Below are 57,671 nucleotides of genomic sequence, written 5' to 3'. Positions count from 1 at the left end.
TCCTTTTTGGAAATTAAGCTATATGGATATGAATAAAAATTATAAATAACTGCATCCAGGGCATCCGTCTTTTTTAGTTCCAGCACAGTACCTGGTGTCTTATTAAAACAGAAATGGGGAATATACCCATCTTCATTAATACTTTGGGCTGCTAAACAGTGCTTAATGCCATTTGCATCCTTTATCCATATATGTCGATGATTTGCTTTGCAGGTACTGAATCTATATTGTTTAATCGCATTCTCCGTAGTTACGCTTACTGGATCTGCATATCTAACAATACCACATGTCTCATCCGGCTGCACTACAATATCATTTTGACAAGGAGGCGTAAAACTATTTTGTACCTTTACCATCGGAATGGTCTGAATTGAGTTTGTCCCAACTAAGCCATAATCAAAAAATTCTTCCTTTATTATGCTATAGCCATTAACCTCTCTTTGATAATAAGCAGTATAATCTTCAAGGCCATTGGGATAGAAGTAATTGCTATAGGTATTCGGTTTATAGCTCCCGTCTCCATATATTAACTGCCCTATCGGGTTTCTTTCATACCTAAAATGATGGAGAATAACACCGTTATCCATACTGTCATTAACTTGATTCTCAATAACGGTTGCATATGCGACCTGGTTTCCGGCAATGTCAAAAATTGGATTTAAGCTGCTCGATGCTATCTTCGTTTCATTATAGGAGTAAACAATTGCATCCACCAAAACTCCCTGAGAATTGTATACCTTAGAATAAAAGGCTTTATCCCTAATACTTGAATAATCAGCCTGGGCATCAAAAGGAACGATCCCCGATGACTTTACAGAATCTATTTTTTCAGTATATTTATAGGTGCTTGATGTCACTGCCCCGAATTGTGAAACCGTTTTGGTTTCTTTAAGTCTAACTCCTCCGGTTATTTCATTATATGGAACAGGTTCCGATTGCGAAACAAATGCAGAAGTGACATTGAGCCTGGAACAAGAAAATGTTGTTAAAATTATCTTGTATTGATGTCCACCAAATAAATATGCTGTATAACTTCTATCTCCTAATCCATTCGTAATAACCTCGACTGAATCGTTGGAAGGCCCAATAGGAATACTCTTTCCTGTCGTTAAATCATAGATTTTCAGTTTGCCGCCCTTTCTCCTCAGAACATCAGGATCTTGGCTGGCAGGGCACTCTGACAGAGATGCATTTGATAAGGTAGCAAATACGTTGATAAGTTGGTCTATTCCTGCATTCATCGTCACGGAAGAAACTTCAACTCCATTGTCAATTGATCCAGTTTCACTTCTAACGCTTACAGAAGAAGAATTTTGCAGAAATTTGGTAGAAGCAAATGTATTAGGCTCATATACAAAGGAAGTTCTACCTCCAGTAGGGAATACAACCTCCTTAAGCAGGCCGGTTTGGGTATATTGGGAATCTGGATCGCGATCCGCGGAAGTATAGGCACCGGGCAAACCAGCAAAAGGAGGGAGCAACGTACTATTGTTCTTTCCATTGTAATATCCCCAGTGATCCTGGCTCTTTGAAGTCCTAGTAGGAAAACCCTCCGGAGAATTATAATTAAGGATATACCTATTATTAGGGGCAGCAAATCTTACTGTATCAAGAAAAACTCGTGAGTTTCCTGATATAAAATAGCTTAATTTGATATCGTCTAAAATCTTACCAGACGATCCTTTGACAACGATATTTGTTAACAGGCTGTCCCCTCCCTGTCCAGGATTATCTATTCTATTATAAAAATCAATTCTGTGTCCATAATTACTTTCTATGCTTGACAATCGTTTTCCATCAATCGCATTAAGAGACACAAGATGCTCCTTATATCCTGAATTAGCTGTGATGAATTGATTGAATTCTAAATTGGGCTGGGTAGTAGAATTAACTGTTATCCTTGTATAAGATTCTCCGCCACTAAATGAAAATGATGTGATAACCCTAGTGTATTTAAAGTAAACGGTATCTCCCTTTGGGTGAATAACAGATGAAAGATACCACCCTGTGGGCAGAATCGGAGATCTATTATCGGGTCCTGAAGAGCTTTGCGTTGTCTCCTTTTCAGAAAATATATACTTAATCCCCAAGTCATCAGTAATCATAAATCCATTGTCTATATTGCCTCCAATATTCTCAATCCGCAATGAGGATTGCTTCTCCTGGATATACTCTCCTTTTTCTGTAATAATGAACTTACCACTAAAATTCAAAAAATTGAATGAGAATACATCATATTCGGTATCAAAATGTTCCTTCGCACCATTTAACAAATAGGCCCTGAAGGTGGGATCCATCTTATCGCCGCTAATTTCTTTCATTACTTCTTCTGGCATGACGCGAGAAGAATAGTAACCATCTGGCTCATCTTTAATCATCCTTATAATAGCCCCGCCGGCGTTGAGATTCCATACCAGGCCCGTTCTCGATGATAGCTCTTCTACCTTTATTCCACTAGAATTATACCTTAGACTGACTGGAACTTCTATATTTGGAGTTTTATAAACAGTAATAGGAATTTCTAAACTCACAGCTCCAGTAAAGAATCCGGGCTTTATAAAGCCATATTTACCTAAATTAAAAGCTGTTGGAGACGGCGGGATAACAGGTAAATTAGGATTACTTGTTTGGGAAAACACATTCGGATGCAGTAATAAAACCGATAATGAGATAAATATAAAAATCTTATCGAACACAGGTAATTTGGGTTGCTTATATTTCACAGTACTAGAATTGGATTACAAAAAACAGATTATGAATTATTCTTTTCTAAAAAACTAAAATTAGGTTGTTATACCGTTTACAAATAATTTAGCTTATAAGGATAACAATAACTTAACTTATATTATCGGATCACGGAAAAATTGTTGTTTTATTTTTGAGAGATCTTTGCGTACTCTCCCTTATACTCTTCAAATTCAAATCTCCATACAAACCCTCCAGCCCTATAAAAAACTTTCCTTGCACTCGCTCCAATATTAGTTCGACCGACGCCAGTTGCTTTAGCAGCTGCAGTGCAGCTGGGATAAATGGCTATAAAATTACCTGCAAGATCATATTGTTTAACGGGTTCCGCACGGTTACCAAGGCTACTTCGATAGTTTTGCCAATGGGCTTCTCTTCTAACAAGGTCGTTTATAGGTAATCGTCTTCCGTCCTTTATCTCTCTCAGTTTTGCTTCGCTAGAGGAAATTAGCTCTAGGTTATCAGCACTACAATTAAACCCATTGCCGTCTTTCACATATACAAACCATATCTTGCTGTTCATATGGTCTATATCACTGTCAACAAATGCCTGATACACCATTCTTCGAACACTTAAATTCATCTGACGTTTCCCACGTTTGATTATACACGACAAATGAATAGTAGTATCTCCAGTATAATTATTCTTTCTTTTGGTTACCGACTGCACTTTAATCTTTTCTTTTGTCCAAAACCCATTGGGCGCATTTTTATGCACAATAAATCTGGAAAGGACCTTTACTCTACCGAAATTTGAAACAACTAATTCACCATCAAAACCTGGCACTTCTTGCCAAATTTCGCCCTTCATATCCTTTAAGGATTTGTTTTGGTAGGGCCACTGATATTCTAGCCTTGCCATTTTAAGACGGTTTAAGCATTCTTTAGAAAATAAGATATTAGCTTCTAAAAAGTCTCCACCAGGATTTTTTATGATCTATTCCTTTCGAAAAAAACGCTTCTGGTATTTCCCCATCAAAGCGCATGTCGCCCACGGTCGCAGCGATATAAACAAATAGCTCATCTTCTCTACCATTCTGCATTCGGCTAATAACTCTTTGGACTGGCCATATAATTATGTTATTAGCAGATAAAACAGAAATATTTATTTCTCCATCTTTATCCGTATCATCAACCAGCAATTTTGCTGCCTTGGAATTTCTAATTACAACTTCTCCTATATAAGATCGGATTGCAAAACACTTATATCCGAATTGAGTAGTAAAAAGACCTCCTGGAATAGGTTGTCCCTTCTTTATTTCCTGATCGAGCAAATCATCTATTAGCTTGACACTCTCTATCGAATAATTAAGTTCTTTATGCAGCTCTTTGAATGCCTTGACCAACCAATCTGAACTTTACCAACATCATTAATTAATGTACCTATAGTTAAAATTTTCCCTTCTTTCAATAAGAAGTTGGTAATACTTTAAACAGAACAACATAACTTCTCTGACATTTTCAATAAATTCCATTGAGGAATCAGCTTACACTTTTAGTTCCAATTTCCGGCCATATGAGTTTGAGTTGATTCATTTCCTCTCTGCAATCATCCGGGTCTCAAAAACACTACGAAGAACACTTTTCTTTGTCATATAATAATTCATTATACAGCCATCTGAATCTTGATAGATTAACTACTGGAAGCAGGTGTAATCTGTTTATACTGTCTATCTATATTAGCCGTCTATATGAATCATCGGTAAGATTGCCTTTAACCGTTCCATTTCTTCTTTGCAATCATCCGTCATATCCCTTTCTATAATTAAATTACTATAAGTACTTACAATATCATCCAATGCTGGATTCTTTGCCAACTTTGCTGCGATAGTGCCCTTAATAAATCGGTATGGATCAAAAAACATATGTACAGAATATTCTTTGGGATGCGTATTTAATAACTCATCTATCTTCTTTACATTATTATTGGTGAGAAAATAGGGAAGAGCCACTTCCTTGAAGTACTTTAAAAGTTCCCAGGAAACATATGGAATATTCTTCTCCTCGAAAACAAATAAGTCCAAGCTCTGATTTCGCTTCCTATTAATGCCATCAGGATTAGCCATTATATTTGCTACGGTATTGCCAATTGTAATGAATTGCCAGTCGGTTTTCAAATAAGAGTTTATGGTAATTTCCTTATAGTATTTTTCAATCTCTGGAATATGAATATTGATTTGAGGCTCAATTTGAAAACCCTTTTCTCCCGTCTTTATGTTTGTTCTGTCGTAAATAAGGAAAAAATAGAAGAAAATGGCACCTTTATCCTTACGTATAAATCCCTGTTCTTTGAAGTTGGGCTTAAAATTATATAACCCCATTTCCTTCTCCATAAATTCTAAGATACTCTTAATAACCTCTTTTTTTATCATATTTCTTGTTTAAAATGCAACGAAAGTACCGTTCCTCGTATCCCATCGATAAACTGCCTTTTGAACTTTATTGGGATCAACACTCTGCCCTTCAAGAGCCCCAGCATTCTTCCCCGTAAAAACACCTTTTTCTCCATCATTGAAGAACAATTTTTGTCCATTGGATAAGGTACCGCCATCTACCTTTGATTCAAATACACCTAATATTTTACCATCCTTAACTACAACGAAATCCGCTCTCATCGTAGCTCCATCCATTTTGATGGTTACTTGCTCTAATATGTCGGCCCCTTTAAATTGGGTGGCTAAGACATCCTTTGTTAAAGCTTCTCCAATAGCCCCCTTCATAACTGGAGTTAATCCTTCCACAAAGGGGTTTACTCTAGCAGCCCCAAAGGACATTTTCCCTAACGCCGAACCCAAAGCACCTAGTCCTTCAGCTACTTTTGCCCCTGCATATTCCCAGGCAGCTGCGTCTACTGCTGACTTAATTATATTAAAGGCATACCCATCTCGACTCTCCCAAAGCCTGCGATTGTATTCCTTTTCATTGGCTATTTCTTTTGCAATCACCTTACATTGCGGGCAGTCCATTGTTTCGCGGATCGTTGGTTGCCGAGGATCGGGTGGTGGAGCATTCCTGGCCTGTTCTGTTTGTGCTGCTGTATATAATCCACGCTTATTCATTGCAGCAGGATCATAAGGCCCCGATATCCCCTTAGCTAAACTGCCATCTCTGGTGTACCATGGTTCCAAGCCATCAATATCTGTTGCATTCGGAAATTCATTACCTGCGAACTGATAGGTAGAATAATATGGAAACTTGTCCGCAAGCGGATCTGCTGCAAAAAAACGCCCAAGCTGTTGATCATAGAAACGGTTTTTGTAATCGTACCACTCAAGTCCTGATCCATCTGAAAATTCCTTATTCTGCAACTCTTTACCATGAAACTTCATTCTGTTTTCAGGATAATTCTTCCCTTTAAGTACGTTGGAAGAGATTCCAGCCATCGCTAGGCCGGCCGGATAATAGTGTGTTTCCTCCAAAACTTTGCCCGTTGCCTGAGTTACAACAATATTATCAAAGAACACATCCTGCGGGCTTTCGTTACTGGTATAGACATATAAGAAGCCGCTCTTTTCAATGGGCATCTTATCCTGGCCAAGTGTTTGCAACTGATCTGGCTCTCCCTGCACTTGCTTTACTCCACTGTTTGCGTCCACTAAGTTAAATTGATCATCGAAAAGAACAAAATTAAGATAGGCTTTAGGTTTGTCTTGTCTATTCTGATCGGGATCTTTTTCTTTTAATTTTCTATAATCATTATTATAGAAATTAGTATTGAATGGCGTTGAATTATTAGATGAGCTTATACTGTGATTTGATGAATTATTAACATTACCGCCAAAAGCTTGCACCAAATCGGCCAGCATGTTTTCGGTTAATGATTCAGTAGGTTGCTTATCAACAGGACCTGTGGATTTATAAAAAGCGTTTGTCCCGATCTGAATGGTGTCGCCTCTCATAACCCTCAGCACAATAGAAGGACCAATTTTTCGACCTTCTTCTTTAACATTAAGCCTTGCCACAGATTTGTTGTCTTCCGTGGTGCCACCAGAAGGATAACCTACGGGTTTAGGAGTTCGAGTTGTTTCTATATTGCTGAATAGGGCATTCTCTTCGGCTGCCAACGGTGCTTCCATCGTTGCTGTATATACAGAAAGATCGGATTGCTCGGTAAGTACTAAACGAACGTTCCCAAGGCGATCTTTTAAGAAATAGTCATATATATATTGCGGCGCCTGCCCTGTTTTTAGAAATAGTCTTACGCGACCTTCGTCATGCGCCAAATACTGCAAAGTATCATTCTGATATACAAAGCCACTGATATAATTGATAGTAGTGATCTTAGTGGGTGATTTGGTATAATCTGTAATTTCCTTTTTCAGTTTATTACCTACGGCATCATATTGATAACGAACAACACCCTTACTACCAAAATCTATCTGTGTAGGGAGATTTAAATGATTATAACTAATAGTCGATATTGATTTATTGAGGTCCTTCGACAGGTTACCATTCGGATCGTAGCTGTAGTCGTTACCCGTCTTATTACCGTCTTTAAAATCGCCAAGGGGGCTAGATATTGCGCTAGTATCAAATACCGCAGATAACTTATTGCTATTGGAAGTGTAACTGTATAGCAATTGGTCCATTGGCACAATATTGATCCCATCCATACCTTTCTGCGACATTTTTGTTATGTTGCCATTGGCGTCGTAATTTATCCAGCGCACGGTAAAGTCCATTTTGTCCTGTGTCCACTGGCTACCACTTGTGTTTTGTTGTGTGAAATATGCCTGAGTCAGACGATTAACCCTATCATAACTGTATCCATAAGCCCTTGGCAACGGGTCATTCCATCCCTTCCAGCGACTACCTGATAGATTACCGTTGTAATTCCTGCCAGTAAAGCCATAGTCATAGTTAAGCTCTTCCCCAAAATGTGACAGGATACTTCCGCTATTGAGATAATCTTTATTTAAACTTTTAAGCCAACCCCGAATATTGTATTCGTAAGATAGTTGTTCGATAGCCTGACCGCTAGCTTGCAACCCAAGAGCTTTAGTCTTCAACTGCCCTAATTCATCATATTCATTTGTTGCTATGGTCCGTTCAAGGCTAGCATTATCGTTAAGCCTCTTCTTTACGCTAATTAATCTCCCGGCCTGGTCGTACTCTTTCATTGTGAGTACGGTCGTTTGAGGGCTTACACCACTACGGGGATTAGTATGTCGTTGATAAGTACTTAGCACTTTTCCACTGAAATCATACAATGTTGTGGTTATATCTTTCCCGCCAGCAATATTATCGCTAACCACATGTATTATTCTACCTTTATCATTATACCAGGTAGTAGTAGTTAACCATTGGTCAGTATCCACAATACGCACCTTAGTGCCAGTAACTAGCGGTTTCGTCATAGCGCTGGTACCTGTCACTGGCTCAGGATAGGGGTTATTACCTGCCAGTGGTTTCGGGAAATCCCCCGAAGTAGGAGTTTGTACACCAGGATAGGTGTAATTGTCGTAAAAAGTATAAGTTAGAGGGGTGAGAGCTGTTGAAGGAATATTAGGTAGTGGATTGGATACCGTTAAATTAATGAGATCTCCTTTTAAATTAGAATCTATATAAAAATCCCTGGTATTTCCATTACCACTATCAAAACCGGATTCAATCGTTACCGAATTAGTTGCTACATAACTATTCCTGTCATCGGTAGCTACAACCAAATCTTTTATACCAGGAGCCTGATAGGAAGTACTGCCTGTTCCAGTGGAAGTATTTAAACTTGTTTGCAGGGCATCTCTGGTAGCAGATGAATTATATAAAGCCGTTTCAATTGGTCTATTAAGTCCATCGTAAAATGTAACCTGCCACTGATTCCGAGCTTTCAAGTTACCATCCCGTGAAAAAACCAACCTGTCGCGTAGGTCATACACCATCTCAGCAAGGCCTGCGCCAGGAACTTTTTTTTCGATCATGCGATTACGCCCATCAAAACGATATTGAAAACACAATTCATCTGCTACAGCGGATAAGCTCCAATTACTGGAAATCTTTTCCACTGCTAATGGGGGAATAACAAAGCGTAAATTGCCTAAGCCATCATATACATAATAAGTAGATAACCATCCGGTATGTGCCGTTCCTGGCGAATCAGATAGTTGCATTTTTTTCAATATCAGGCGATTCTCCTTGTCTTTATATTCTATAGTTTGGTTACCACTTTCATCAATCATTACACTTTTGTGTAGTTGCCCTGCGTCGTAAAAGCGTGTGCTTGTGGGTACTGGATCAACTATATCCCATATCCTTACTGAATCGCTTATATTATTTACCAAATATTGGTGTTTCACGGGGTGATTGCCTCCTGTCTTGGACCAACTATTGCCAGCAGCGTAAGTATTAAGAACACGGTTTAATGGCGATGGCTCAAAATCAACCTGGCTATAAAAGATACTTTCATCTTTAACCCCAGGATTCAGGTTATTATCTTGATAAAATGCTTTTTGAACATTAAATGGGTCGGTTTTAAATTTGCCATCGCTCGTATTACCAGTCTGCGGTACATAGGGCAAATATTTGTAAGTTTCTCTGCCAAAATTGTCATAGATGCTTGTTGTTACCAAATCCTTACCGGAGCTGCTTAATCCTTTACTGACAACCTGAATAGGTCTACCCAATCCGTCGAAGTACTGTGTTGATTGCTTCACTTCTTTTGTGGTACGGGCAGGATTACTTACAGCGGCAGTATCATTACTGGGCATGGACGGTTCCCAAGTCCGTACGTAGTTGATAGTGGTGGCAGAATATGACGAGGGAATCGTCGCTGGGCTGGCAGTTGGCCTAGAGTTGTTTGTAGGAGTATTTTGTGCGTTGGTACGGGTTACACCAAACAGTATCAGTATTATACTAACCAACTTAAGGCAGGTATGGGGGGAAAAAGGATACATATGGATTATTTTTAGTACAGGTTAAAAACTTTCTGATAAAATAAATTGTATGAAATATTTCAGTTAACAAATCTACAGGTAATAGGTAGTTTACTCGATCATCTACACCACAGGGATGCTACAGGGGTTACTAGTACCTAAAGACAATCGTCAACAAACCAAACGTCAAATGCACAAAATCTGGTTGAAAGATAGTTATTTTTCATAGAAAAACTGTCAAATATGAATGAAGAAATAGAAAATTTTTATGCATTGGTGTGGTATCATAGCTTTTTATTCTATTTTCCATAAAGAAGGAATCCAAATAAAAAAGAAAGGTGGCTTATGTCGCCCTCTTTAACTCATTCTGTTCAAAAATATCCATCTCCGCACCCTGGCTGAAGCGACCATATTGCCGTGCCTACCCCATACCGGGTACAAATTTCACATCGCCGTCCCAGTTTTTGCTATATTATCGTCCTTTATCCGGAAATTAAATTTTCACGTTTAAGAAATTTTGAGCATATTTAATTTGCCCATCGAACCCTGAACCTATTCCGATTGGAAGTGAGATGGCAGAGCTTAAGGATTAAACATATTTCCCATGCAGATTTGCGCAAGTAATGATAAAAAGTATAAACCTATAACTAATTGATAACCGCAGCTACTAATACCGTACCTTTTGGTTCTCTCGGGCTTCAAAATCCGCGGATATTAAAGTGATGCATGCCATCCAACGTTCAAATAAGATTAACGCTATTCACAACTAAAAAATGAGAGATAATTTTCCCAAACTGATTAGAGAAATACTTGCAAAACGAGTTAGTTTTAGATGCTCTAATCCGAATTGTAAAAAAATCACAACAGGACCTCATTCAACAGATGAAAAAGCAATTAATTTAGGAGTAGCAGCTCATATTACTGCTGCCGCAAAAGGTGGACCTAGATTTTGCGAAACGATGGAGCCAAATGAAAGAAAGAGTATAAAGAACGGGATTTGGTTATGTCAAAGTTGTGCGAAGCTAATTGACACAGATACCCAAAAGTATTCTACGAACGAACTGATAAAATGGAAATCACTTGCAGAAAAATACTCTTTGGCGGTAATTTCAAATGAGCACATCAATGATAACCAGAATAATAACCTTTTTGATAATCGAATCAAAGTTTACCAAAGCCTCTTTTATGAAATAAGAAAGGTTGATTTACTAATTGGCAAACTGATTACTGCAAAGGAAATATCTGCAGAAGAGAAGAAGGATATTGTTATATACTTATGTTTGCAAATAGCACAATTTACTGACGACAATTGCTTTTATCTTCAAAACGAAATCATAGTCCAATGTATTGGAACCTTTATTGGAGCGGAAGATATTTTTAGTTCTAATGAGAATACAAGTAAAGAAAGCTTAGAAACTTATCGTAGAAATCTTAGAGCGTCACAATCTCTTTTAAAATCTGTAGATTCTAAAGGGCTAATTGACACTTCAAAGAAAACCAACCTGATGGCCTACTATAATGAACTAGAATTAAAGCATCAAAAAAACGATTTTTTACAGAAAGACAAATAACGACACACATGAATGCTAAAACTTACAATGTCGGCGACAATAAGTGGGCACCAAGTTTGATTAAACCTGGAGATTCCTAACAATAGGTTTATCTGCTTTAGTAATGAATGAATCATAATAACGCTACCTTTTGCTACAGTCACCTTTGGCAATAATCTCTACAAAAGTCAATATTTTTATGTAGCTACAAGCTATTATTATCTACCTTATCCTCTACAATCCTATTGTAGATCTTTAAAATATCTGATGGGAGTTGTTGTCTGTTATAAAAATCTTCTCCCATCGGATTTAAATCATTCTCTATCATTAAACGTAAGCACGCTTCAATAATATACCAAGCCATATCTTGATTTTTAAAGTCCATTACAGGTTTGGCTGTATAAGGTAGCGCGGTGAAATCTCCTAGATTATTATTTGTGGTTGTCCAACGACAAAAGTTTAGGATTATCGGAACTATTTTGAAGCTTGGTTCTGCGTTTCTTCGTTCAAAAGCCTTTTTAATCTCATGCTCATGAATGTAGTCAGTTTTCATAAAGTTTGGACTTATCATAAAACAAACAATGTCTGAATCATCGAGGTGTTTTTGAATTTCATCGTTCCAATTTGAACCGGCTTCTAATTCACTACAATACCAATGGGAAACTTTCCCGTCTCTTTGTAATGCAGAAAGGTGTTCGATAAACTTATTAACCAATCTTAAGTCTTGTTTGGAATACGATATGAATAGTTTTTTCATTTTCAATGGGGTTTTTAGATACTTTTTGAAAGATGTTAACCTATAATATTTTTCATTGTAAAAGAAAATTGGATTTTCCTGTGCCTCGTTTTGGTGAATAATATTCAATGGAATAAAATCTTTACTAGTCTCATCTGGAACAAGCTTTGTAACCTTAATACCTTGATTTATAGAATCAATATGTTCAACGATCGTTTCAATGAATTTACCATTGGTACTGCTCAAAGAGTAAATATTAAGTGACGCACATTTATTATCACTATTCCAAGATGAGAATTTAACCATAACAATATCATTAGTACCTTCATCTTTAATGATAATTCCATTTTTCCAAAAGTAGAATGAAGAATCGTCGCTGGTTTCACTTAAAGCCTTAGAGCCATACTTGTGAAAAAGATCTAAGATTATACTCTTGTGGATAAACGTCTCATATTGGAAGCGATAAACAGGATTGTTAAAAAGTGATTGGAATAATTTAATACTTTTAGGTGGATTTTGAGGCAAATATAGAGGTGCTATGTAAGATTTTTTCTCAGCAATGGGATGTCTAAAAAGAATTTTAAAATGAAGCATTAAGTTGACTATATCTTTCACCTCTTCACTTTCTGTTTGTCTTTTCAAGGTATTTGCAATATCTAATTCACTGATTTCACCTTTGATTTTGTTTATGGAAAGAAGAATTTTATTTAAATCTCCTAATATTTGATCCTGATTTAAAAATACTTTTCCATCTAATTCACTGTTTTCGGGATAGTAGAGACATAAGCCTATGTCTGCTAGGAAAGATGCAAAGACTTTAGCATCTTGTATAGTAAAAAGAACTTTTTTTCGCTGTTCTGTTGATTTACCTTTTAATTCCGCCAACTTTTTTATCGTTTTATTACAATAATTTAGAAAATCATTGATAGAAAAACTTTCATTGAAGGTTCTTTTTTCGATATCTTGCTTTATATGATTCCACGTACCAAGAAATTGTCTATTTAAAATTTCTAAGCTGTCAAAAATGTCAAAAAGTATATTTTTAGCTAATTCGATTCTGTCATTTTTATACAATGAAATTTGTTCAAAATCATATATTTTAGGATAGCTCGTATTTAATTCTTCTTCATTTAGGAATAATTTTGACTCTTTTGAATCCACCTTATTTTGTAAAACTAATATATTTTCTTCCTCTCTTTGGTGTAACACTTCTTGGACTTTTTCTATTGAATTGGTTATTGTTTTTATCCAATTAGTTTTAGCTCTTATCGATTCTTCTATTTGTTCATCTCGTTCGTCAAGAATTTTCGATATGGATTTTTCAACCTGAGTTAATCGTCTCTTTTGGGTATGATATCTGATGGAGTCTAACCAATACTCAAGGGGAAATGTCTCAATCTTAACTATTTTCTTTTGACCGCCGATTTGTGTTTGTTCTACTTCTAATTGATCGAAGTGATTGGATGGTTTATCCCATAATAATGCGTAAGCAGTTCTGTTTGTAAAAAAAAGATGGTGCGTGTCATGGTAGTACTCCTGTCCACCAAAATCAAAAATTCTTACAGTGTAATTCTTGTTTCCTTTTTTAACTTTCCAAATTCCCAAATTTAACCAGTGAGTTGTTTCTATTGTCTTATCTACTAATCCCGTTTTTAACCAATGAACAAACGTTGATTTTCCTACATTACTATTGCCTACCATGATGAGTTTGATATCATCATTTTTAAAAGGCTTAATCTGGATTTCTTTCTCTGCTTCAAGTTGGGAAAAATATGCTTCCACACTTTGTTTTCCCTTTGCAACAACTTCTGCCGGGGGGACAGATAATGGGTTGCGTGAGATGCTAATGCTTTTGTTTTCCCATTTAGAATCTTTAATATCAATTTTCGAGATTAAAGATCTTATTGGGGTTAAATCTGTTATTTGATTAGAATGTAAATCAACAGTTTCAATTAATGTGTTCTCTGATGATAAAAAATTGATGTTTCTTATTTGATTGTTGCTGAGATATAACTCTCTCAACTCAGGAAACCTGTTAATACTAGGAAAATCGCTGATTGAATTGTTGTTTAGATATAATTTAGTCAAATGTGATAGACGATGAAGTGATGCAGTTGTCTCTATTTCATTGTTACTCAAATTTAAAATTGATAGCTTTTTTAGTTTTGATAACGGTTTGAGATCAGTTATATACCAATTTGAAGAAAAATATCTTGACCGTCTTTTTGAATTTCTCCAATTCCCTCCAGCGATAAGGATTTCAATATTTTTTAAATTTCCGATTTCTTGAGGAAAGTTAAATAGTACATTGGGTTCAAGTTTGTTATTGCTTATTTTTCTTTGCCAACTGCCATTCTGAAATTCACCCCATTCATTGCTAAGAATTAATTTTTTCAGATGCGTATTTTGAAATAATTCCCTTACCTCATTTAAACTAGTCAATCCACAATTGCCTAAATCCAGTGTTGGATCCTCTTTTTCTAAATTGAGCCTAATAAGTTCTTTTGCATGTTTAAGCGCATGAGGATAGGAGTTTATTATTATTTGCCTCAAGATAATTCCTGTCTGGAAAAAATTATCGTACTCACGATAATGAAAATCATAAATGGGTATAAAATACTCTGCAAATGGAAAAATCTTTTTTAAGGAACTAAAATTAAATTTTCTATTCAACTCATAAGGTCTTAGTAAAGGCGTTGCAATAATAGTTAATACCTTATTGGATAAAGATTTCAATTGTTCAACATCTTTTTGTGGAATAGAAAGATCTAGTTTGTGTTCGTATTCATTTGTGATATAAAAAATAATATTTTTTGCTTCTGTCGATTCAAAAGGAATAAATTTAAATTCAGAATTTCTATATTCCTTTATCTCAACTTCTATTTGAAGATTTTCTGTTCGGATGATCCAGTCATACCCAATGAATTTGTCCATGTAAGACCTTTTCTCTAAATGGACAAATTCTTCCAAGGTTCTTCTAAAAAATAATTTTCCTACTCCAGGATTTCCTAGTATATATAAATTACATTTCAAAGCATCCATAGATTATTATAATTGTTTTCCTGATCGTTTCCGTTTTTACGGACTAACCTAAAAATTCCCTCAAACGCATTTGCAGCACTATATTTTATAAAAATACAAATTAAATGCATCGCTATTTTGAAAGTTTGACATGATTTTTCAGGTTGTATGCAATAAGTATAATTCACCATAACAGATCAAATCCGCCTATAGAGTCATCTACATCTGCTGCGCTTACACTAATTGCTATCGGGAGCCCTAAACTATCAACTTCAATTAGCGAATTTACAGCTTCTAACAGACAAAAAAATTATAGAGAAAAAAGCATCCGAATTTGACAAGTGGCTTGCCAATCGGGACGAGAACTGTATGATTCGTCACACGATTCCAGACTTAAACTCTTATGATTTTAATAATTTTTTGGAATTTGTAAATCATCGAAGCGGCATTATAAAAGACATGCTGAAACAAATCGTTTGGAAATTGATACGATGAAGGAAATAGCATGATGCCCCCGCTAAAAGTAAATGATTTTGATAAGAATAACGCCCGGTAACAACCGGACGCCTTTTTATTTAATTAAATATTTAAAAAATATGGTAACAACTCCGGCGTAGGTAACTGCGCAATTGTGCCATGCTGATCTTTAGGCCGGTGCCGTTTATAGGTTTTCTGTACCTGCACAGTAGTCGCATGCCCTAACAGGTAAGCAATGGTTACATCATCTACCAATTTATCCTGCAAGAGTATTGAAAAACTTAATCTTGCACATGACCAGGTGATATGCTTCTTTATGGTGGTGGCACTTACCCACTGAATCAGTAATTTATTAGCGCCGTCAGCACTTGATAATTTAAAGACCAGCTGTGAACTGAAATCTGTATTCTCCGGCAGACTAGTTTCCAGGACCTGTTTGCGTTTTTCCAAAATCATCCGCGCAATAGGATGAAGAGTAAGGGTAACCGGTAGTCCGGTTTTTGCTTGTATGATCCGAGTAGTAAGAATAGATCCTTTAATTTGGTGCCAGCCTAACTGACTTACGTCAACCCAGCGCAAACCCGTATAACAACAGAAAATAAAGGCTTCCTGTACCTCCCTATTCAGGCAGGGTGTATTAAGCAGTTCCAGGTATTCTTCCACTTCCAGGAAATCTTTTAACTTGCTACTGGGATTAGATTTTGCACTTACTTTTTCAGTAGGATTTTGCCGGTAATAACCATCAGCAGTAGCCGCTGCCACCACCCACTTAAACCGCGTATAATAATCGGATGGCGTTTCACCGGTATATTTATCGAGCAGGTAACGGCGAAATGATTTGCAAAGGTTTTCGTTTATTTCTATCGGCGCCACATAATCTTTGCCCATGAATTGTTTGAACTGTATCAGGCTACACTGCAAATGCCGGTTGCCTTTGCGCTTATGCGTCTTTACATATTCCCCATAGTAATCCAGGAAATTCGCTTTGAACTTATGCGGGGGAATAAAGCCGGTACCTACTGCCTGGCTCTCAATAATCAACTGGCTTTTCTTTAGTTCAATGAGCGAAAGGGACTGTTTGTTATGATTTTTTTCGGTCTGATCTTTTGGTTTCGTATAAACGAAAATGCCTGTAGAAGGTCGCTGCCCTTTGCCTCTGCCAAAATCATAATAGAATACGATCTTATCGCCTTTTTTTGTTTTCCTCTCTAAGAAATTCATACTGCACACATTTTAAAGGTTATGCAATCCCGGCACAAGGATAGTGCCGTGCCGGCTTTCAAAGTAGCGCTGGTAGCGTGATCGGAAGTGTTCGGGAGAAAGACTACGTAAGATTTTTTTTCGTACACAACTGCCGGTGTGTCAGAAAATTTTGGTGTGTCACAAACACGGAAAAAGTGTCTGATTTGGGTGTCATAAAAAGCACAAACGTGCTGGTCTTGTTCTCCCACCCGCACACGAATTTGGTGTGTCATTTGGTGTGTCAATTTTGTGTCAACGATAGTGGGAGAAAGCGGAGGAAATGCGAGGAAAACGGAATTGACTAAAAACAAAAAAGGTTGTAAATCAATGACTTACAACCTTTTGACGTGCCCAGAACTGGATTCGAACCAGCACACCCTTGCGAGCGCTGCGACCTGAACACAGTGCGTCTACCAATTTCGCCATCTGGGCATCGCAGTGTCCCCGTTAAGGGATTGCAAAAGTACACGTTTTTTTAAATCTGCCAAATTTTTTTCCAAACCGGCAAAAAAGAAATCGCGCAGCAGGTCATCCCCACCGCGCGATCCCCTATAATAATAAAATGATTTATACCGCCACGTTGAATTCACGTAAAGTGTCATTCAGACTGGTTTTCAGATCAGTGGAAGCTTTACGCTGGCCAATAATCAATGCGCACGATACCTGGTATTCGCCTGCTGGGAACTTCTTGGTATAGGTACCCGGAATCACTACGCTGCGTGCTGGTACCCGGCCTTTGTACTCAATTGGCTCGCTGCCGCTGACATCAATGATCTTGGTAGACTGTGTCAGCACTACGTTGGCGCCCAATACCGCTTCTTTTTCTACCACTACGCCTTCTACTACGATGCAACGGGAGCCTACGAAACAGCCATCTTCAATGATTACCGGGCTGGCTTGCAGGGGTTCCAGTACACCGCCAATGCCTACGCCACCGCTGAGGTGCACGTGTTTGCCAATCTGTGCGCAGGAGCCCACTGTTGCCCAGGTATCCACCATGGTACCTTCGTCTACAAAGGCGCCGATGTTTACATAAGAAGGCATCAGGATACAACCTTTAGCGATGTAAGCGCCATAGCGTGCAATCGCATGAGGCACTACTCTTACGCCCAGGTCTTTATAATTAGATTTTAATCTCATTTTATCATAGAACTCAAATGGAGGTAGTTCCATTGTTTCCATGGGTTGTATAGAAAAATACAGTAAAATGGCTTGTTTCACCCATTCGTTTACCTGCCAGCCATTAGCTGTAGGCTCAGCTACTCTCAGATGTCCCTTATCTACTGCTTCTATCACTGCTTTCACCGCATCTGTATAGGAGGTTTCCTGTAAGAGGCTGCGATCAGCCCAGGCAGCCAGTATTTGTTGTTGTAATTCCATCTTTTTTTATTTTCCGCAAACATAATACGTAAAAAATAAAATTACGAATCAGGAAGGGGGAATTCGGGAAATCTTATCAGATATACGTAAATCGCCATCTGTAATTCGTAATTTCGCGTTTTCGTCTGATAGCACTATATGAAAATAGGATTCGACGCCAAACGGGCATTCCAGAACAATACAGGTCTCGGCAACTACAGCCGCACGTTAATATCTTCACTGGTAAAGGATTTCCCGGGGGAGGACTGGTTCCTGTTTGCACCTAAGCAAACAACGATGTACGACCTGCGTAATATGCCGGCCCTGAAAGTGGTGACACCGGCACACGCCCTGCACCGCTGGCTTAAATCCGCCTGGCGCAGCCGCTTCATTGTGAAAGACCTGTTGCGCTATCATATCAATATCTTTCATGGACTCAGCCATGAGCTGCCCTTTGGGATTCATAAAAGCGGTATCCGCGCGGTAGTGACTATGCACGACCTGATTTTCGAAAGATACCCGGAACAATATAACCCGATCGACGTACTCACTTACCGTCGCAAGGCAAAGTATGCTTGCCGCTATGCCGATAGGGTGGTGGCTATCAGCGAACAAACCAAACAAGACCTGATCACTTATTATCATACTCCCGCGGAAAAAATTGATGTGGTGTACCAAAGCTGTGATCCGGCCTTTGCGGAAACGCATAGCGCTGCTGATATAGCCGCCATGGTGGCTAAATACCAGCTACCGTCCCAATATTTTCTTTATGTAGGCTCGTTAATCGAACGGAAAAACCTGCTCGGCATTGTAACGGCCATGAATACACTAAAAGGAACGCTCGATATTCCGCTGGTGGTATTGGGTAGTGGCAGCGGCTATAAGAAGAAGGTGAAAAGTTTCCTGGAAGCCCACGGACTTACCAGCCAGGTGGTTTTTCTCAATGAAAAGGCAAGGCTCCGGAATGAAGAGCTGCCGCTGCTCTACCAGGGCGCGGTGGCGCTGATTTATCCTTCCATATTCGAAGGATTCGGTATTCCCATCCTGGAGGCGTTGTGGAGTCGTACTCCCGTTATTACGTCCCATGGCTCCTGTTTTGCGGAAACTGCCGGCGATGCCGCCCTGTACGTAAATCCACTCGACCCTGCAACGATTGCAGAAGCCATGAAGGAGGTGGCTGGCAGTCCACAGCTGGTAGCGGAAATGCGGGAAAAAGGCTGGCAGCATGCGCAACAGTTTACACCGGAAAAATGTGCAGCCGCCATGATGGAAGTCTATAAAAAAATAAATAACTAATAAATAACTAATAAATAACAACGGATAAAATGTTTGAAGACGATATCAACGCGGCCATGCCGGTGCTGCGCAGCGGCGGACTAATCCTTTATCCCACCGACACCATCTGGGGGATTGGCTGCGATGCGACGGATGAAGCGGCGGTGAAAAAAGTATTTACCCTGAAGAAACGCCGTGAAAGTAAAAGCCTGGTAATCCTCCTGGCCGATGTGCGCGATCTGCTGCATTACAGCGCCAACCCCCTGCCAGATATCGCCGACATCATCGGAAGCTTTACACGCCCTACCACGGTGATCTATGAAGGCGCCCTGGGCTTGGCGCCCAACGTTATCAGCGAAGACGGCAGCGTAGCTATCCGCATCGTGAAAGATCCTTTCTGCCGCCACCTGATTAAAAGACTGCGTAAACCATTGGTATCCACCTCTGCCAATATCAGCGGAGCCCCTTCCCCCGCTTCTTTTAAGGAAGTGTCGGAAGAAATCCGGAATGGAGTAGATTACGTCGTAAAATACCGCCAGGAAGATACGGAACCCGCTACGCCGTCCAGGATTATCCGGATAAACAAAGACGGTTCTATCGCCATAATCCGGGATTAAATTGTTTATTTATTACATTTGCGCCCTGGTTTCAGCGAAAGGAACAAACTTAACAGGAATATATTTATATGATCAGCAGCAAACCGTTAGATATACCCTGCTCCCTGCAGGAAAGAAAAGTGCTGGAAAAGATAGCCTTGGCCGCCCACGAACTGGGCGTACCCGCCTATCTGATCGGGGGCTTTGTGCGGGACAAACTGTTGGGAAGGAAAACTAAAGATATGGACATCGTGTGCGTAGGTGATGGGATCACCCTCGCACATAAAGTCGGACAAAGCCTCGGCGATAATATCCCCGTTAGCTTCTTCAAAACCTATGGCACCGCCCAGGTAAAGTGGAACGACTTCGAAATTGAATTTGTAGGCGCCCGTAAAGAAAGCTACCGCCAGGAATCACGTAACCCGGAAGTGAGTGCAGGCACCCTGCAGGACGACCAGAACCGACGCGATTTTACGATCAACGCAATGGCCATCAGCCTTAGAGATATAGATTATGGCACCCTGCTCGATCCGTTTGAAGGATTAGCCGACCTCGAAAGAAAACTGATCCGCACACCCCTGCCGCCTGAACAAACTTTCAGCGATGACCCCCTGCGCATGATGAGAGCCATCCGCTTCGCATCCCAGCTGCAGTTTACCATCGATGAAAACGCCTTCACCGCTATCCGTAGCAATGCAGAACGTATCCGCATCATCTCCCAGGAAAGAATTACCGATGAGTTTAATAAGATCATGCTCTCCCCAAAACCATCTGTGGGCCTTGACTTATTATATAAATCCGGCCTGCTCAAAATTATTTTCCCGCAAATGATCGATATGGTGGGAGTAGAGATGTACGAAGGAAAAGGGCATAAAGATAATTTTTATCATACCTTGCAGGTCGTAGATAATATCTCGGAAAATACCCGCGACCTCTGGCTGAGATGGGCCGCACTGCTACACGATATCGGTAAGCCTGCTACCAAGAAATTTGAACCAGGCCACGGCTGGACATTTCACGGCCACGATGCGGTGGGAGGGAAGATGGTCACCCGTATCTTTACCCGGCTTAAGCTACCGCTGGGCGATAAAATGAAACTGGTGAAAAAACTGGTAGAACTCCATCTCAGGCCTATCAGCCTCACCAAAGAGAATATAACAGACTCGGCTATCCGCAGATTGCTGTTCGATGCCGGCGATGATATCGAAAGTCTCATGATGCTCTGCGAAGCAGATATCACCTCAAAAAACAGGGCCAAGGTAAAACGTTACCTGGAAAATTTTGAACTGGTGCGCAAACGCCTCAAAGAAGTGGAAGAAAGCGACAAAATCCGCAACTGGCAGCCTCCTGTAACCGGTGAAATGATCATGGAAACTTTCGGCCTGAAACCCGGAAGAATAGTAGGTGATCTCAAAAATGCCATCAGAGAAGCTATCCTGGATGGCCATATCCCCAATACGTACGAAGCAGCATACGCTTTTTTATTGGAGAAAGCCGGTGAATTGAATCTCACCCCTGTTAAATAAAATTGGTAATTTTACGTAACCATAATAACAACTAATCATCAGCATAGGGGCTACCGCTCACTGCGGCCTGTTTAAACATTATCTAACATATAACCTTTTTGTCATGCCGGTTTTGAAATTCAGAGTTTACTGGGAAGAAGATGAAAGTGTCTACAGAGACATTGCCATTAAGCCGAATCAGACGTTTTTAGTATTTCACCAAGCTATTTTGCAGGCATTCGAATTTGACTCAAAACATAAAGCTACTTTTTTCCGTAGCAATGATAACTGGCAACGCGGCCGTGAAATTATCCTCGAACTGGATAACCAGCCCCGCAAAGCGGAACCCTTGCTCATGGCCGATACCATGATCGCCGCCGCCGTAAAAGATCCAAACCAGAAATTTATTTACCTCTACGATTTCGCTAAAAACTGGTCTTTCCTCGTAGAACTGATCGGCGTTTCCAAAGACGAAAACAGCAAAATTACCTACCCCGCCTGCGTACGTAAAGAAGGCCTCGCGCCCAGCCAATATGGTACCAAAGGTCTCGTAGGTGACAAACTCGTGGAAATGGAGGAAAAATATGACCTCAACAAAGAAGGTATGGACGCCGATGGCTTCGGAGAAGAAGGAGAAGAAAGCGATGCCATGGGCGGCGATAGCGAAGAATTCGGCGCAGAAGAAGAAAGTAATTTCTAGTTAATTTATCCAATACGATACAACGGAGTTTTGGGAAGATGCCAACAGCCATTGTGCTACCTGCCATCTGCTCAAAACTCCGTCCACTTTTCAGCTCATCAGATATGCAAAAAACGGTTATCGTCATCGCAGGACCCACTGCCTCCGGTAAAACAGCCTTGTCCATACAGCTGGCACAACTGTTCAATACCGCCGTGATCTCTGCCGACTCCCGGCAGTGCTACCGCGAAATTACCGTCGGCACTGCAAAGCCCTCTCCTGAAGAACTGGAGGCCGCTCCACACTATTTCATCAATTCCCACAGCATAAAAGAAGATATCAACGCCGGCATCTACGAAAAACTCTCCCTCGGGTACACCCGGGAAATATTCCAACAGAACGACGTGGCTATTATGTGCGGCGGCACCGGCCTCTATATCAGGGCCTTCGCCGAAGGAATAGACGATATGCCCGCTATTCCCCCGGGCATACGCACCCATCTCAACGACCAATTTGTGCAACACGGCATTGCCTGGCTCCAGCAACAACTCCAGGAAAGAGATCCGGACTTCTATGCCATTGCGGAAACCCAGAACCCACAGCGCCTCATCCGCGCCCTGGAAGTGCTCAACGCTACCGGAAAATCTATTACCACCTTCCGCACCGCCAACCGTACACCCCGCGATTTCCGTATTATCAAAATAGGAATCACCCTCCCTAAAGAACAACTACACCACAACATCCATTACCGCGTAGACCAAATGATCCACGCCGGCCTCGTGGAAGAAGTACGGTCGGTAACCCCCTACCGCGAACACAACGCACTCCGCACGGTTGGATACCAGGAAGTATTCCAGTTCCTCGATGGACACATTTCCCTCGATCAGGCCATCAACGATATCAAAACACATACCCGTCAATACGCCAAAAGGCAACTCACCTGGTTCAGGAAAGATGCCGCCTTCCAATGGTTCGATCCCCGCCAGGTGAAAGATATTGTTACCTGGATACAACAACAGCTATAACCTTACATTTGTGAACAATTACTGTATCAAAAGTGGACACTGTTTATTTATTTTGTATGTATAAATAATTTACTTTTATAGAGATGTAATCATGGCACTCCGTTCGCTGCTCCGCTTTCCAACCCACTCCCTCACAGGGGATAAATGAGCCGCTTATGATTAAAAACTACCTGAAAATTGCCTGGCGCCAGCTCACCAAGAACAAGCGCTTTACTACGCTCAACCTGGCAGGCCTCTCTACCGGTCTCGCCTGTACGTTTTTGATATATTTGTGGATACACGATGAGCTGACATTCGATCGCTTTCACCAGCACGACCAGCACCTGTTCCAGGTAATGGAAAATAAACCACATGAAAAAGGCATCGTTACCTCCGGGGAAACACCGGCCATGTTAGCGGAAACGCTTGTTGCCACCATGCCGGAAGTTGCATATGCAGCGGTAAGTACGCCCCCGTCCTGGTTCCCTAAAGCAATAATGGCTGCCGGTAAACAAAACAGCAAAGCCGGTGGCATTTTCGCAGGGAAAGATTATCTCCGCGTTTTCTCCTATCCACTGTTACAGGGAAATGCACAACAGGTATTGCAGGATAAAAACGGCATCGTTATTTCTGAAAAACTCGCCCAGACACTCTTTCACAATGCAGCAAATGCAGTGGGGAAAACTATCAACTGGCAGTTCGATGTCATTAAAAAAAACAGCATTGTTACCGGTGTCCTGAAAAACATGCCTGCTAATTCCTCGGCGCAATTCGATTTTATACTACCCTTCGATGCGTTCAAAGATATCATGAATATTACGCAAATGGACCCGCAAGGTCCTTTTCTCACATACCTGGTCACTAAAGAAGGTATCAATGTACCTGCGTTCAATGCAAAGCTGAGCCAATATATGACCAGCATTACCCGTGGTGCCGGCACGCCGCGACAGCTGTTTCTCCAACGTTACAGCAACAACTACCTCTACGGCGATTTCGAAAATGGCGTATCGGTAGGAGGGAGGATCAGCTACGTAAGATTATTTTCGCTCATCGCACTTTTTATCCTGCTGATTGCAGGCATCAACTTCGTTAATCTCTCTACTGCCCGGGCTTCCGACAGAATGAAAGAAATGGGTATCCGTAAAACTATTGGCGCCAACCGCGCTACCCTGATCTTCCAGTACCTGGGTGAGTCTATGATGATGACTTTCATCGCGCTTCTTATTGCCCTCTTGCTGGTAGCCCTGCTGTTGCCACAATTCAACCTTGTTACCGGCAAAACATTATCACTGACTCCTACACCAGGCATGGTGCTGTCTATACTGGGTATCACCTTCTTTACCGGTTTATTGGCGGGAAGTTACCCCGCTTTATATCTCTCAGGATTCAATCCACTCACGGTATTGAAAGGAAAGCTCCCCGGCGCAACAGGACAGCTGCTCGCCCGGAAAGGCCTCGTGGTATTTCAGTTTACGCTCTCCGTACTTTTCATGGTGGCAGTGATTACCATCTGTCGGCAAATCGCTTATATACAGTCCAAAAAGCCGGGCTACGATAAAGACAATGTGGTATATTTCGATGCGGAAGGCAAAGTTGCCAAAGAAGGCATGCCTGCCTTTTTAGCAGCTGTAAAGAAAATCCCCGGCGTGGTAAATGCATCCGGCATGGTAGGCAACCTGCTGGGAGCGCCTTCTATGGGTTATAACTGGAAGGGAAGAGGTATAGATAAAACGATTCTCTATCGTCCAGTCCAGGTTAATTACGATATGATTGAAACGCTGGGCCTGGAAATGGCGGCTGGCCGGCCGTTTTCCCGCAACTTCGGCACGGATAGCTTTAATATCATCTTTAATGAAGCGGCTATCAAAGCCATGGGTATCACTGATCCGGTAGGAAAAGTTATCTCGTTCAATGGTATTACCACCACGATTATAGGAGTAGTGAAAGATTTCCACTTCCAGTCGCTGCACGAAACAATCAAGCCCCAGTTTTTCACGCTCGACTTTCACAACAGTACGGTAATGGTAAAAATAAAAGGAGGGCAAACAAAAGCGGTGCTCGATAAACTGGCTGCTTTCTACCAGTCATACAATCCAGGATTTATCTTCGATTACAAATTCCTGAATGAGGATTACCAGGCGCAATATGTCGCGGAAAATAGAGTGGCGGCGCTTTCCCGGTACTTCACCGGGCTGGCGGTATTGATTTCCTGCCTGGGATTGTTTGGCCTGGCCATGTTCACAGCAGAAAGTAAACGCAAGGAGGTCAGCATCCGCAAGGTGTTAGGCGCTACGGTGGCCAATATCGTGATGATGCTATCCAAAGAGCTGCTGCGTGCCGTACTCCTGGCGGTGTTGATTGGATTACCACTCGCCTGGTATTGCATGGACCGCTGGCTGAACAGCTTTGCCTGGCATATTCAACTGGGACCAGGCGTGTTCCTGTTGGCAGGCGGTGCCATTTTGGGTATTACCATATTGACGGTAAGTTATCAAACCATCCGTGCAGCTACCGAAAACCCCGTAAAGAGCTTAAAAATGGAATAACGTCAAACTTCAGATAAATTAAAAGGTCCGGATATACTACCCCGACCTTTTAATTTATCAGGAAATAACTTGCTTAGAATTTAAACCCGATGGTCAGCATAATATTGCTCCGTGTATAATCCAGGCTGGCTGCCTTTGGACTGAGTGACGCTTCATACACTGTATAAGGCTGGTACCTGTCGTTGCCCTGTGTATAGCTATAAGTAGCATCGGCATAAAAACCCTTGTTGCGGAAACCGATACCACCGCTATATACTTTGCGGGAAGCATCTATGCCGGCATTGTAAGCATCATTGCTGTATGGGTTGGCATACCAGGCAAAGCCGGCTCTTACCGCGTACATCGACATGAATTTCAGTTCTGCACCTGCACGTAAATTGGAAGTAGAGCGGTAAATAGCGTTGATATTATTGTTTAACAGGTTCTGGGTGCCTTTATCATCACTCATCCGGAATTTACCACTGGCCTGGTTTACAAACTCATAATCAGCCGTGATAAAACCTTGTGTGCTGCGTGCATCCTGCAGGTTACCGAAGAAGTAAGATGCCCCGGCAGCTGCACGCAGTGGAGCAGTAAAGTTGTAATCACTTTCTACGGCATAACCATTAGTTTGATCAACAGAGAATGCGCTCACTTCTTTTTTTCCATCTTCTACATCAGAATAAAGTTCAGAAGTGATGGCGTCATGAAGCGAGTAGAAGGTTGGTGTCACAAAAGTACCGCCTACTCTGAAACGGTCGGTTACTTTATAGAGAATACCCACCTTACCGCCAATACCCAAACCGGTACGTTTCAGGTTCTTGTAATAATCAAAATAAGAAAAGTTGTTGTTGGGATTTTTGCTCACATCATCTTCTGACCAGGTGAGGGATTCCTTGTAGTTGATGCTGGGCAGGTTCAGGCTGGCGCCAATGTACAGGCGATCGCCATAGTTCCCGCCAATAGCAAAAACATATTCGTTCAAACCACCTTCTGTTTTCAGCATACCGCGCTGGTCAACGGATGGCAGGTTCCCAATTTGTCTTTTTGGAGAAGCTAAGCTCATCGGTTCTTTATTACCCCCGCCCGTTGGCTGGAAGTCGGCAATCAGGCCGGTGCTGAAGCCCAGATCAGTACCCAGGGCCTGGGTAGCTTTGTTGCCGCTGAAAATATCATCTACCCAGGAATCGGAATAAGAGGAATTGGTATTCCTTCCTGCAATAGCAATTTGGTTATTATAGTTGGCCAGGCGGTCCATACCCAGTGAAAAAGTGATGTTGTTCCAGGTACTGCGGCCGCTGTTTTTGTTAGTGGCAAAGATTACCCCGATATTGGGCACCTGGAAATTGCTCCGGTTGCCGGTTGTCTTATCTCCATTCGGATTAGGTAACCAGGTAGATGTATTGTTATTGATATTAACGGCTCCGGAAATCAAGAATTCTCCTGTTTTAAATACGGCAATACCTGCCGGGTTAATGTGGGCGGATGAATAATCTCCTCCCAGGCCAACGCCTGCTCCGCCTAACGCCTGGGTTCTGGCGGTACCATGAGGTTGTAAGGGCGAATAAAGCAATGCATCGTTGGAACTCTGTGCCAGGGCTGTTGCAGAAATAAACAAGCCGCCTAAAAGAGGATAAAGTCTTTTAATCATGATCTGTGGTCTTAAAAAATGAGATTTGCTTGCAGGTAAACGCTGTAGTTGCTAGCACGTACTGCAGTCTGTATAACGGTTATATAGGCAAAACCTTGTATGGAGATAAAAAATAAGCGTAGGTTTTTAGGCTACGCTTATCTTGTCAATGTTTTTAATTAACGGCCCCCTCTGGAAGGACGGCTGTAACCACCGCCTCCGCCACCGCCGGAGTTGCCACCACCTCCGCCGCCGCCAACACGACCACTACCACCGGAAGGAGGAGAGTAGCTCGGCTGACTCGGTGCAGGTCTGCTGTATTCTACGCGCTGCGGACGGGAATAATTACCACCACCGTTATTATTGCTAGGATAATTGTTATAGCTGCCGGAAGGGCGGGAAATAACAGGTCTTTCAGAGCTGCTCTGTTGGAAAACTCTGCGCGGTCTGTCACCTGATGGGTTTACATAACCACCGTTACCATTGCCATTCACCGGTTGCAAAGTACCGCTGCGGGAAGGACGGGAATAACCACCGTTACCGCTGCCGCCTACCACACCGCCACCGCTGGTATAGCTGGCCCTTGGAATTCTTTCGCCGCTGGATCTTACCGGGCCGTAGGAATTAGAAGGACGGCTGGTGTAATAACCACCACCATGTCCCCAGTATCCACCGCCATGACCCCAATAGCCACCACCATAATAAGGGTAGCCACCATAGTAGTAAGAAGGCCAGTAACTACCAATGTAAGGATAACCCCAACCACCATAGAAACTGCTGCCCCATGGGCTATAGTAACCGCCGCCCCAGCCCCAGCCTAAGCCCAGGCTCAGAGAAGGACCATAGAAGCTGCTATATGGACTGTAACCCCAGCCAAATCCGCTGCCCCAGCCCATACCATAACTGCCGAAATACAGGTTGGAAGCTGCATTGTACCCATCCCAGTAACCCCCGGAATAGCTGCTGCCACTGCTGCCAAATCTGTTTAAACGACGCTGGTAATCGCCCTGGTCATCGTCATAGGTCACATAGGTACCTTCATCCTGTACACCTTCTACATAAGTACCATCATTCTCATCCTGGCGGCTGTTGCCGCTGGATCCATTGTTGGAGGCATAGGAGCCCTGCTGCTGCTGACGCGGAGAATAATAAACATCATCCGGTGTCTGAGCCGTTTTATATGTGCTGGAACACGCCCCCAATGTGAGCGATGCTGCCAGTCCCATGTATAATATAGGCTTCATTTGAAATATATTTTAAGCGTGATTCGTGTAGTAAATTTACTTCTTTTAAACGGATTTAATAGTCAGAAAGTTACAATAACACAGACGACTATATAATATTTTCTGATAACTGTTTGCACAGTTATGTTTTTCATCTATGTTTGTGGCATTTTCTTCTTACGTAAAATTCGACAAAAACTAAGCCAATTCAGCCTTTATTGCCCGGCTGGAGAACTTATTTTTGACAGGATAAATTGATGCGTAATTGGTTTAAAATAAACGATATATAAATAAGGTATAATTTTTATGAGTAAAGAGATTACAGCCCGCTCGGAAGACTATTCAAAATGGTACAACGACCTGGTATTGAAAGGCGGACTGGCAGACTACTCTGCCGTGCGGGGATGTATGGTGATTAAACCATACGGCTTTGCATTATGGGAAGCAATGCGCGACGTACTGGATCGCAAATTCAAGGAAACCGGCCACCAGAACGCATATTTTCCGCTGTTCATCCCCAAAAGCTTTTTAAGTAAAGAAGCCGCCCACGTAGAAGGCTTCGCAAAGGAATGCGCAGTAGTAACACACTATCGCCTCAAAAATGATCCAAACGGCGGCGGCGTCATCGTTGACCCCGAAGCTAAGCTGGAAGAAGAACTCATCGTTCGACCCACGTCCGAAACTATTATCTGGAATACTTATAAAGACTGGATTCAATCTTACCGTGATCTGCCATTACTCATTAACCAATGGGCCAACGTAGTTCGCTGGGAGATGCGCACCCGCCTGTTTCTCCGCACCGCAGAATTCCTCTGGCAGGAAGGCCACACCGCCCACGCTACCGCGGAAGAAGCTATCGCGGAAACAGAACAGATGCTCGACGTATACGCCGACTTTGCAGAAAACTTTATGGCTGTACCCGTCATCCGTGGCGTGAAGTCACCCAGCGAGAGATTTGCCGGCGCAGTAGAAACCTATTGCGTGGAAGCCCTCATGCAGGATGGTAAAGCCCTACAGGCCGGTACCTCCCACTTCCTGGGGCAAAACTTCGCCAAAGCCTTCGATGTACAGTTTTCCAATAAAGAAAATAAACTGGAACACGTATGGGCTACCTCCTGGGGCGTATCCACCCGCCTCATCGGCGCACTCATTATGGTACACAGCGATGATGAAGGACTAGTGCTGCCACCTAAAATAGCACCTATACAGGTAGTGATTGTGCCTATCTATAAAGGAGCAGATCAGAAAGCAGGGCTCGATGAAAAGGTAAACGTCATCGTGAAAGAACTGAGAAACGCCGGTATCATCGTGAAATACGACGACTCCGACAATTCCCGCCCAGGATGGAAATTCGCAGAATATGAAATGAAGGGCGTTCCCGTTCGTATCGCCATCGGTGCAAGGGATCTTGAAAATAATAGCGTGGAAGTTGCCCGCAGGGATACAAAAGAAAAAATGAGCATGTCGCTCGACGGACTACCAGCCCGCATCAAAGACCTGCTCGACGAAATACAACTCAATCTCTTTGATAAGGCTAAAGCCTACCGCGACAGCCACATTACCCGGGTAGATACCTTCGATGAACTGGTGAAAGTGCTGGATGAAAAAGGTGGCTTTGTATCTGCTCACTGGGACGGTACCGCCGAAACAGAAGAACAGATCAAAGACCGTACGAAAGCGACCATTCGCTGCATCCCGCTGAATAACCCGCAAGAAGCAGGTACCTGTATCCTGACCGGTAAACCTTCTAAAGAAAGGGTGTTGTTCGCAAGAGCATATTAAGATCGTTTATTCCCTTATGGGCGTATTTTACTATATTGGCCATATTCCATATAATAAAATGCGCCAGTAAGGGAATAAACAACTTTTCGTATATCCCTATTGGACAATAAATCAATAAAATGATCCAATGCCCTTGAACCGTTTTATAATGTTATGGGCGCTGGTCTTCTTCTGTAAGGTTACTATATGCATGGGGCAGGGGCTCATGATCCGTAACTATAATGTGAAGGATGGACTGGCCAACGCTACTGTTTATGCTGCCGTGCAGGATAAAGACGGTTTCATATGGTTTGCTACACCCACCGGCGTCAGTAAGTTTGACGGGAAAAGATTCCGTAACTACACCAAAAAAGATGGACTCACCGACAACGATGTTACCAAACTGGCCGCCGATTCTAAAGGACGGGTATGGTTTTTTACACTCAATGGTAAACCCTCTTTTTACGACAAGCCGCTCATCCACAGCGATGAAAATGATTCCTCACTGATCTTCAACAGTCGTAGCCATTACATGCAGTATGCCTTCGACGGAAAAGGCGGCTACGTTTGGTTTCTCAATACCAACAACCGTATCATTATGTATACGGGTAAAGAAACCTCCTATATACAGGGTACATTCGACCTCTTTCACATGATGCGCAACGACAGCATCTATCACCCCTTACAGCCGTCTTTTCATCTTGATGGACTGGCAGATCTGAATAACTCAACCCAGAAAGTATTTCCCGTATGCCCATTGCCGTTAGATGATTCCTCCCTCCATACCCGTATCATTAATAAGGCCCTGGTAATTATCCGCAATACGCTGTATTCCTACACGGCAAAGGATGCCATCTGCTTTTTCAATGGCAGCGAATGGGGCATCCACGATGATATCAGCCACGTTTGCCTCGATAACGATAACCTCTGGGTAGGTACCCAGCGCGCCCTTTACTTTCTCAAAGATTTCTTTAAAGGAGAAAGAAAAGTGACCAGGCTGCTCGACAACCACTACATCACTTCCCTCCTGAAAGACCGCGATGGCAACATCTGGATCACCACTTTCGGTGATGGGGTTTACAATATTCCCTATAAGAATTTTTATTTCAGCTACCTCGATAATACAAACGGCCTTTATTCGCATTCTATCTTCAGCATCTCAAAAGACAAAAAAAATGACCTGCTGCTGATAGGACAAAACGCCGGTATCCTCAATACCATGGACGCGGAAAACCGTATCCGCCAATACACACTGGATACCACTTCCGGGCGAAATAGCCTGCTCACGATCCAGCCCCGCGGCGATAATAATATGCTGATTGGTACGGATAACGGGCTGTATAATTTTAATACAGCCACCCAAAAAGCATCGCTGCTGAAAGCAGTCAGAATGCTGAAAGACGTGGATATTTCCCCTACCGGCAAAATCAGGATAGCCGCTAAAAACCAGGTAATAGCCCTCGATGATTATTTCATCGGCGACCTGGATATGCTGGTCAATTCTGTAGCCTGTATCAACGACTCTGCCTATTATGTGGGTACCAATACGGGGCTCTATTATTGTACTGACGGTAAACGCCAGCTCATACCCACGGGAACGGATACCCTGCGCAAAGTCAATATCAAAGACCTGAAGTGGATAGACGGCTCATTGTGGATTGGCACCAGCGATCAGGGCATTTACGTGATGCGCCATGACGCTATTGTAAAACATTTTTCTTCTGCTGATAACCTGGCCAGCGATATCTGCCAACAGCTTTATTATGATGGCATAGGTCGCCTCTATGTGGCCACCAACCGCGGACTGTCGGTCATCGATGTGAAAAAAGAATCCATTACCCGTAACATCACCTCCAACGATGGACTGAGCTCAGATGATATTCGCGGGGTATATTCGGATAACGATCTGTTATATATAGCGACTTCTAATGGTCTATGCTATTTCAATGCAGATCATATTCCCGTAGATACCATCCCGCCGGTCATCTACCTGAATAATATCCGCTATGGCGACAGTACCTACAAGGCCATAAATAATTTTGTACACCTGTACCAGCGGAAAGCTTCCTTTGAGGCCGAGTTTGGCACCATTGTCTTCGATTTGCCGGAGCTGGTGGAGTACCAGTATAACTTTTCAGGAGATACTACTAACGGATGGGTATCTACCCGGTCAAACATCATCCCGTTCCCTGACTTGCAGCCGGGAACCTATAAATTGATGGTGAGAGCCCGAAAATATAAGAGCGATTGGTCCAATACCCTGAGTATGGACGTGAGCATCCTGCCCAGGTGGTACCAGCAATGGTGGTCCAGGGGCATCTTATTGCTGGCCGGCCTGTTACTGGTATTGGTGGGCCTGCGCTATATTATCCGGCGTATAAAACAGGCAGAAAAACGGAAAACAGAATACAACCGGCGTATCGCAGAGCTGGAGGCCAAGGCGCTGACCAACCAGATGAACCCGCATTTTATATTCAATTCCCTCAATTCAGTACAGCATCTCATCCTGGAAAAAGAAGAGAAGCAAGCCCTGAATTTCCTGGCAGATTTTGCCACTTTAATGCGGCAAATGCTCAATAATTCCCGGAAATCCTATATTTCCCTGGAAGAGGAAATTGCCTTCCTGACCCGGTACCTGGAGCTGGAAAAGATCCGGTTTGCCCATTCCTTCACGTACCACTTTATTATGGAGGATGCGCTAAAAGAATATACCATTTACATTCCACCCATGATTATCCAGCCCATAGTGGAAAATGCCATTAAACATGGCCTCGCTCCAAAAAATATCAGCGGTTACCTGGAAATCCGGCTGGAAATGGTGGATGATCTCTTATATTGTTCTGTAGATGACGACGGAATAGGCTGGGATAAGTCAAATAGCATTAAAAGCTCGAGGCTCATTAAACACGAGTCAACTGCATTAAGCGTGATTAAAGAGCGCTTGCAGATTATAAAATCTTTTAATGGAAGTGTTGGAAAGTTAGAAATTATTGATAAATTTAAATCTGGTTTCGGCAATAAGGAAGGTACCTTAGTTGAAATTCTGATTCCCATTGTTAAGATGTTATGAGTAATATAAAAGCTGCCATTGTAGACGATGAAGTCCGCAACATTCATATTTTGCGCAATATACTGGAGAACTACTGCAAAGATGTGACAGTTGTCGGTGAAGCGCAAAATATCAATGAGGCGGCAGAAATGATCAAAAACAATCCCATTGATGTTCTGTTTCTTGACATTGAGATGCCGCCACACAATGGGTTTCAGCTCCTGGAAATGTTCCCGGTCCTGAATTTTGAGGTCATTTTTATCACCGCATTCCAGGAATATGCGCTGCAAGCCATCAAATTTGCTGCGCTAGACTACCTATTGAAACCCATCAAGGTCAGCGAGGTGGAAGATGCCCTGGAAAAGGTAAAGAAAAGCAAGAAAGGCCGGCTCAATGAACTGGCATCTATCCTGAAGGATTATGTTAAAAACAACGATAACGCCTTCTCCAAGATCGTAATACCGGTCAATGACGGCTATAATGTTATCGACCTGAAAGATATTATCTACTGTGAAGCATTCGATAGCTACACCAAAATCCAGCTGATCAACAACGTTTCCCACCTGATTTCCAAATCCTTAAAGGAATATGAGGAAATGCTCTCCGATAAAGGATTTTACCGGGTGCATAAGTCCTTCCTGATCAATATCCACCATATCGTTAAGATCATTAAAGGTCTTGGTACAGCGGTAGTGATGAGCGATCAGAAAAATATCCCGATCTCTTCCCGTAAAAAAGACGAGTTCTTTACCCAACTGAAAGGGGTGATCAATTTATAATATTATTAATATTTTTTAATTATTAAAGCCGGTTGCACAACGCTTAACCGGCTTTTTGCTGCGTTCCTATCTTTCTTTACAGTGTTTACGGATCAGGGAATCTCCGTTTCATATACTTATGTTATTTTCATAATGGGTTTTCATAGATATGGCTGATTGCATGATTTGCCTTTCCAGGTAATCCATGTATGACTTAATGGAAAAGCCCCCCGCGAATCGTGGGGGGCTTTTGAATGCTTTATACTGGCTAAGGCTTACAGGTTCTGTGAAGCGCTGCCGGTGGTTGAAATATTATAATAGTAGATGCTGTTGCCTCTTTCGGGGTAAAAACCGACGAGTTTCAGGTTTTTGCTCTTGTCTAACGCACTGCTAAGTGCATCTACAGAGGTTACCGGGGTATCACCGGCTTTGAGGATCACGAAACCAGGCGCCATGGAAGTTTGTTTTTTCAGGATACCGTTGCCAATATCATTTACAATCACACCGCCATTTACGCCCAATCGGGCTGCCTGGTCCTGGCTAAGTTCACCCAGATCAGCGCCTAAGCGGTCCAGGGCGGTTACCTTCACCAGGTCGGTATTTCCCTTCAGGTTTTTCATGACTACGTTGTCAACAGTGGTTTCTTTATTGCCACGCAGGTAAGTAATGCTGATTTTATCGCCTGGTTTGTAACGGGCTACCTGTTCGCCAAGTTGGGAAGTAGCCGGAATCTTTACGCCGTTAATAGCAGTGATCACATCGCCGGCACGCAGTCCCGCAGCGGCTGCAGAGCTGTTGGGCAGTACTTCTGTTACCTGTACCCCGTTTACGTTCCTTTTAATACCGGCATCTTTCAGCTCTTCATCGCTCATATTATTGATGAGGGATGATTGGGCATATCTTACGCCAAGGTAAGCTCGTTGTACGTTGCCATATTTCAGGATATCGTTAACTACTTTTTTTACCAGGTTAACCGGGATAGCATAGGAATAACCAGCATAAGAACCGGTGGGCGAAGCGATTGCAGAGTTAATGCCTACCAGCTCACCGGCGGTATTTACCAGTGCACCACCGCTATTACCCTGGTTTACAGCGGCATCGGTTTGTATAAAGGATTCGATAGCGCTGTTCATTTTACCACCGCTGCGGTTAATACCAATGGAGCGGGATTTGGCGCTCACGATACCGGCAGTAACGGTAGCATCCAGGTTTAATGGATAGCCTACGGCCAGTACCCATTGCCCTATATCCACGTTGTCGGAGTTACCATACATCAGGTATGGAAGGTCTTTAGCGTCAATTTTAATGACAGCCAGGTCGGTACTGGGATCGGCGCCTACCAGTTTAGCCTTGAAATTCTGGTTGCTGTTGAGCGTTACATTGATTTCGTCGGCATCAGCAATCACGTGGTTGTTGGTAACGATATATCCATCGCCGGAAATCAGCACACCGGAACCGGAAGCCATTTGACCGGGAATGTAATATTTACGTCCGCCACCACCGCCGTTGAATTCATCTCCGAAAAAGTCATCACCAAAAAGATCCTGCAGGATGCTGCGTTGACGCTGGAGGTTATTGCCATTGGTAACCTGGCGGGGATTGATTTTTGTTTTAATGTGCACTACGCCGGGAACCGCCGCCTTGGCGGCTGTGGTAAAGTCGGAGGGGGGAGTAGCGTTGGAATTGCCTTCGGAACCAGGCATATACCGTGCATAATTAACAGGGACTTCTGTGCCATTCTGATAAACTATCGGCTGCCTCGGTTGGAAATATTTGCCATACACAAATATGGAGGCAGTTGCCGTTACTGCACTGATAAGGACAGTTGTAACAATTTGCTTGAATTTCATATTATAGTGTGTTTGCGTGATAATTAATGAGATAACAACGGCATAAGATCAATTTGCATGCCCTTGCTACAAATTTAACAGGTACAACGAATGAAACGCAAGTACCCATATTTACTTTAACACATTTTTATCGTAATCGTTAAACACGGCTTAAAACCCCACTGACAGAGCTGTCAGGTTGCATGTCAATATAACAAGTAAATGCGACAAATTGTTAGAAGCGGAAAGCAAAAAGCTATTGTAGCAGGTGATTAATGCGGATAGTTATCCGCTACAATAGCTTTTTACTTTCGGCTTTTTATAATTCCAGGAGAAACTTCAGGGTATCTACGCCATCGGCGTAGTCAATCAGGCTGGGTTGCTGGGCATAACCGAAAGGTGTAAACGAATGCCCTATCAGGCACTGGATGGCTTCTTCGCCCGAAAGCTCCTGTTGCAGCTGGGCCATATCTATATAATAGCTATAGTGCAATACGCTGAGGGGGGAAAACAGGGCGGTATTTTCCTGCAGGAGTATCGTACCGTTGGTAATATAAGGGCTGCTATTGAGCAGCAGTAAGGCCAGGTTATAGTCGTAGTTGTTTTTGTATTTATGGTGGTCGGCCAGGTGGCTGTACTTATCCAGTGCTTTCAGCAGCGGTTCAAAATCGTAGTTAGTCGGTACGTATATTTTGGTCACATTCCTGCAGCCGAGTCCGAAATATAGCATAATATCATCTGCCAGGGCTTCCAGCTCAGCAGCAGACTCGTTGCCGGTAAGAATGGCGGCAGAGGTGCGGTTATGCCGGATAATATGCGGGTATTTGGCAAAATAATAGTGGAAATACCGGGCAGAGTTGTTGCTGCCGGTGGCAATATAGGCATCGCAGCCTTTCAGCATCTCCTGGATTTCAGTTTGGTGTGCCAGGGCAGGATACCATTCGCCTATCTTTTCCAGGATATGTTTCAGGAGAATTTCGTCTTTGCCTGATAGCTTCATTTTAACCTGGTGCCCGCTCACGAAACCGCAAAGCCAGTCATGGAAGCCTACGAGCGGAATATTTCCCGCCGTTACAATGCCAACCGTTTTAGCCTCGCGGGCTTCCGTTACTTTTGGGTAGCCCTCCAGCCAGTCTCTTAATTTTTCCGGGGAGAGGAAATACTGGGAGATATTATCCAGGGCGTTATCTATAAAGGCAGGTGTAAACCACCCATTGGCGATAAAAGCGCGCTCTTTCACTGCTTCCAACTCGGGGCTTTTAGCGGCCAGATACTGCCCCAGACGTACCAATGCGGCTTCTTTTTCTATAATGTTCATGAAACTATATAAATAATGACTTAATTAAACCGGGAAAATTTTATTTTTGTCACACAAAATTAATGGCTTACTACTTAATCAAAAAGTTTACACTATGGCAATTAAGATAACAGACGAATGTATAAATTGCGGTGCCTGCGAACCAGAATGCCCTAACAATGCGATCTATGAAGGCGGAGTAGAATGGGCCATTGCTGATGGCACCACCGTAAAAGGCTCCTATACCCTCATGGATGGTAGTGTAATGGACGCGGACCAGCGCAATGCGCCTATCAGTGTAGATACCTACTACATTGTGCCCAACAAATGTACAGAATGCCAGGGATTTCATGAAGAACCGCAATGTGCGGCTGTTTGCCCGGTAGATTGCTGTGTACCTGACGAAATGTACCAGGAAACGGTGGATGAGCTGATGGGCAAGAAAGCAAAACTGCACATCTAGAATATTTAAAAAGGAAGCTTAAAAACCGTTGCGGCCCTGGCCGGAACGGTTTTTTTATATAATCTGAACAGTAGCTAGCCCAAAAAGATACCTATGGCACTTAAGATAACAGACGAATGTATAAGTTGTAATGCCTGCGAATCAGAATGTCCCAATAATGCCATCTATGAAGGCGGCGTAGAATGGGCCATAGCAGATGGCACCACCGTAAAAAGCGCCTATACACTGATGGATAGGAGTGTAATGGATGCCGACCAGCGCAATACGCCCATTAGTGCAGATATCTATTACATTGTGCCCGATAAGTGCACTGAATGCCAGGGATTTCATGAAGAACCGCAATGTGCATCCGTTTGCCCGGTAGATTGCTGCGTACCTGATGAAATGTACCAGGAAACAGTGGAGGAGCTGATGGGCAAGAAGGCGAAGCTGCACGCCTGAAATATTTTGAAGGAAATTTAAAAAACCGTTACGGCCTTAGCCGGGACGGTTTTTTTTATGTAATTTGAACAGCAGCAGCTGTCAGGGGCCGTTGCTCTTGCCAATTAACAAATAACCTTTAACTTTACCCGCTTATTGTAAAACATCTTATGAAGAAGAATATAGCTTTGGTAGCCGGTGGATATTCCGGAGAATATGTGATATCTGTGCAGAGTGCCGTAACAATTGAAAATAACCTGGATAGCAGCAAATATAATGTGTATAAGATCACTATCACAAAAGACAGCTGGAGCTATACAGCGGCCGATGGTACCGTTGTGGAAGTAGATAAAAACGATTTTTCGCTGACCATCCAGGGAAATAAAATCACCTTTGACGCCGTATTTATCGGTATCCATGGCACTCCCGGCGAGGATGGCCGCTTGCAGGGCTATTTTGAAATGCTTGGCATTCCCTTTACCAGCTGCGGCATGGTTACCTCCGCTGTTACCTTCAATAAGAGCTTTTGCAATAAGATAGTAGATGCCCTGAACGTGGTAAATGTATCTAAGTCCGTACATATTTTCCGCGATCAGCCTTACAATACCACCGATATCCTGCAACAATTACGTTTACCCGTGTTCGTGAAACCGGCAGAAGGCGGCAGCAGCATCGGTATGTCTAAAGTAAAAACAGCAGAAGAACTGCCATCAGCTATTGATAAAGCCTTTAAGGAAGATGCGCAGGTTCTGATAGAAGAGTTTATCAAAGGCCGCGAGCTCACCATAGGTTTATATCGTGAAAATGGCGCCATTACAGTGTTACCTATTACGGAAGTAGTGAGCAGCAAGGAATTCTTCGATTATGAAGCCAAATACACCCCCGGTGTATCCAATGAAATCACGCCTGCACCCGTATCGGACGAAATTACCCGGAAAGTGCAGGAAACGGCTACCATCCTGTACAATAAACTGAACTGTAAGGGAATTACCAGGGTAGATTTTATTTATGAAGAAGGCACCGGAAAATTATTCTTCCTGGAAATAAATACTATGCCGGGGCAATCTGAAAACAGCCTGGTACCGCAACAGGTAAGAGCTGCGGGTAAAACGCTGAAAGAATTTTATGGCGTGCTTTTAGAAGAAAGCATGAAGTAAGGATTATCACACTTAATATATCATTATCGTGTTCGACTTTATTACCAAACGCTCATTTGGAATCAACCTGCTCGCTGTTATAGCCATGTTCTTTGCATTGGCCCTGCTGTTCTTTTCTTTGCTGGGCGTTATCACCAAGCATGGACAACAGCTGACAGTACCGGATGTGCGTGGAAAAAATGTAAAGGAAGCCATCAGCCTGCTGGAAAATGCCGGTTTTGAAGCTGATGTAAGAGACTCCATTTATATTGATTCCATCCCACCGCTGGCAGTATATGCCCAAACTCCCGATAAAGGAGCCCAGGTAAAGGTGGGCAGGACTATCTACCTGACTGTGAACAAGACCGTAGCCCCTATGGTCAAAATGCCGGACCTGGAAGGACTTACTTTCCGCAGCGCCGAAATGATGCTGAAAAGCCTGCGCCTCAACGTAGGAGATACCATTTATAAACCAGACTTTGCGACCAATACGGTATTACAACAGTTGTTAGGTGGTAAGAAAATAAAACCGGGTACGCTCGTAGCGGAAGGCAGCAATATTACATTGATCCTCAGTAGCGGTACCGGCAGCGTAGAAAACCCGGTGCCTAACTTCGTGGGACTTACCTACGCCGAAGCCCGGGAAATGCTGAGCGCCAGCAACCTGAACCCAGGTACAGTGATCATCGATCCAAATGTAACGGATACTGCCAACGCCTATATTATTAAACAGGTACCGGCCCGCAAAAATGAAATCGGTGACTTTAACATGGTGAGAGCCGGCGAAAGCGTTGACTTCTGGTTATCTGCCACCAAACCTGTAACTGATAGTACAGCTACCCAGCCTGCTACACAGGAATAAAAGAAATAGTGTAATTTAAACCTGATTTTAAATACTTTATAATTATACAACTATGCAAAATATAACAGCAGAAGAACTGAAACAACGTATTGATAACGGGGAAGAGCTATATATTTTAGACGTAAGAGAACCACACGAACGCGCAGAATTCAATATTGGTGGTGTACACATTCCACTGGGCTTCGTACAGCAAATGCAGGTGGATGAAATTGAAGACTGGAAGGATAAAGAAATTATTGTGTATTGCCGCAGTGGCAACCGTAGCGGCCAAGCCTGTATGCTGCTGGATTCTATGGGATTTACCAACACCAAAAACCTGGTGGGCGGTATGCTGAAATGGACAGAACTGTATAAATAAGCATAAACGCAGAAGCTGAAAACAAAAAAGCTATTGTGGAGAATGATCTAAGCGATTTTTTTAATATTCGCTCCAGTCATTCTCCACAATAGCTTTTTGCTTTCAGCTTTTATGCTTTCTGCTCTACAATGGCGGTAACTTCTACCTCCACGAGGTATCGCGGATCTATCAGTTTGCTTACTTCTACCATCGTGGTAGCTGGCTTAATACTTTTAAAGAACTCGCCGTGCGCCCGGCCGTACTCTTCCCATCGTGATATATCTGTTACGAACATGCGCGTGCGTACTACGTCATGCAGCGTGGCGCCGGCGTTGATCAACGCGGCTTCTATTTTAGCCAGGGCAAACCTGGTTTGTTCATAGGCGTCTCCTTCTGCTACTACTTTATCATTGTCGGAAGCAACCGTGCCGGATACTTCTATCACATTGCCGATTCTTACTGCCCGGGAGTAACCTACTTTCCCTTCCCAAAGGGCTCCGGAGGAATAATTGGTACGTTTCATATGCGTTGTTAAGGAGCACCTTGAGTGCGTTGCTCCTTACTAAATTTAACAATTTTCCCCAGCAAATCAAACCAGAACGGAGCGCCTAAAGAAAGCGCCAGCGCGGTGAGCGCCCATCCTGCCCATACCAGTCGCCTATTTTGCTGGAGAGGATGGGTAAAGCCACAGCGGATGGTTACTTGCCCGTTACTGCTATCAGCTACACAGCCCCGGCTAATGCCCAGTACATTCCTGGCATCGCCGGCATCGTTGCGGAGCATGGCGTATATGCCTATCAGTGAGGTATCATTTACGAATACGCGCAACGAGGTATCTGCCCGGTAAAAGGCGCTGTCTTTATGCACCAGGTGTTTACTGATCAGGGTATCGGTAACGGCAGTATAAGCCGGCACACGGCTGGCCGCCAGCTGTACCAGTTGCGTCCTTACATTTTTATCTTTCATCAGGATACGCGCAATGGCAATGGAATCGACATTAAAAACGGCGGCAATCACCATACCCAGGCACAATAGCCAGGTTTGGGTTTGCTTGCGGTACCAGCCACTGGCGCGGGTCATGGTTTCATTGAACCAGCTCTCCAGCTCTACCCGGAAAGCCTTTACATCATGTGCCGCATCTTCAAAAAGTTGTTGCAGATGTTCGAGCGTATCCGGGGCTAAATGCAGGTAATTGTCCTGCAGTGCGATATGGATCATTTCCGGATCACCGGGACTGTCGGCAGTAGTGGGTTGTTGCGCTTTATAACTGCTACGCAGCAAATGAATGATGGCCTGCGAAAAAATGGGCGGACTGATATACGCCGGTCTCGAAGCGGCGGTATTTTCTCCCAGGTGACGGATGGAAGAACTATTGTAAAATTTTTCGAGGAAGGGACTGCCTTTGAAAGGCGCAAAAAAATAGATGATGCTCCAGCCCAATTCATAAAACCAGTTGAAAAACGTAAACCGGCGAAACCAGCGGTGATCCCGGCGCCGGGGATCTCCTTCCAACAGCCGCCGTAATCCTTTAGTGAGCCCGCGTGCCCGGGCATTCAGCATTCTCGCAATGAATTCCTGTACTACAGAAGCCAGCAAGCTATAAAGCAGGTAAATGAAAATAAGGCCAAGGGCCACATCTATGGCCAGGTTGCTAAACATAGGATAGTGTATTAAGTTGACATATATACATAAAAATAATAATTATTATTACTAAGTTACCTGCCGGCTACGCAATGTATTTGTAAACTCACCGTTATCTTTGGTAGAGCGTGGTAAAAGACCACCTGTGCAAAACCATTTTCAGACATTATACATTTGCGTACATTTTAAGTTATATGAAATTGAAACATTTATCCCTGTGTATGGGGCTGGCGGTAGCAGGTAGCGCTTCTGCCCAGATCAAATACAGGGACACGGAGAAGAAGCCAACTTTAGTGCCTTACGACAGTAGTATCGCTTTCCAGCATCTTACGCCAGATATTGCCCAGCTTACCCTGGTGGGCCAGGAGATCACCTTTCTTAAATTGAATCCGAAACGAGGAGTGAAGAATAAGGAAGACTCCCTGCTGGAGAACATCAAAGTAAAAGCGGCCATAGAGGTACCTTATAAAAGCGTACTTAGAGGCGGACATCTTTATACGCCCTATAAGGCGATAGAGAATAAAACATTCAAAATTGTGGACTACGACCGGAAAAGCGCAGAGTCGGGAGAAGTTACGCTGGTTTTTACGCTGCGCGATGAAGACCGTAAGCTGTTACTCTACCAGGTACCTGCCGACAACCTGGCCGGTACTCCGGTGATTATCAATGCCAATTATGAGTGGATGAAAAGGAAGTACGTAGGAAAACAACTGCATCTCCTGAAAGAAAATATAAAAACCAACAATATCCTGGAAGATAACAAAGACCTGAATCTGCGTCGGTCTGACGAATTTTCCTGTACAGATATTGCGGTTATTTTCTCCGGAAAGCAAAAATTCGGGCAGCCTTTTCTGATTGTGAAAAATGGCGAAAATGAAGAGTTTGCCGTGGGCCTGGGTAAGAGAAGTGAATATGTAACCGGCCCGCTGATCGAAGAATTTGGGTTGTAGTGGAGCAGAAAGCGTAAAGCATAAAGCAAAAAGCTATTGTAGCGGGTAATCAGTGCGATTTAAAATATCTGCAAGGGTCATTACTCGCGACAATAGCTTTTTGCTTTATGCTTTACGCTTTCTGCTCAAAAAAGCAGCAGCTTCCTCCCACCCAGGTATCTTGACTATTAAATCCTACGCCGATCATTTTGCCTTTGCTGATGCGGGCCAGGTTGTGTACCAGCATAGGACGGGCAGCGTCATCCTGCCAGATATAGATCATGCGTATCTCGCAGATAGCAGGCCCGGTGGGCGTTGCAATGGCAGGCGCATATTTTACTTTATGTTGCAGGATCCAGTTTTCAGGATCCTCTATACGGTCAATATCTTCCTGGGTAACATCTATCAATACGCCTTGTCCCGCAAAAGAGAACAGGGGTTTTAACACATAGTTTTCCAGGTCGGCCGGAATCACGGGCAACTCATGCAGGAACCAGCTTTTAGGCACATATTCGCTGTGAATAAAAGGCATGATGTATTTGCTGATGCGATAAAACCAGTTAGGGTGCGTAATCCACTCAACGTCGAGATCCTGGAACAGGTTTACATGCTCTCCCAGGGAAACGGATTGCTTTTGCAGATCATCGAAGATGATACGGTTATAGATACGCTGTACCGGTGTTTTAACGCCGTTGCGCAGGTAATATAATTTCTTCCCTTCTTGTATTAGATCTGTTAAACACACGGTAGGGATGCCCAGGCTTTTTTCCGTGCTATAGAAATCGATTTTTGTTTTTTGCTCTTCCGGTTTTATTTCCAGAAGGATCACTTCCTCCGGTGCATAAGGTCCTACGATCATATCCCTGAGCAGCTGGTAGTAGGCAGCAGCATCCAACCCGTTAAAAAAATTATTGAGGTGGTCAGGAATATCGAAATGTGTTTTAAATTGGCGGGCCATTACTTCCTGGAAAGCCAGCATGGTAGGGAATCCTTGTAATTCTATCAGCTGCGGTACCAGTTCGCCGGCCGCTGTTTTACAAACGGCAAAATCAATTACAATGAAGTGAGGATGTTCATTTTCGTGCGGTACCTTCAGTGCAGGAGGAATGGCATCCTGGGTAATTGTTTTGAAGTCGGGCCGGAGCAATACTTCCACGATTTCTTCGCAGGCCTGCACCAGTTTACTACTTAGCGCAGCTGGAACAAAAACGGGCGTTTCTGCAATCCGGAAGGAGGGAGCTATGCCGGCATCGGTCGCAATACCTTCCAGGAAGGCCTGGTATTGTTCGGGGGTAAATTGTTGATTATAGGATGTTCTGACGTCTGGAATCATGATGTTTTCATTAAAAGAACGAGTGTTCATTATCGGTATGGACAGGCACCTGCACCAGTCGTTCGATGGCAGCCAATCTTTCCGAGAGTTGGCCATAAATGGCGTAGTCGAGGAAAGCGGTAATGAACCGGTCATGTGTAAGCATAATCTTATCCGGATCTGTTAACTGGCTGATCATGCTGTTGTATTTTTCTATGCCGTGATGATCTATTACCTGTTTTTTCTTTTCGTTTTGCTGGAGATACATGTGCATACCTGCTGCATCGGCTTCGGGGTGGAACTGTGTACCAATGAAGTGCTCATTGAAGCGGATGGCCATGGTGGCGCGTTCCAAAGGTACATGCGGCCTTTCTTTTTCCAGTGCCAGCACATGCCCGCCCATGGCTTGCAGATTTGCGTAGTTCAGTTCTATGACCTGCCAGTCGCGGCTATCTACAATATAAAAAGGGTCGGGGAGGGCGCTAAACACTTTTTCCTGCATACCTGCCGCGGATTTATGTACGGGAAAAACGCCAAAAGCAGGTGATTTACGCTTGCAAACATTGCCCAGCTGGTAGTACCGGCACATGATCTGGTAAGAGTGACAAATAAAGAATGCCGGTTTTTTTACTTTCTCCGTACGGTTCCATTCCAATAAATCTTCTACCAGGGAAAAATAGGCGCTTTCCCAGTCGCTTCCTTCACTGGCAACGGGGCTACCGGGGCCGCCGGTAGAAATATAGATATCATAGCTGGTGTCGGGAACTTGTATCTGCTGCCTTACTTCAAATTCATCAAATTGAAGGTCCAGTGCGTGCATGCTGGCATATTTCGTCAATATTTCACGGATACAGCGCATCCCTTCATTAGGGACACCCTCGTACATATCCAGCACGGCCACCTTCCAGCTTTTTTTAGTTGGATGCATACTGCAAAATTACGAAATATGGGCTAACAGCCCCGGAGAAACTGGTCATGAATGAAATCGGTCACCGCTACGAGGTCGTTGGTATCGGCAAACACCTGCAGTTGTTTGTCGGCGCCGGTACCAGTTTCCATGAGCCTGGTGGTGGCAGCGATCACATCGCGGCTGCCCAGATCGTCTACCACATCGTCTATAAAATCAAGTAGTTCAAAGATCAGGGACCGGGTATTTACTTCCATCTCTTTACCGAAATCGATCAGGTGGCCGTCGATACCATAGCGGGAGGCTCTCCATTTGTTTTCGTTGATCAGGGCGCGGTTATAGATAATGAAGTTGAGATTTTGCATGCGCAGCTTATAAATTTTTGCGCACACGGCCTGGAACAGGCCGGCTATCATGATGGTATCATCCAGGGTAAGCGGTACATCGCAGATCCGGAACTCTACTGTATTAAAGAAGGGATGTACTCTCAAATCCCACCATACCTTTTTGGCATTGTCGATACAGTTGGTTTTTACCAACAGCTTAATATAGTTATCGTACTCCTCTATGCTGCCGAAATAATCGGGAATGCCAGTACGGGGAAATTTGTCGAAAACCTTGGTACGAAAGGATTTGAAGCCGGTATTCCTGCCCTCCCAGAAAGGAGAGTTGGTACTGAGAGCAAATATATGCGGTAGGAAGTATCTAACGGAATTGGCTATATGAATGGCCATTTCCCGGTTTTCCATACCCACATGCACATGCAGTCCGAAGATGAGGTTAGACCGGGCAGCATCCTGCATTTCGTTCACGATTTCGAAATACCGGGGATGGTCAGTAATGAGTTGTTTTTCCCATTTGCTGAACGGGTGAGTACCGGATGCGCCAATATGAAAGCCCAGGTCGCCGGCTATTTGCGCAATGGTACGGCGTAGCAAGGCTACATCGGCCCTGGCTTCATGGACATCGGCACAGATGCGGGTCCCTACTTCCACTACAGCCTGGTGAAACTCGGCCTTTACCTGGTCGCTGATCACCTTGTGCGCCTGTTCTACTATCTTTTGTTCGTGTGATCTGAGCTCGCGGGTAGTAGGGTCAATTACCATGTATTCTTCTTCGATGCCGAGCGTAAACGCCTTAAACATGTGGTGTATTTTTAGCTGCTTACAAATGTAGCGCAGTAAAATGGAATCATTTTTCTTTTTGCTGTTTTTTAACAGGGCTTTTTTTCGCCGCTGCTTTTCGTTCCTTGGGGGCCGCTTCTTTTTTCGCTTTGGGAGCAGCAGCTTCCTTCTTATTGGTTGCCGATTTAGTTTTTGCCGGACTGCGTTGCACAAATTTCCCCCAGGTAAGGTTATCTTTTCCCGGCTTCTGTGCAATGGCTCTTTCAATCGCATACCGGGCGCTCGTTTCCACTATCCACTCAAAATGTTCTGCGCCGATAGAATGCAGATCTGCATCGGGTGCAGGGTTGCAGAAGTCGATCGCATAAGGAACGCCGCCGCGGACGGCTATCTCCACGGTATTGAAGTCGTAGCCCAGGTATTGATTCAGCGTTTGAACGTGTTGCGTAATTTGTTCCAGCAGGGCGGGAGAGGACGTATAATTGGCATCATAACGCAAATGGTGTGGATGGCGGGGATTGTAAGGCATAATGCGTACTTCTGTTCCACCGATGCAAAAACAGCGGAAATACTGGCTGAAATCAATTTCTTCCTGTAGCATCATCACCAGTTGCCCGGTTTCGCTATGTTGCCGGAAGAAATCCTCTTTATCCTCGAGCCGGTATACATGTTTCCAGCCGCCGCCTGCATAGGGTTTCATATAGGCAGGGAAGCCCACGTAATCGAAGATAGTGTTCCAGTCGAACGGGTAAATGAGGTTACGGAATGATTTATCGTTGGTATCTTCCGGGTGTTTATTCGAGGGAAGGAGTACAGTACGGGGGACAGGTACGCCTACTTTTTCGGCCAGGGCGTTGTTGAAAAACTTATCGTCGGCACTCCACCAGAAGGGATTGTTAATCACCGCGGTACCCGCCATAGCGGCGTTTTTAAGATAAGCGCGATAAAAAGGCACATCCTGGGAAATGCGGTCTATGATAACGGCGTAGCCGGAGTCGGCGCCCTGTATCACTTTGTCGATGGTCACAAACTCAGCAAAGATGCCGGGGGGATTGATACGGTTCACCCGGTCTACAAATGCCTGGGGAAAAGTGTTTTCCTGTCCGAAGAGAATACCAATTTTTTTCATATCCTGCTACTTGATAAGTGAGATATAATGCGGTAACATTTCCCGCCACACTGCCCAGTCATGGGTCGTTTGCGGGCGTATGTCCAGCCAGTGGGCAATTTTTTTATGGGTAAGTATGCCTGACAACTGTTCATTTTGCGGCCGGGTCACATCCCGGTCTGCTACCCCGAGGACAATACCCATTCGCCACAGGTCTGCATGTTCATTATCCGGCATGAAGTCGGCCGGATTGTTATAGTACACGGTATCGTTGTAATAGCCATCTACCCTTGATTTGATATCAAATACCCCGCTCAGGCTAAAGAGGTATGATACTTTGTCGGGGTGGCGGAAGGCAAAGTTGGCGGCATGGTATCCACCAAAGCTGCAGCCTGCTGAAACGATGCGCTGATGGCCGGTTTCAGCTTCTATCCTGGGAAGTACTTCCTGCATTAGCAGTTGGTCGTAACAGGAATGATTATATGCTCTTTCTTCGGGTGTAATATCTTTATTATACCAGCTGAAAGCATCGATGCTATCAGGACAATAAACTTTTATTCTGCCTTCTTCAATAAACCAGCTGATGGCGTCGATCAGGCCAAAATCTTTACTCTCATAGTAGCGTCCCATAGAGGTAGGGAATAGCAGCAGGGGATATCCGCTGTCACCGAATACCAGCATTTCAAAGTCTTTTCCCAGGTTGGGCGAATGCCATTTCAAATAGTTTTCAGTCACAGGAAAGTGTTTCTTTAAATTTAAAGAAGATTATTGGTTTATTGGTAAATTGTTGGGATGCAGACAAGTCGACATAATATTCCTTCTGAGTACCTCCAACGGCAGGTGAGCCTGGAAGCCTGGTGGGAAGGGGCGACGCCTTCCATATTGCTGCTGGTAAATGATGGACAGGAGCTGGGCGCCTTATTACCGCCGGATTTGCCTGCGTCTGTACTGATTGTCGGTATTTATGCCGGTGGGCAACGGCGCGCTGAATATGGTACTGCAGGCGTATTGGATTACATGGGCCAGGGGGCGCTGGCGGAAAATTATACCCGTTTTATACTCCGGGAGGTGTTGCCCTATCTGCAACAGCAGTATCCGGGTATGCAGATCCGGCAGCGTGCTTTTGCGGGCTTCTCCCTGGGAGGCTTATCTGCCCTGGATATCGCCTGGCGCTATCCTGATCTTTTTCAGCTGGCAGGCGTATTTTCCGGATCGCTCTGGTGGCGGAGCAAGCCGTTGGGCAGCGATTACCAGGACGATAAAGACCGCATTATGCACCAGTTAATCCGCCAGGGAGCTTACCATCCGGGACAACAGTTTTTCTTTGAATGCGGTACCGATGATGAAACGGCCGACCGTAACCAGAACGGTATCATCGACAGCATCGACGATACCCTCGACCTGGTAAAAGAGCTCGAGTTAAAAGGCTACAAACGTAATGAAGATGTTTTTTACGTGGAGATAGAAAAAGGGCGCCATGATGCAACCACCTGGAAGATAGCCATGGACCTGTTTCTAGGGCTGCCATTCTTTCACCACGACTAACCAAACTGTTATTGTGAAAGGTGATAAATCACAATTTCTACCCGCCTGTTTTTTCTTCTGCCGGCCAGGGTGTTATTATCCGCTACAGGAACCGATTCTCCCATCCCCGTCACCTCGGTGATATGAATGGCAGGGTCTTTTTCATGGATATAGTCTGATACGGCAAATGCCCGGCGCATGGATAGTTCCTGGTTATACACCGGCGTACCGGTGTTGTCGGTATGCCCGGTCACGGTAACGGATATATAATTCCCTGCGGGAATACGGCTAATGAGGCTATCCAATGTGCCCAGCATCTGGTGATTGAGCTGGTGGCTGTTGACTTCGAACAGGAGGTCGGGAATCAGGGTATCGGTATGTGTAACCGGTACAGTTATTTCGCCGGCAGGCTGGCAACTGATAAATTCGACTCTTTCTGTAGAATCGCCGCCGGGAGCGCACTTTCCGATACCTGCAACGGTAAAATCATCAAAGCTATAGCCCTTTTGATATACCAGGTAAGAGGCAACCGCTTTTGCGCGGTCCTGGCCCAGGATTTCATTATATTTTTCGTTGGCATGCCGGAATACGTAGCCGGTCAATTTTATTTTGTTGCGGACATTGTCTCCCTGCAGCTGTAATATTTTTTCCAATTGCGAACTATAGGCGGAGTTAATGTACCGCGTACCAGGTACAAAGAAATCATTTTTCAGCAATAGGGTATCACAGGCGCCTTTGCTGAAGAAAACAGTTTGTAGCGTAGGGGCTACGGGTTGAAGTCCCATATCGTTATTGGGAGAAATATAGTGGTGACGGTCGTGCTGTGCATAAAGTACTTTTTTGGTGGCGGGCGCATTGGCGCAGAGCTGGCCGGAGAGTGGTGTGAATGATATGCTGTCGATGCTCAGATAATAATCGGCTTTGTTGGGATAATTGGCGGTAGACGTATCAAAGTTCCCAATCACCAGGTGGTTAGCGGAAGTGGGAGCTGTAAATGTTTTTTCCAGCACTGTCCATTTGTTTTCCGGGTGTTTGTCGGTGGTGCGGGAGAAGTAAAAGGTAGGCGCTACCTGGAGGGGACGGGGCGTCCAGCGGTATAGGGCAGCGGTATCGAATAATACCGCGGGTAAAGGATAAGGACGGTCTTCCTCCATTAACAGGTATATTTTTAGCCGGTACTGCTGTCCTTTCTGTAAAGGGCAAAGCAGCTGAGTTTGGCTGTAGGTGCGGAAATCGGGATCAATGCTGCTGTAAAGCGTAAGCGTAATATAACGATTGCCTTTATCGGCAGTATACATCAGTTTACTGGTGTTGGGTGCTACGGATTCCCAGGCGCTGGGGGCACAGGGATAGCTGTATTCCGTACAGATATTGACATCGGTGAACCCGGCATTGGCAATCATGTTTTGCGCCTGGATACGTTGAAGCGGAAGCAGGACGGCGACTAATAGAATAAGAGTACGTATAGAGGCCAAGGGTAAGGGTTTTGAGAATAACGGAAATAAAGGGCGATTTATTATAAGATTTTAAATGGGGATGGAAGGAGAAGGTAATTGGAGAAGGTGTTTGAAAAGAGGTAGATGTATAAATTCTGAACGAAATTATCAAGGCGTATTCTTTTTAAAATGATAGTCCCAAAAGAGATATTTTTATCTCGTTGTACGTAGCATTTAACCCTTCAATCCAGTAGCCTTTTATTGATTATTTACCTTTTAATTTTGGTTTATGTATCCTTTAAAACCTTATCGCAAACAGTTTAGTTTGCTATTATTTGTTGGTGCCTTTTTGATGAGTGCCTGTCAAAAAAAAGAAATAGCAGCTTCATCATCCGGGAAGGAAAAATCCCAGGAAATTACTTGTGCATGTGAAACAGCAGATGCGTTACCCGACATTCCAGGGGAAAGAGTTTATGTAAAAGACGCGGCGGGTAATGTAAAGTTGAGTTTTTTGAAAAAGAATAATGTTTATGTTAGTGGGGATATGATCTTTAATCAGGGGCAATTCGATTATTTGACAAAATATTTTCGTCACCCGTTGAAGGAATCTAATCCACTATCAATGCATCCGTCGCCGCTTGCTATGCAAAAAGCGGCATTGATAAAGTCGCAAGGTTCGCCGAATGGCAGGGCTCCAAGGAAAGATTCGTCCATTTTTTCCCGCACAGGGATTGCTCGTATTGGCTACCTCTGGCCCAACAGGACGGTATATTACACCATAAACGGGAGTTTACCTGCACAAGCAAGAGTTAGTATGGCAATTACCCATTGGCAAAACCAGACTAACATCATTTTTGTACCAAGAACAAATCAGGCGAATTATATTGAATTTGTATGGGACCCTTTAGTCTGCGCTTCGCCGATTGGAATGCAGGGTGGGCGCCAGCCAATCTATCTGGCAGACGGTTGTGGTGTTGGTCAGGTTATCCATGAAATAGGTCATGCAATTGGATTTTTTCATGAACAGTCGCGTTCGGACAGGGATAATTTTGTGACTATTAATTTTAATAATATTCAGGAAGATAGAGTGAATAATTATCAAACCTATACACAAACAGGGGATCCTGGTTTTGAGTTGGGAACATTTGATTTTAATTCTGTTATGCTCTATAGTTCAGGTGATTTTGCCAAAGTACCTGGTACTGCTGTTATGCTCCGATTAGATGGCAGTTGGATAGTTGGACAACGCGATGGACTATCAACAGGAGATGTGGAAACATATAACTATATGTATAATCCGTCTATCACAGCCGTGGTAAAATATACGAAAACGCGTGATGATTATGATTGGAATACCGGCTCTTCTGCGGTAGAGGGACATTCAACTATTTACTTTTATACAGATAATACCAGAAGTACGCCACTGGCATTAACCCATCCACTTAAGCTAACTGTCCAGGATTTGGATACAAAGAATTTTGTATACTGGACAATACCTGCTGGAGTTAGTTCCTTCAATTTGGGAGAAACGTGGGAATACCAGGTATACGACTATGGTAATCTCACTTATTATTCCGCTGGAGGTGGATGGGTTTACCCTGGCGTAGGGTACCATTATTTTTGGGAACAATTGTAGAACAAGACAGGCATGAAGGGGAGTTTTCAAACCTTAATGGCAAGAAGATTCAGGCTAACACAACAACGACATTTTTATAAAAAAGGAAAGGCCTCCATGAAAATCACGAAGGCCTTTCTTTTTTTATAAAAATGATTAGAAGCTGTAGCGAAGACCCAATTGCCCTCTCCAACGAGCGGTAAAGTTGTTGATGTAGTATGGTTTTTCATTACCAAAGCCATCGACCTCTCTTCTTCTGTCATATTGGAAAACTGCATTGCCGGTGGCATCGAATTTTCTGAATGTCAGTGGTGTAGATGCGTTGTTAGCAATGAAATATGTTCTTCCCCAATCTTTGTTGAGGAGGTTACCTACGTTCAGGATATCGAAAGTGATTTCTACTTTATGATTTTTATAAATAGGCAGTACCTGCGCTATTTTAAAGTCAAAGATATTTTCGAATGGAGTGCGGCTTGCATTTTTCTTGGCATTTTCACCACGGTGCTTACTGAGGTAGCTGTCGTTGGTAATCAGACGTTCCAGGTCGGCTTTTTGTTGGTCTGGAGTGCGGGTGTAGATCACATTACCTTTAGAATCTTTCTGGGAAATCAGATCGAAGTTCATAGCAGCAACTTCTGTTGCTTTAGGAATGTAGATCAGATCGTTGTTGCCGCTGGAGCCTAAATCATCACCGGTAGGATCAACTGTGTTGAAGTATACCCATGAGTAAGGAATACCGGATTGACCATTATAGAACAGCGTTAAGGTAGTACGGAATTTGTCTTCTTTACCATATTTGAACGTTTTGGAAACTACTGCCAGGACCCGGCTACCCATGCTATAGTTAGAGCGGGCTAATTCCAGGTTGTTCAACCCATTAACATTGGGTCCGAAGCGCCAGTTAGAGCCGGCTGTGGAAGAAGTACCGTCATTAATTGCATAGGAATCACCGTAAGAATAACCAACTTTCAGAAAGAGACCATTGCTTGTTTGTTTGGTTAACTCACCAGAGATGTTATAGGTATAACCTTCACTGGTATTTTTCAACAAAAGAATCTGGTCGCCCCAGTTTTTGTTCTTCTTTACCCAGGTAGGTCTTTTAATACCACCACCTAAAGAAACACTATCGTTAGATTGAACAATATTCAAATTTTCCCAGATAGCGTTGTTAAGCGTTTTGGTAAAGTTTCCTTCTATGGTAGCGCTCATTCCCCATGGTAATTTTCTTTCTATCGCCAGGTTGGTTTTAAACATCTGTGGGAATTTGAAGTCCCTATCGGAAAGGTTGATGTTGGAAGGGCGGCTTCCTACGCTAGCTCCCATTGCAGCGAGGTTAGCAGCAGAATATTGTCCGTAAAAAGGACTATTTGCATCATAGTTGAAGCGGAAGTTGTTTGGAAGGGCGGAACCGCTCAAGCTCACATTGGTATAAACATTACCGGTATTTGCATACTGGTTGGAGATCCATACAAATGGTACGCGGCCGGTAAAAATTCCCACACCACCACGGATGGTAGTCATTCCGTCGTTAGTAACATCCCAGTTGAAACCAATGCGCGGAGCGATCAGCGGTCTTGATTTTGGAATGGTAGTAGTGGAGTAACCAGCAAAGCTAGGATCTTTCGAGAATGCAACGTTATCCGGAGGAGTGGTTGGGAAGATAGGAATATCTATTCTTACACCATAAGTTAGGGTGAAGTTTTTCCTGATATTCCATTCGTCCTGTGCATAGATACCGATCTGGGCTGCTTTGAAGCCGATACCATCCCGAAGGGTAGAATCAGCTGTATTATAGTTGATCTGGTATTGTCTTGGTTTCAGGTTGTTAATGAATCCGTTGATGGAATCATATGTATAAGAACCGAAAGCACCTTGAATAAAGGTATTTTTGATCTTGTAGATTTCAGCATTTGCACCTACAGTGATGGTATGTTTACCTTTATACATAGTCAGATTATCTGTAATGGTCCAGATGCTCTGATCCAGGGCGTTGGCCGTAGAGGAAAACTCACTACCCAGGTTAATGGTACGTCCGTTGTCGTTAATGGTAACGGTAGGGAAGGGCTGGCCTTCGTAGCTTCTTCTGTCTTTTACATTATTATAGCCAACCCTCAGTTCATTACTTAATTTATTAGAGAAATTGGAGTTCAGCTCAATAACACTGGAATTACTTTTTGACGGGAAGGTATAATAGTTGTTTGCGAAAGCCGCAGAACTATTGCTTCTGCTGTAGATCAGGTCACTTGCATTCAGATAGTTATGACGTATCGTCAGTTTGTGAACAGAATTGATGTTCCAGTCAATACGTCCAAAGAGAGTAGTAGCTGGTTTATTACGTTCCTGGTCAGTGTAGCTTCCCAAATCTACTTTATATTTAGTAGCAACAAAATCATAGATACTTTTCAGTTCGTCAGTGGTTACGTTGGAAGCTCCTGTTCCAGGGTTGAAATCTATTGGGTTCTTTCTAACAGATCTTTCAGCGTTTACAAAGAAGAACAATTTGTTTTTGATGATCGGACCACCTAAGCTGGCACCGAAAGTTTTATTACTGAAAGTACCGTATTTAGAACGGGTGGAATCCGGCGCTTTTCCCACCAGGCTTTGATCCTGGTAATAAAGGTAGGCAGCGCCATGGAGTTCGTTGGTACCGCTTTTGGTAATGGCATTGATACCGCCGCCGGTAAACCCACTTTGTTTAACGTCGTACGGGTTCAGTACAATCTGTAACTGGTCAATCGTTTCTATGGAAATAGGATTAGCTCCAGCCTGGCCACCATTGGTACCGGAAGCAGACAAACCAAATACGTCGTTGGTTACTGCACCATCCACTGCAAATTGGTTGTATTTATTGCTTTGGCCACCAAAGGAAATACCCATTGGTGAACCGTCTTTACCGTTGGTAGATACAGAAGCCTGAGGACTCAGTCTAACAAAATCCTGTACACTTCTGTTAACCGAAGGAAGGTTATTGAGCTGGGTACGGGAAATGTTCATGGCCGTGCCACCGTTACCTTTAACAGTATTCTTAGTGCCGGTAATGCTGATTTCTTTCAGGGTAGTAGATCCTTCAGACAGCTTAACGCTTATTTTCAACGGCTCACCCAGCTTCAGGAAGATGTCGTTGTACGTTTCGGTACCATAGCTGATGAAAGATACTTCCACTTTGTATGGTCCGCCAACACGCATGTTGGGAATGGTAAACTCACCACCGTTACGGGTTGTAGTTCCGTAAATGGTTCCGGTAGGTGTGTGAGTCGCTTTTACCGTAGCCCCAATCAGGCCCTGGCCTTTTGAATCAGTTATCACACCCGTGATGCTACTGGTGGTAACCTGGGCATAAGTGAAGAGAACAGTGATTAACAATGATAATGTAAAGAGTAACTTTTTTAACCCCATAAAGCAAAGATGTTGTTGTTTCAGGCGCAAAGTTGGTCATTTTTCTTGTGAAAACTTTAACTTCAAATTAACAAATTGTTAAGTAGACTGTGGATATCTCGCCTGCCTGATAAAAAATTAAACAGCATCTAGCAGAGACGTTATAAATAATATGATTTCTGAGAATTTGCACCAAAAATTATAATTTTTCAAATAGGTGTTATTGATAATGAATGAAACCTATACACTGCGCGAACTTTATCCGTATTTAATTGTATGAAATTCAATCGTATTGATTTATTTTTTTATACATTAAAATCGCTTTGTATAATTTGCCCATCAACAATATGATTTTGACAAAAATCAACCGCTCCTCCGCTTCACCTTTTCACAGGTATATGTCGTAACTTTGCGCCATTCAACATTACTGACCCGGAGGGAATATTATATGTTAGATACAATAGCAGCAGCAATAGAAGATATAAAAAACGGTAAACTGGTGATCGTAGTAGATGACGAAGACCGTGAAAACGAAGGTGATTTTGTAACAGCAGCACGCAATGTAACACCCGAGATTATCAATTTTATGAGTACCCACGGTCGTGGGCTGATATGTGCTCCTTTAGTAGAAGAACGTTGTGAGGAATTAGGATTGGAGATGATGGTACGCGATAACACCGCCCTGCACCAAACTCCTTTTACCGTATCGGTCGACTTGCTCGGACATGGCTGTACCACCGGCATCTCCGCGCATGACAGGGCCAAAACTGTACAGGCACTGATCGATCCCAATACCAAACCAGAACATCTGGGCAAACCTGGGCATATTTTTCCGCTGAAAGCCAAAACAGGAGGTGTGTTACGTCGTTCCGGCCATACCGAAGCTACAATAGACCTGGCCCGCCTGGCAGGATTCGAACCCGCCGGTGTACTGGTAGAAATCATGAATGAAGACGGCACCATGGCCCGCCTGCCCCAACTGCGTGAAATAGCCACCAAATTTGATCTCAAGCTCATCTCGATAAAAGACCTCATCGCTTACCTGCTCAGCACCGAAACCCTGATCGAGGAAGGCGTGAAGGTACAGATGCCCACCAAATACGGCAACTTCGAGCTGGTGGCCTTTAAACAGATCAATTCCGGTGAAATTCACATGGCCCTGAAAAAAGGAAACTGGAAAAAAGATGAGCCGGTACTAGTACGTGTGCACTCCTCTTGTGTAACAGGAGATATACTCCATTCATTACGTTGCGACTGCGGGGAACAACTACATGCCGCTATGCAGATGGTGGAAAAAGAAGGTAAAGGTCTTATTTTATATATGAACCAGGAAGGACGCGGTATAGGCCTCATGAACAAACTGAAAGCCTATAAACTCCAGGAAGAAGGACTGGATACCGTGGAAGCTAACCTGGAACTTGGTTTCAAAATGGATGAGCGTGATTATGGTGTGGGTGCACAAATCCTCCGCCAAATGGGCATCTCCAAGCTCCGCCTGATTACCAACAACCCGCGCAAACGCGCCGGATTAAGCGGTTACGGACTGGAAGTAGTGGAAAATGTACCCATCGAAATTCATCCTAACCCACATAATGAAGGGTACCTGAAAACCAAGAGAGATAAATTAGGTCATGATATCCTGAAAGGATAGACACATATGACGGCCATAAGGCCGCGTGACCGGTGTGGCAACACGCCGGTAACCCATAAACCACGCGAAGGAGGAAACCGGTGCTACTACTGGTTTTCTCCTTTGTCGTTTAACCCGCCTTACTCGGTGTTTTTGGTGTTCTTTTTGGTCGCCCTGGCGGAATCTTCCTGTTCCTTTTTGAGGGCAGCGGCCTTACGCAGCGAATCCAGCAGCGGCGTGCGCCTGCTGCGGTTCCCACCGTTGAACAGTTCGGAAAACCGGTTGTACTCTCTTATGTAGGAAATGCCTACGCCGGATTTCGTACGATTGTTGAGGTTATATACGTCGTAGTCCGTTTTACTAAAGGCATTGATTCGGAAACGACCATCAGGTGTCAGGAGGTATTCGACGCGGAAGTCGCCCGCAAACCGGTTGGTGTTAGCGGAAGTGGCCGTTTTACCCCAGTCATAGTCGCCACCGGCATATAAACGGAAACGATTGTTAAACAGGTTACTGGTAATACCGGCGCTCACCTGGTTACGATCTACGGAAGAGTTATCCTGGGGGCCACCCACATTATACGCCCGGTAGTTAACATTTACACCGATACCGCTTCCTTTTAGCAGGGCGCCGGTAATGTTGTTCAAAATGGCCTGTGCCTGGGCGGATAACGCCTGTCCCACACTGTTTTTACCAGTGATACCCACATTGGCCGCCGCGGT

At 43.6% G+C, this 57,671-nt stretch carries 41 protein-coding genes and 1 tRNA gene (2 of these 42 cut by a window edge); 19 read left to right on the top strand and 23 right to left on the bottom strand.

Going from position 1 to position 57,671, the window contains the following annotated elements; translation table 11 throughout:
• The 5 genes from HGH90_RS32080 to HGH90_RS05340 form a co-directional block, all read right to left on the bottom strand.
• A protein-coding gene (locus HGH90_RS32080; RefSeq protein ID WP_169190554.1) for a hypothetical protein crosses the window boundary here: on the bottom strand, positions 1-2,723 show its 5' portion. It extends 745 nt beyond the left edge of the window; 2,723 of the gene's 3,468 nt are visible here — the first part of the coding sequence; the start codon lies at positions 2,721-2,723; its stop codon lies beyond the left edge, outside the window.
• A gap of 149 nt (positions 2,724-2,872) precedes the next feature.
• Positions 2,873-3,607, bottom strand: a complete 735-nt coding sequence (locus HGH90_RS05355; RefSeq protein WP_169190553.1) for an NUMOD4 domain-containing protein — start codon at positions 3,605-3,607, stop codon at positions 2,873-2,875.
• Positions 3,608-3,644: 37 nt separating this feature from the next.
• Positions 3,645-4,091, bottom strand: a complete 447-nt coding sequence (locus HGH90_RS05350; RefSeq protein WP_169190552.1) for a hypothetical protein — start codon at positions 4,089-4,091, stop codon at positions 3,645-3,647.
• Positions 4,092-4,424: 333 nt separating this feature from the next.
• Positions 4,425-5,117 (bottom strand): hypothetical protein, encoded by a 693-nt coding sequence (locus HGH90_RS05345; protein WP_169190551.1) that lies wholly within the window; start codon positions 5,115-5,117, stop codon positions 4,425-4,427.
• Between the two features lie 9 nt (positions 5,118-5,126).
• The gene (locus HGH90_RS05340; protein WP_169190550.1) at positions 5,127-9,635 is read right to left on the bottom strand and encodes a DUF6443 domain-containing protein; all 4,509 of its coding nucleotides are present in this window, start codon (positions 9,633-9,635) and stop codon (positions 5,127-5,129) included.
• Between the two features lie 752 nt (positions 9,636-10,387).
• Here HGH90_RS05340 and HGH90_RS05335 point away from each other — a divergent pair.
• The gene (locus HGH90_RS05335; RefSeq protein ID WP_169190549.1) at positions 10,388-11,185 is read left to right on the top strand and encodes a hypothetical protein; all 798 of its coding nucleotides are present in this window, start codon (positions 10,388-10,390) and stop codon (positions 11,183-11,185) included.
• 184 nt (positions 11,186-11,369) lie between these two features.
• Here HGH90_RS05335 and HGH90_RS05330 read toward each other — a convergent pair whose 3' ends face one another.
• From HGH90_RS05330 to HGH90_RS05315, 4 genes are all read right to left on the bottom strand, one after another.
• Positions 11,370-14,942 (bottom strand): COR domain-containing protein, encoded by a 3,573-nt coding sequence (locus HGH90_RS05330; protein WP_169190548.1) that lies wholly within the window; start codon positions 14,940-14,942, stop codon positions 11,370-11,372.
• Between the two features lie 558 nt (positions 14,943-15,500).
• Complete coding sequence (locus tag HGH90_RS05325) at positions 15,501-16,619, bottom strand: site-specific integrase (protein ID WP_169190547.1); 1,119 nt, start codon at positions 16,617-16,619, stop codon at positions 15,501-15,503.
• A 369-nt stretch (positions 16,620-16,988) separates the two neighbouring features.
• A tRNA-Leu gene (locus HGH90_RS05320) sits at positions 16,989-17,072 on the bottom strand.
• Between the two features lie 135 nt (positions 17,073-17,207).
• Positions 17,208-18,020, bottom strand: coding sequence for a 2,3,4,5-tetrahydropyridine-2,6-dicarboxylate N-succinyltransferase (locus HGH90_RS05315; protein ID WP_145667933.1), 813 nt, complete (start codon positions 18,018-18,020; stop codon positions 17,208-17,210).
• A gap of 138 nt (positions 18,021-18,158) precedes the next feature.
• Between HGH90_RS05315 and HGH90_RS05310 the strand changes: the two genes are divergently transcribed.
• The 6 genes from HGH90_RS05310 to HGH90_RS05285 all read left to right on the top strand — a co-directional run bounded on the left by HGH90_RS05310 (position 18,159) and on the right by HGH90_RS05285 (position 25,604).
• The gene (locus HGH90_RS05310) at positions 18,159-19,295 is read left to right on the top strand and encodes a glycosyltransferase family 4 protein (protein WP_169190546.1); all 1,137 of its coding nucleotides are present in this window, start codon (positions 18,159-18,161) and stop codon (positions 19,293-19,295) included.
• A 29-nt stretch (positions 19,296-19,324) separates the two neighbouring features.
• Entirely contained in the window at positions 19,325-19,891 is a 567-nt protein-coding gene (locus HGH90_RS05305; RefSeq protein WP_169190545.1) for an L-threonylcarbamoyladenylate synthase, read from the top strand.
• Between the two features lie 68 nt (positions 19,892-19,959).
• On the top strand, positions 19,960-21,396 hold the full coding sequence (locus HGH90_RS05300; protein ID WP_169190544.1) for a CCA tRNA nucleotidyltransferase: 1,437 nt from the start codon (positions 19,960-19,962) through the stop codon (positions 21,394-21,396).
• A 103-nt stretch (positions 21,397-21,499) separates the two neighbouring features.
• Positions 21,500-22,075 carry a plasmid pRiA4b ORF-3 family protein gene (locus tag HGH90_RS05295; RefSeq protein WP_168763978.1) on the top strand — a complete coding sequence of 192 codons (576 nt, stop codon included), beginning with the start codon at positions 21,500-21,502 and terminating at the stop codon, positions 22,073-22,075.
• Between the two features lie 104 nt (positions 22,076-22,179).
• Complete coding sequence (gene miaA, locus HGH90_RS05290) at positions 22,180-23,079, top strand: tRNA (adenosine(37)-N6)-dimethylallyltransferase MiaA (RefSeq protein ID WP_169190543.1); 900 nt, start codon at positions 22,180-22,182, stop codon at positions 23,077-23,079.
• A gap of 155 nt (positions 23,080-23,234) precedes the next feature.
• Positions 23,235-25,604 carry an ABC transporter permease gene (locus HGH90_RS05285; protein WP_169190542.1) on the top strand — a complete coding sequence of 790 codons (2,370 nt, stop codon included), beginning with the start codon at positions 23,235-23,237 and terminating at the stop codon, positions 25,602-25,604.
• 73 nt (positions 25,605-25,677) lie between these two features.
• On the opposite strand, the gene HGH90_RS05280 is transcribed toward HGH90_RS05285, so the two are convergent.
• Positions 25,678-27,234: an OmpP1/FadL family transporter gene (locus tag HGH90_RS05280; protein WP_169190541.1), complete on the bottom strand. Its 1,557-nt coding sequence runs from the start codon at positions 27,232-27,234 to the stop codon at positions 25,678-25,680.
• A 158-nt stretch (positions 27,235-27,392) separates the two neighbouring features.
• Positions 27,393-28,457, bottom strand: a complete 1,065-nt coding sequence (locus tag HGH90_RS05275; protein ID WP_169190540.1) for a hypothetical protein — start codon at positions 28,455-28,457, stop codon at positions 27,393-27,395.
• Positions 28,458-28,742: 285 nt separating this feature from the next.
• On the opposite strand from HGH90_RS05275, the gene proS reads away from it, so the two are divergent.
• The 3 genes from proS (at position 28,743) to HGH90_RS05260 (ending at position 34,025) form a co-directional block, all read left to right on the top strand.
• Complete coding sequence (proS, locus tag HGH90_RS05270) at positions 28,743-30,218, top strand: proline--tRNA ligase (protein WP_168763974.1); 1,476 nt, start codon at positions 28,743-28,745, stop codon at positions 30,216-30,218.
• 127 nt (positions 30,219-30,345) lie between these two features.
• Positions 30,346-33,267 (top strand): histidine kinase, encoded by a 2,922-nt coding sequence (locus tag HGH90_RS05265; RefSeq protein WP_169190539.1) that lies wholly within the window; start codon positions 30,346-30,348, stop codon positions 33,265-33,267.
• Positions 33,264-34,025 carry a LytR/AlgR family response regulator transcription factor gene (locus HGH90_RS05260; RefSeq protein ID WP_078672331.1) on the top strand — a complete coding sequence of 254 codons (762 nt, stop codon included), beginning with the start codon at positions 33,264-33,266 and terminating at the stop codon, positions 34,023-34,025. Before HGH90_RS05265 ends, HGH90_RS05260 begins: the two co-directional genes overlap by 4 nt.
• Positions 34,026-34,279: 254 nt before the next feature.
• On the opposite strand, the gene HGH90_RS05255 is transcribed toward HGH90_RS05260, so the two are convergent.
• Both HGH90_RS05255 and HGH90_RS05250 read right to left on the bottom strand, forming a co-directional pair.
• Positions 34,280-35,854 carry a trypsin-like peptidase domain-containing protein gene (locus tag HGH90_RS05255; RefSeq protein WP_168763972.1) on the bottom strand — a complete coding sequence of 525 codons (1,575 nt, stop codon included), beginning with the start codon at positions 35,852-35,854 and terminating at the stop codon, positions 34,280-34,282.
• A gap of 298 nt (positions 35,855-36,152) precedes the next feature.
• Positions 36,153-37,151, bottom strand: coding sequence for an acyl-CoA reductase (locus tag HGH90_RS05250; RefSeq protein WP_168763971.1), 999 nt, complete (start codon positions 37,149-37,151; stop codon positions 36,153-36,155).
• Positions 37,152-37,245: 94 nt separating this feature from the next.
• On the opposite strand from HGH90_RS05250, the gene HGH90_RS05245 reads away from it, so the two are divergent.
• From HGH90_RS05245 to HGH90_RS05225, 5 genes are all read left to right on the top strand, one after another.
• A complete protein-coding gene (locus HGH90_RS05245) occupies positions 37,246-37,593 on the top strand; it encodes a 4Fe-4S dicluster domain-containing protein (RefSeq protein ID WP_145667986.1) in 348 nt (115 codons plus the stop codon).
• Positions 37,594-37,686: 93 nt separating this feature from the next.
• On the top strand, positions 37,687-38,034 hold the full coding sequence (locus HGH90_RS05240; protein WP_169190538.1) for a 4Fe-4S dicluster domain-containing protein: 348 nt from the start codon (positions 37,687-37,689) through the stop codon (positions 38,032-38,034).
• Positions 38,035-38,183: 149 nt separating this feature from the next.
• Positions 38,184-39,170, top strand: coding sequence for a D-alanine--D-alanine ligase (locus HGH90_RS05235; protein WP_169190537.1), 987 nt, complete (start codon positions 38,184-38,186; stop codon positions 39,168-39,170).
• Between the two features lie 28 nt (positions 39,171-39,198).
• Complete coding sequence (locus HGH90_RS05230) at positions 39,199-40,011, top strand: PASTA domain-containing protein (RefSeq protein WP_168763968.1); 813 nt, start codon at positions 39,199-39,201, stop codon at positions 40,009-40,011.
• A 52-nt stretch (positions 40,012-40,063) separates the two neighbouring features.
• Complete coding sequence (locus tag HGH90_RS05225; protein ID WP_145668028.1) at positions 40,064-40,369, top strand: rhodanese-like domain-containing protein; 306 nt, start codon at positions 40,064-40,066, stop codon at positions 40,367-40,369.
• 109 nt (positions 40,370-40,478) lie between these two features.
• On the opposite strand, the gene HGH90_RS05220 is transcribed toward HGH90_RS05225, so the two are convergent.
• Both HGH90_RS05220 and HGH90_RS05215 read right to left on the bottom strand, forming a co-directional pair.
• Positions 40,479-40,871: a RidA family protein gene (locus HGH90_RS05220; RefSeq protein WP_168740126.1), complete on the bottom strand. Its 393-nt coding sequence runs from the start codon at positions 40,869-40,871 to the stop codon at positions 40,479-40,481.
• Between the two features lie 8 nt (positions 40,872-40,879).
• Complete coding sequence (locus HGH90_RS05215; RefSeq protein WP_169190536.1) at positions 40,880-42,007, bottom strand: hypothetical protein; 1,128 nt, start codon at positions 42,005-42,007, stop codon at positions 40,880-40,882.
• Positions 42,008-42,183: 176 nt separating this feature from the next.
• Between HGH90_RS05215 and HGH90_RS05210 the strand changes: the two genes are divergently transcribed.
• Positions 42,184-42,939 (top strand): hypothetical protein, encoded by a 756-nt coding sequence (locus tag HGH90_RS05210; protein WP_168763966.1) that lies wholly within the window; start codon positions 42,184-42,186, stop codon positions 42,937-42,939.
• A 112-nt stretch (positions 42,940-43,051) separates the two neighbouring features.
• Here the strand turns inward: HGH90_RS05210 and HGH90_RS05205 are convergent, their stop codons facing one another.
• Genes HGH90_RS05205 through HGH90_RS05185 form a run of 5 tightly spaced genes read right to left on the bottom strand, consistent with a single transcriptional unit; the run spans position 43,052 to position 48,104 of the window.
• Positions 43,052-44,251, bottom strand: a complete 1,200-nt coding sequence (locus tag HGH90_RS05205) for a hypothetical protein (protein ID WP_169190535.1) — start codon at positions 44,249-44,251, stop codon at positions 43,052-43,054.
• A 10-nt stretch (positions 44,252-44,261) separates the two neighbouring features.
• On the bottom strand, positions 44,262-45,158 hold the full coding sequence (locus HGH90_RS05200) for a type 1 glutamine amidotransferase (protein ID WP_169190534.1): 897 nt from the start codon (positions 45,156-45,158) through the stop codon (positions 44,262-44,264).
• A 23-nt stretch (positions 45,159-45,181) separates the two neighbouring features.
• Complete coding sequence (locus HGH90_RS05195) at positions 45,182-46,282, bottom strand: carboxylate-amine ligase (RefSeq protein WP_168763963.1); 1,101 nt, start codon at positions 46,280-46,282, stop codon at positions 45,182-45,184.
• A 46-nt stretch (positions 46,283-46,328) separates the two neighbouring features.
• The gene (locus HGH90_RS05190) at positions 46,329-47,390 is read right to left on the bottom strand and encodes a RimK family alpha-L-glutamate ligase (protein WP_169190533.1); all 1,062 of its coding nucleotides are present in this window, start codon (positions 47,388-47,390) and stop codon (positions 46,329-46,331) included.
• Between the two features lie 6 nt (positions 47,391-47,396).
• Entirely contained in the window at positions 47,397-48,104 is a 708-nt protein-coding gene (locus tag HGH90_RS05185) for an esterase family protein (protein ID WP_168763961.1), read from the bottom strand.
• Positions 48,105-48,161: 57 nt separating this feature from the next.
• On the opposite strand from HGH90_RS05185, the gene HGH90_RS05180 reads away from it, so the two are divergent.
• The gene (locus HGH90_RS05180; RefSeq protein ID WP_169190532.1) at positions 48,162-48,914 is read left to right on the top strand and encodes an alpha/beta hydrolase; all 753 of its coding nucleotides are present in this window, start codon (positions 48,162-48,164) and stop codon (positions 48,912-48,914) included.
• A gap of 8 nt (positions 48,915-48,922) precedes the next feature.
• Here HGH90_RS05180 and HGH90_RS05175 read toward each other — a convergent pair whose 3' ends face one another.
• Positions 48,923-50,368: an OmpA family protein gene (locus tag HGH90_RS05175; RefSeq protein ID WP_169190531.1), complete on the bottom strand. Its 1,446-nt coding sequence runs from the start codon at positions 50,366-50,368 to the stop codon at positions 48,923-48,925.
• Positions 50,369-50,618: 250 nt separating this feature from the next.
• On the opposite strand from HGH90_RS05175, the gene HGH90_RS05170 reads away from it, so the two are divergent.
• On the top strand, positions 50,619-51,965 hold the full coding sequence (locus tag HGH90_RS05170; RefSeq protein ID WP_169190530.1) for a M12 family metallopeptidase: 1,347 nt from the start codon (positions 50,619-50,621) through the stop codon (positions 51,963-51,965).
• Between the two features lie 135 nt (positions 51,966-52,100).
• On the opposite strand, the gene HGH90_RS05165 is transcribed toward HGH90_RS05170, so the two are convergent.
• A complete protein-coding gene (locus HGH90_RS05165) occupies positions 52,101-55,340 on the bottom strand; it encodes a carboxypeptidase regulatory-like domain-containing protein (protein WP_168740137.1) in 3,240 nt (1,079 codons plus the stop codon).
• Positions 55,341-55,767: 427 nt separating this feature from the next.
• Here HGH90_RS05165 and HGH90_RS05160 point away from each other — a divergent pair, with 427 nt between their 5' ends.
• Positions 55,768-56,970 (top strand): bifunctional 3,4-dihydroxy-2-butanone-4-phosphate synthase/GTP cyclohydrolase II, encoded by a 1,203-nt coding sequence (locus tag HGH90_RS05160; RefSeq protein WP_168763958.1) that lies wholly within the window; start codon positions 55,768-55,770, stop codon positions 56,968-56,970.
• 119 nt (positions 56,971-57,089) lie between these two features.
• Here the strand turns inward: HGH90_RS05160 and HGH90_RS32075 are convergent, their stop codons facing one another.
• Positions 57,090-57,671, bottom strand: partial view of a translocation/assembly module TamB domain-containing protein gene (locus HGH90_RS32075; RefSeq protein WP_169190529.1) — the 3' portion only. Its footprint extends 4,212 nt past the window's final position; the window shows 582 of its 4,794 coding nt (coding positions 4,213-4,794); its start codon lies off the right edge, out of view; its stop codon occupies positions 57,090-57,092.

The organism is Chitinophaga sp. Ak27, from assembly GCF_012726295.1.
In the GTDB taxonomy this organism is placed as follows: domain Bacteria; phylum Bacteroidota; class Bacteroidia; order Chitinophagales; family Chitinophagaceae; genus Chitinophaga.
This window is presented reverse-complemented; position numbering and strand designations above follow the sequence as displayed.

Excerpts from the sequence above, each read along its gene's own strand:
- HGH90_RS05160 (WP_168763958.1), top strand. The coding sequence starts at position 55,768 with ATGTTAGATACAATAGCAGCAGCAATAGAAGATATAAAAAACGGTAAA.
- HGH90_RS05330 (WP_169190548.1), bottom strand. The coding sequence starts at position 14,942 with ATGGATGCTTTGAAATGTAATTTATATATACTAGGAAATCCTGGAGTA.
- miaA (WP_169190543.1), top strand. The coding sequence starts at position 22,180 with ATGCAAAAAACGGTTATCGTCATCGCAGGACCCACTGCCTCCGGTAAA.
- HGH90_RS05305 (WP_169190545.1), top strand. The coding sequence starts at position 19,325 with ATGTTTGAAGACGATATCAACGCGGCCATGCCGGTGCTGCGCAGCGGC.
- HGH90_RS05220 (WP_168740126.1), bottom strand. The coding sequence starts at position 40,871 with ATGAAACGTACCAATTATTCCTCCGGAGCCCTTTGGGAAGGGAAAGTA.
- HGH90_RS05165 (WP_168740137.1), bottom strand. The coding sequence starts at position 55,340 with ATGGGGTTAAAAAAGTTACTCTTTACATTATCATTGTTAATCACTGTT.
- HGH90_RS05275 (WP_169190540.1), bottom strand. The coding sequence starts at position 28,457 with ATGAAGCCTATATTATACATGGGACTGGCAGCATCGCTCACATTGGGG.
- HGH90_RS05285 (WP_169190542.1), top strand. The coding sequence starts at position 23,235 with ATGATTAAAAACTACCTGAAAATTGCCTGGCGCCAGCTCACCAAGAAC.
- HGH90_RS05195 (WP_168763963.1), bottom strand. The coding sequence starts at position 46,282 with ATGTTTAAGGCGTTTACGCTCGGCATCGAAGAAGAATACATGGTAATT.
- HGH90_RS05205 (WP_169190535.1), bottom strand. The coding sequence starts at position 44,251 with ATGATTCCAGACGTCAGAACATCCTATAATCAACAATTTACCCCCGAA.
- HGH90_RS05260 (WP_078672331.1), top strand. The coding sequence starts at position 33,264 with ATGAGTAATATAAAAGCTGCCATTGTAGACGATGAAGTCCGCAACATT.
- HGH90_RS05295 (WP_168763978.1), top strand. The coding sequence starts at position 21,500 with ATGCCGGTTTTGAAATTCAGAGTTTACTGGGAAGAAGATGAAAGTGTC.
- HGH90_RS05215 (WP_169190536.1), bottom strand. The coding sequence starts at position 42,007 with ATGTTTAGCAACCTGGCCATAGATGTGGCCCTTGGCCTTATTTTCATT.
- HGH90_RS05170 (WP_169190530.1), top strand. The coding sequence starts at position 50,619 with ATGTATCCTTTAAAACCTTATCGCAAACAGTTTAGTTTGCTATTATTT.
- HGH90_RS05355 (WP_169190553.1), bottom strand. The coding sequence starts at position 3,607 with ATGGCAAGGCTAGAATATCAGTGGCCCTACCAAAACAAATCCTTAAAG.
- HGH90_RS05225 (WP_145668028.1), top strand. The coding sequence starts at position 40,064 with ATGCAAAATATAACAGCAGAAGAACTGAAACAACGTATTGATAACGGG.
- HGH90_RS05250 (WP_168763971.1), bottom strand. The coding sequence starts at position 37,151 with ATGAACATTATAGAAAAAGAAGCCGCATTGGTACGTCTGGGGCAGTAT.
- HGH90_RS05310 (WP_169190546.1), top strand. The coding sequence starts at position 18,159 with ATGAAAATAGGATTCGACGCCAAACGGGCATTCCAGAACAATACAGGT.
- HGH90_RS05265 (WP_169190539.1), top strand. The coding sequence starts at position 30,346 with ATGCCCTTGAACCGTTTTATAATGTTATGGGCGCTGGTCTTCTTCTGT.
- HGH90_RS05210 (WP_168763966.1), top strand. The coding sequence starts at position 42,184 with ATGAAATTGAAACATTTATCCCTGTGTATGGGGCTGGCGGTAGCAGGT.
- HGH90_RS05200 (WP_169190534.1), bottom strand. The coding sequence starts at position 45,158 with ATGCATCCAACTAAAAAAAGCTGGAAGGTGGCCGTGCTGGATATGTAC.
- HGH90_RS05335 (WP_169190549.1), top strand. The coding sequence starts at position 10,388 with ATGAGAGATAATTTTCCCAAACTGATTAGAGAAATACTTGCAAAACGA.
- HGH90_RS05315 (WP_145667933.1), bottom strand. The coding sequence starts at position 18,020 with ATGGAATTACAACAACAAATACTGGCTGCCTGGGCTGATCGCAGCCTC.
- HGH90_RS05255 (WP_168763972.1), bottom strand. The coding sequence starts at position 35,854 with ATGAAATTCAAGCAAATTGTTACAACTGTCCTTATCAGTGCAGTAACG.
- HGH90_RS05325 (WP_169190547.1), bottom strand. The coding sequence starts at position 16,619 with ATGAATTTCTTAGAGAGGAAAACAAAAAAAGGCGATAAGATCGTATTC.
- HGH90_RS05235 (WP_169190537.1), top strand. The coding sequence starts at position 38,184 with ATGAAGAAGAATATAGCTTTGGTAGCCGGTGGATATTCCGGAGAATAT.
- proS (WP_168763974.1), top strand. The coding sequence starts at position 28,743 with ATGAGTAAAGAGATTACAGCCCGCTCGGAAGACTATTCAAAATGGTAC.
- HGH90_RS05340 (WP_169190550.1), bottom strand. The coding sequence starts at position 9,635 with ATGTATCCTTTTTCCCCCCATACCTGCCTTAAGTTGGTTAGTATAATA.
- HGH90_RS05240 (WP_169190538.1), top strand. The coding sequence starts at position 37,687 with ATGGCACTTAAGATAACAGACGAATGTATAAGTTGTAATGCCTGCGAA.
- HGH90_RS05190 (WP_169190533.1), bottom strand. The coding sequence starts at position 47,390 with ATGAAAAAAATTGGTATTCTCTTCGGACAGGAAAACACTTTTCCCCAG.
- HGH90_RS05180 (WP_169190532.1), top strand. The coding sequence starts at position 48,162 with ATGCAGACAAGTCGACATAATATTCCTTCTGAGTACCTCCAACGGCAG.
- HGH90_RS05280 (WP_169190541.1), bottom strand. The coding sequence starts at position 27,234 with ATGATTAAAAGACTTTATCCTCTTTTAGGCGGCTTGTTTATTTCTGCA.
- HGH90_RS05300 (WP_169190544.1), top strand. The coding sequence starts at position 19,960 with ATGATCAGCAGCAAACCGTTAGATATACCCTGCTCCCTGCAGGAAAGA.
- HGH90_RS05245 (WP_145667986.1), top strand. The coding sequence starts at position 37,246 with ATGGCAATTAAGATAACAGACGAATGTATAAATTGCGGTGCCTGCGAA.
- HGH90_RS05345 (WP_169190551.1), bottom strand. The coding sequence starts at position 5,117 with ATGATAAAAAAAGAGGTTATTAAGAGTATCTTAGAATTTATGGAGAAG.